28 protein-coding genes and 2 pseudogenes (1 of these 30 running past the window's edge) are annotated in these 57,671 nt (G+C 73.2%); 8 read left to right on the top strand and 22 right to left on the bottom strand.

Annotated elements, in window-relative coordinates:
* Window positions 1-2,713: the 5' portion of an AfsR/SARP family transcriptional regulator gene (locus IO20_RS0131010; protein ID WP_030554139.1), read on the bottom strand. The gene continues 554 nt to the left of window position 1, outside the view; only the first 2,713 of its 3,267 coding nucleotides appear in the window; the start codon lies at window positions 2,711-2,713; the stop codon falls past the left edge of the window.
* A 105-nt stretch (window positions 2,714-2,818) separates the two neighbouring features.
* Between IO20_RS0131010 and IO20_RS0131005 the strand changes: the two genes are divergently transcribed.
* Window positions 2,819-3,607, top strand: a complete 789-nt coding sequence (locus IO20_RS0131005) for an SDR family oxidoreductase (RefSeq protein ID WP_342668807.1) — start codon at window positions 2,819-2,821, stop codon at window positions 3,605-3,607.
* Window positions 3,608-3,668: 61 nt separating this feature from the next.
* Here the strand turns inward: IO20_RS0131005 and IO20_RS0131000 are convergent, their stop codons facing one another.
* The 10 genes from IO20_RS0131000 to IO20_RS0130955 form a co-directional block, all read right to left on the bottom strand.
* A complete protein-coding gene (locus tag IO20_RS0131000; protein WP_030554136.1) occupies window positions 3,669-4,643 on the bottom strand; it encodes a Gfo/Idh/MocA family protein in 975 nt (324 codons plus the stop codon).
* Entirely contained in the window at window positions 4,640-6,046 is a 1,407-nt protein-coding gene (locus IO20_RS0130995) for an NDP-hexose 2,3-dehydratase family protein (RefSeq protein WP_030554135.1), read from the bottom strand. Before IO20_RS0130995 ends, IO20_RS0131000 begins: the two co-directional genes overlap by 4 nt.
* Window positions 6,043-7,347 (bottom strand): lipopolysaccharide biosynthesis protein RfbH, encoded by a 1,305-nt coding sequence (gene rfbH, locus IO20_RS0130990; protein WP_030554133.1) that lies wholly within the window; start codon window positions 7,345-7,347, stop codon window positions 6,043-6,045. Before rfbH ends, IO20_RS0130995 begins: the two co-directional genes overlap by 4 nt.
* Window positions 7,344-8,339, bottom strand: coding sequence for a dTDP-glucose 4,6-dehydratase (gene rfbB, locus IO20_RS0130985; RefSeq protein WP_030554132.1), 996 nt, complete (start codon window positions 8,337-8,339; stop codon window positions 7,344-7,346). Before rfbB ends, rfbH begins: the two co-directional genes overlap by 4 nt.
* Window positions 8,336-9,403, bottom strand: coding sequence for a glucose-1-phosphate thymidylyltransferase (locus tag IO20_RS0130980; protein ID WP_030554131.1), 1,068 nt, complete (start codon window positions 9,401-9,403; stop codon window positions 8,336-8,338). The genes rfbB and IO20_RS0130980 overlap by 4 nt, the downstream gene beginning before the upstream one ends.
* 13 nt (window positions 9,404-9,416) lie before the next feature.
* A complete protein-coding gene (locus tag IO20_RS0130975) occupies window positions 9,417-10,016 on the bottom strand; it encodes a dTDP-4-dehydrorhamnose 3,5-epimerase family protein (protein ID WP_030554130.1) in 600 nt (199 codons plus the stop codon).
* Window positions 10,017-10,118: 102 nt separating this feature from the next.
* Window positions 10,119-11,270, bottom strand: coding sequence for a DegT/DnrJ/EryC1/StrS family aminotransferase (locus IO20_RS0130970; protein WP_030554129.1), 1,152 nt, complete (start codon window positions 11,268-11,270; stop codon window positions 10,119-10,121).
* Window positions 11,271-12,632, bottom strand: a complete 1,362-nt coding sequence (locus IO20_RS0130965) for a nucleotide disphospho-sugar-binding domain-containing protein (RefSeq protein WP_030554127.1) — start codon at window positions 12,630-12,632, stop codon at window positions 11,271-11,273.
* A gap of 271 nt (window positions 12,633-12,903) precedes the next feature.
* On the bottom strand, window positions 12,904-14,394 hold the full coding sequence (locus tag IO20_RS0130960) for a flavin monoamine oxidase family protein (protein ID WP_051874669.1): 1,491 nt from the start codon (window positions 14,392-14,394) through the stop codon (window positions 12,904-12,906).
* A gap of 362 nt (window positions 14,395-14,756) precedes the next feature.
* Window positions 14,757-18,092: an AfsR/SARP family transcriptional regulator gene (locus tag IO20_RS0130955; protein WP_051874668.1), complete on the bottom strand. Its 3,336-nt coding sequence runs from the start codon at window positions 18,090-18,092 to the stop codon at window positions 14,757-14,759.
* A gap of 278 nt (window positions 18,093-18,370) precedes the next feature.
* On the opposite strand from IO20_RS0130955, the gene IO20_RS0130950 reads away from it, so the two are divergent.
* Both IO20_RS0130950 and IO20_RS41715 read left to right on the top strand, forming a co-directional pair.
* Window positions 18,371-19,903: an MFS transporter gene (locus IO20_RS0130950; protein ID WP_211270448.1), complete on the top strand. Its 1,533-nt coding sequence runs from the start codon at window positions 18,371-18,373 to the stop codon at window positions 19,901-19,903.
* 105 nt (window positions 19,904-20,008) lie between these two features.
* Window positions 20,009-21,316, top strand: a pseudogene (locus IO20_RS41715) (MFS transporter); the annotation flags it as partial.
* A gap of 292 nt (window positions 21,317-21,608) precedes the next feature.
* Here IO20_RS41715 and gdhA read toward each other — a convergent pair.
* Both gdhA and IO20_RS0130935 read right to left on the bottom strand, forming a co-directional pair.
* Window positions 21,609-22,949: an NADP-specific glutamate dehydrogenase gene (gdhA, locus tag IO20_RS0130940; protein ID WP_030554121.1), complete on the bottom strand. Its 1,341-nt coding sequence runs from the start codon at window positions 22,947-22,949 to the stop codon at window positions 21,609-21,611.
* Between the two features lie 66 nt (window positions 22,950-23,015).
* The gene (locus tag IO20_RS0130935; protein ID WP_030554120.1) at window positions 23,016-23,861 is read right to left on the bottom strand and encodes an AfsR/SARP family transcriptional regulator; all 846 of its coding nucleotides are present in this window, start codon (window positions 23,859-23,861) and stop codon (window positions 23,016-23,018) included.
* A 403-nt stretch (window positions 23,862-24,264) separates the two neighbouring features.
* On the opposite strand from IO20_RS0130935, the gene IO20_RS0130930 reads away from it, so the two are divergent.
* Both IO20_RS0130930 and IO20_RS0130925 read left to right on the top strand, forming a co-directional pair.
* On the top strand, window positions 24,265-25,401 hold the full coding sequence (locus IO20_RS0130930; RefSeq protein ID WP_051874667.1) for a cytochrome P450 family protein: 1,137 nt from the start codon (window positions 24,265-24,267) through the stop codon (window positions 25,399-25,401).
* A 20-nt stretch (window positions 25,402-25,421) separates the two neighbouring features.
* Entirely contained in the window at window positions 25,422-25,628 is a 207-nt protein-coding gene (locus tag IO20_RS0130925) for a ferredoxin (protein ID WP_030554116.1), read from the top strand.
* A gap of 146 nt (window positions 25,629-25,774) precedes the next feature.
* Here the strand turns inward: IO20_RS0130925 and IO20_RS0130920 are convergent, their stop codons facing one another.
* From IO20_RS0130920 to IO20_RS0130910, 3 genes are all read right to left on the bottom strand, one after another.
* Window positions 25,775-26,668: an NAD(P)-dependent oxidoreductase gene (locus tag IO20_RS0130920; protein WP_030554114.1), complete on the bottom strand. Its 894-nt coding sequence runs from the start codon at window positions 26,666-26,668 to the stop codon at window positions 25,775-25,777.
* A 159-nt stretch (window positions 26,669-26,827) separates the two neighbouring features.
* Entirely contained in the window at window positions 26,828-28,273 is a 1,446-nt protein-coding gene (locus IO20_RS0130915; RefSeq protein WP_030554112.1) for a flavin monoamine oxidase family protein, read from the bottom strand.
* A 159-nt stretch (window positions 28,274-28,432) separates the two neighbouring features.
* Window positions 28,433-29,611: an acyl-CoA dehydrogenase family protein gene (locus tag IO20_RS0130910; RefSeq protein WP_030554110.1), complete on the bottom strand. Its 1,179-nt coding sequence runs from the start codon at window positions 29,609-29,611 to the stop codon at window positions 28,433-28,435.
* 311 nt (window positions 29,612-29,922) lie between these two features.
* Here IO20_RS0130910 and IO20_RS0130905 point away from each other — a divergent pair, with 311 nt between their 5' ends.
* Window positions 29,923-31,155, top strand: a complete 1,233-nt coding sequence (locus IO20_RS0130905; RefSeq protein WP_169749544.1) for an IS701 family transposase — start codon at window positions 29,923-29,925, stop codon at window positions 31,153-31,155.
* 86 nt (window positions 31,156-31,241) lie between these two features.
* Window positions 31,242-32,075 carry an AfsR/SARP family transcriptional regulator gene (locus IO20_RS0130900; protein WP_030554108.1) on the top strand — a complete coding sequence of 278 codons (834 nt, stop codon included), beginning with the start codon at window positions 31,242-31,244 and terminating at the stop codon, window positions 32,073-32,075.
* A gap of 20 nt (window positions 32,076-32,095) precedes the next feature.
* Here the strand turns inward: IO20_RS0130900 and IO20_RS0130895 are convergent, their stop codons facing one another.
* On the bottom strand, window positions 32,096-32,776 hold the full coding sequence (locus IO20_RS0130895; protein WP_245685118.1) for a ScbR family autoregulator-binding transcription factor: 681 nt from the start codon (window positions 32,774-32,776) through the stop codon (window positions 32,096-32,098).
* 109 nt (window positions 32,777-32,885) lie between these two features.
* On the opposite strand from IO20_RS0130895, the gene IO20_RS0130890 reads away from it, so the two are divergent.
* Window positions 32,886-33,794: a ScbA/BarX family gamma-butyrolactone biosynthesis protein gene (locus IO20_RS0130890; RefSeq protein ID WP_051874665.1), complete on the top strand. Its 909-nt coding sequence runs from the start codon at window positions 32,886-32,888 to the stop codon at window positions 33,792-33,794.
* 43 nt (window positions 33,795-33,837) lie between these two features.
* Here IO20_RS0130890 and IO20_RS0130885 read toward each other — a convergent pair whose 3' ends face one another.
* From IO20_RS0130885 to IO20_RS0130870, 5 genes and pseudogenes are all read right to left on the bottom strand, one after another.
* Window positions 33,838-34,608, bottom strand: coding sequence for an SDR family NAD(P)-dependent oxidoreductase (locus tag IO20_RS0130885; protein ID WP_030554103.1), 771 nt, complete (start codon window positions 34,606-34,608; stop codon window positions 33,838-33,840).
* 160 nt (window positions 34,609-34,768) lie between these two features.
* Window positions 34,769-41,110, bottom strand: a complete 6,342-nt coding sequence (locus IO20_RS0130880; RefSeq protein WP_425423760.1) for a thioester reductase domain-containing protein — start codon at window positions 41,108-41,110, stop codon at window positions 34,769-34,771.
* Between the two features lie 200 nt (window positions 41,111-41,310).
* On the bottom strand, window positions 41,311-43,965 hold the full coding sequence (locus tag IO20_RS42440; RefSeq protein WP_051894199.1) for a type I polyketide synthase: 2,655 nt from the start codon (window positions 43,963-43,965) through the stop codon (window positions 41,311-41,313).
* 10 nt (window positions 43,966-43,975) lie between these two features.
* A pseudogene (locus IO20_RS42435) lies at window positions 43,976-46,335 on the bottom strand (type I polyketide synthase); the annotation flags it as partial.
* Between the two features lie 129 nt (window positions 46,336-46,464).
* Window positions 46,465-57,671 (bottom strand): type I polyketide synthase (locus IO20_RS0130870; protein ID WP_031127747.1); only part of this gene is annotated, 11,207 nt, incomplete at its 5' end.

Below are 57,671 nucleotides of genomic sequence, written 5' to 3'. Positions count from 1 at the left end.
CCGAGAGCCGGGCGGCACGTTCGTGGAGCTCTCCGGCGCGGGTGAAGTCGCCTTGGAGGAGCGCGATGCGTCCCAGACCCGAGAGCCGGTGGGAGGCCTCGGTCCACAGGCCCAGCTCTTCGGCGATGTGGAGGCCTTCCTGGTGGAGGCGCAGCGCTTCGTCGTAGTCGCCGGTGGTCTCGGCGAGGGCGGCGAGGGGGTGGACGGTCTGCAGCCGGCCCCAGCGGTCGCCGAGTTCGGTGAAGGTACGGGCGCTTCGTTCGCCGGTGGTACGCAGGGCGGTGAGGTCCCCGCGTACGAGGGCCTGGGTGGCGGCGACGGCCTGGGCGGCGGCGGTGCCCCAGGGGTCGTCGAGGGCGGCGAAGCCCCGGAGGGAGTGGCGGGTCAGGTTCTCGCTGGTGTCGAGGTCGCCGGTGGGCAGGAGGGCGAACGCCAGGAGCCACTGGGTGTGGGCGAGTCCGTGGGGGTCGTCGAGGCCGGCGTGGAGCTCGAGTGCGGTGCCGATGCGGGTGGTGCGGTCCTCTCCGTCGCCTTGGAGGAGGGTGACGGCGGTCCACCAGGCGGTGGCGGTGGCGTGGAGTTCCGGGGGCGTGTCGGGGTGGACGGGGGTGAGGGCGGCGTGGAGGGAGCGGCGGGCTTCGCGGAGACGGCCGCGGAGGATCCAGTACCAGGCGAGGGCGTTGACGAGGCGGAGGGTGGTCGGGTCGCCGGGGTGCTCGATCGCCTTGCGGAGGTTGGCGGTTTCGAGGTCGAGGCGTTCGAGCCAGGTGCGCTGGTCCCGGCCGCGGAGGAGAGGGGCGGCGGTTTCGGCGAGGGCGGTGTAGTGGAGGCGGTGGCGGCGTTGGAGGGTGTCGTGTTCGCCGGCCGTGTGGATGCGTTCGTGGCAATAGGCGGCGACGGATTCGAGGAGCCGGTACCGGGGGCCGTGAGGGGTATCGGTCACGACGACGAGGGAGCGGTCGACGAGGCGGGCGAGGAGGTCGAGGACGTCTTCGCGTTTGACGCCTTCACCGGCGCAGACGGCTTCGGCCGCGTCGAGGGTGCAGCCGTCGGCGTGGACGCTGAGGCGGCGCAGGACGATCTGCTCGGAGGCGGTGAGGAGTTCCCAGCTCCAGTCGATCATGGCGCGGAGGGTCTGCTGACGGGCGGGGGCTTCACGGCGGGTGGCGGAGAGCAGCCGGAAGCGGTCGTCGAGGCGGGCGAGGAGGCCGTGGGGGCCGAGGACCTTGAGGCGGGTCGCGGCGAGTTCGAGGGCGAGGGGGATGCCGTCGAGGCGGCGGCAGATGGCGGCGACGGCTTCGGCGTTCTCGGCGGTGAGGGCGAAGTCCTGGACGGCGGCGGTGGCCCGGGCGACGAAGAGACGGACGGCGCCGGATCGTTCCAGGGCGGCCGGTTCGGGGGCGGTCGCCGGGTCGGGGAGGTCCAGGGGTGAGACCGTCCAGACCTGCTCACCGGGGAGACCCAGGGGTTCCTGGCTGGTGGCGAGGATGCGGATGCCCGGCACGTTGCGCAGGAGATGGGCGGCGAGGTGCGCGGCCGGCGCCGTCATGTGTTCGCAGTTGTCCAGGAGGAGCAGCAGCGTGCGGGTGCGGAGGGTGTCGGTGAGGCAGTCGAGTGGGGTCGGGCCGGCGTAGGCGTCGTCGCGGATGCCGAGGGTGGTGGTGACGGCTTCGGCCAGGGTGGCGACGGGGTCCGCGGCCGCGGTGGTGTCGAGTGCGGCGAGTTCCACGAGCCAGACGCCGTCGGGGTGGGCGGGGGCGTGGTCGGTGGCGGCGGCCAGGGCGAGGCGGGTCTTGCCGACGCCGCCGGGGCCGGTGAGGGTGACCAGGCGGCGGGTGGTGAGGAGGGTGCCGATGTCGGTGAGCGCGTCGGTTCTGCCGATGAGTTCGGTGTAGGGCGCGGGAAGGTTGGTGCGGTTGGGGGGTGGAGGGGGGGTCGGTGCGGGGTCGGGCGCCGGGGGCGGCGCGGGGTCGGCGTCCTGGCGGAGTATCGCCTGGTGGAGGGCGGTGAGGGTGGGGCCGGGATCGAGGCCGAGGTCCTGGGCGAGGCGGGTGCGCAGGTCCTGGTAGGAGTCGAGGGCCTCCCGCTGGCGGCCGGTGCGGTAGAGGGCACGGATGTGGGCGGCGCGGAGGCGTTCGCGCAAGGGGTGGCGTGCGACCTGTTCGGCGAGTTCCGCGGCGACGGTGTCGTGGTCGCCGAGGTCGAGACGTGTTTCGGCGAGGTCTTCGAGGGCGGCGAGCCGTTCTTCTTCGAGAGCGGCGGCCGTCGCGCGGACGAAGGCGGCGTCGGGGAAGTCGGTGTAGGCGGGGCCGCGCCAGAGGCCGAGGGCGTCGGTGAGGAGTGCGGCGCGGGCGCGGGGTGTGCCGGTGGCTCTGGCCCGGGCGGTGAGGGTCCGGAAGCGGTGGGCGTCGACGGTGTCGGGGTCGATGTCGAGGAGGTATCCACCGGGGCGTAACCGGAGGTGGTGGCGGCCGTGGGGTGCCGCGGTGTCCAGGATGTGTCGCAGGCGGGAGATCTTGTTCTGGAGGGCGTTGGCCGGGTTGCGGGGGAGGTCGGGGCCCCACAGGTCGTCGATGAGCCGGGCGGCGGTGACGGGGCGGCCGGTGTGGACGAGGAGGTCGGCGAGGAGGGTCCGTACCTTCGTCTCGGTGAGGGGGACGGGGTGTCCCTCGGCCGTCCGTACGGTCAGTGAGCCGAGTACCCCGAAACGCATGATGATCAGGATAGCCGTGACGGTCGGGCGACAGCGGGGCGACAGCGGATGACAGCCGGGCGACAGTGCGGGGGCGCAGGCTCGGGGGTGTCATCCGGTGTGTCTGTGAAGGAGCGGATCGTTTCCATGGGTAAGTACGAAGGCAAGAAGGCCGTGGTCACCGGTGGGACGCACGGGATCGGTCTGGCGGTCGTCCGGGCGTTGCTGGACGGTGGCGCGGAGGTGCTGCTGACCGGGCGGAACGAGAAGAACATCGAGGCGGTGCGGACCGAGCTCGCGGGCCGGCCGGCGCACGTGGTGCGCTCCGACGCGGGGAGCATGGCCGACATCACGGCGCTGGGCGGGATCGTCGGGGAGAAGCTGGACCGGATCGATTTCCTGTTCGTGAACGTGGGGTACGCGGAACTGGGTGCCCTGGAAGAGGTGACGGAGGCCGCGTTCGACAAGTCCTTCGACATCAACACGAAGGGTGCGTTCTTCACGACGCAGCAGCTGGCACCGCTGGTCAACGACGGTGGTTCGATCGTGTTCACGACGGCTGTGCTGGTGGGCCACGGCTATCCGGGGACGAGTGTGGCGACCGGGATGAAGGCGGCGGTGGGCGGGTTCGCGAAGGTGTTCGCGGCAGAGTTGCTGCCGCGGAAGATCCGGGTGAACTCGGTCAGTCCCGGCTTCACGCTGACGCCGACCATGGGCTACGCGAACATGACGGAGGAGGAGAAGGCCGCGAACGAGAAGGAAGGCGCCCAGCTGACGCCGCTGGGGCGGCACGCAGAGCCGGAGGAGATCGCCGCGGCGGTGCTGTACCTGGGCTTCGACGCCACGTTCTCGACGGGGTCGGTGCTGCACGCGGACGGTGGCATGGGGCAGGGCATTCCGCCGCTGTTCGAGTAGTCCTTGGAACGGGAGGGGAAGGGGCCGCGCGCGTGGGGTGCGCGGCCCCTTCTTCGCGTGTTCACGGGGTGGTGGTCGCCGTGCGGATTGCGTCGAGGAGCGTGGCCTGTTCGAGGACGACGGGGTCGGGTGGGATGTCGTCGCGGACGGCGGCGACGAAGGCGGCGACGCTGTTGGCGACCTGGTCGTCGGGGGGTACGGGGACGGTGCGGGTGCCGTCAGGGGTGTCGAGGCGGATGGCGGGGGTGTGGTCGGGGGGCGGGGTGAAGGCGCGGTCGACGTGGATGCGGCCGTGGCTGCCGACGATCTCATACGCGTTGAGGTAGACGTGGTCCAGGCCGAAGTCGAGATGGACGGGGACGCCGTCGGGGGTGTGCAGCAGGGCCGCGCCCGCGGTGTCCACGGCGTGCTCATCGGGCCGGGTGAGGACGGCACCGGTGGTGCGCAGGCCGGTGCCGAGGTGGTGCAGGGCGGCACGGAGGGGGTAGACGCCGGTGTCCCACAGGGCGCCGCCGCCGAGTTCGGGGCGCAGGCGGATGTCGGTGGCGGGGCGCCGGGGGACGCAGAACGCGGCGCGGAAGGCGCGGAGCTCGCCGATGGCGCCCTCGGCGACCAGGGTGCGGACGGTGGTGTGCCGGCGGTGGTGGACGAACATGACGTTCTCCATGAGGACCCGTCGGCGGGATCTGGCGAGGGCCAGCAGCCGGGCCGTGGTCGGAGCGTGGGTCGTCAGGGGTTTCTCTGCCAGGACGTGTTTGCCGGCGGTGAGCGCGGCTTCGACCCAGCGGGCGTGAAGGGCGGCCGGCAGCGGTACGTACACGGCGTCGATGGTGTCGTCGTCGAGGAGTGCCTCGTAGCCGTGGACGGGGCGGCAGCCGTGGCGGGCAGCGGTGGCCGCCGCCTTCGCCGGTTCGCGGCTGGCGACGGCGACGAGTGCGGCGGCGGGTGAGGCGGCGAAGGCGGGGAGCATCCGGCGCAGGGCGATGTCGGCGCAGCCGAGGACGCCGACGCGGAGGGGGGCGGGGTGCGGGGTCACAGGGTGACGGAGCCGCTGTTGAGGACCGCGAGGAGGGTGCGGGCCTGGACGTTGACGTAGTGGCCGTGCCGGAGCAGGTGGGTGAACTGTCCCGGGGTGGTCCAGCGGTAGCCGGGTGGGGGGTCGCCGGGGATGCCGGCTGCGTCGGCGTCGACGAGGAGGTAGCGGCTCTCGGCGTTGAGGAAGCGGCCGCCCTCTTCGGCGTGGACGCTTTCGTAGCGGATGGCGTTCGGCGGGGCGGCGCGTATCGCGTCGAGGAAGAGCGGGCGGTCGTCGCCGGTGAGGTGGGTGAAGTTGTCGGGGGTGTACTGCACGGTGGGGCCGAGTTCGACGGTGTCGAGGAAGCCGGCTTCGACGCGGGCGTGGGCGAGCAGGTGGGGGACGCCGGAGAAGTGACGGAAGGCGAAGGCGGTGATGCCGAGTCCGACCGGTTCGAAGAGGGGCTGGGTCCAGCCGGGGACCTCGCGGTTGCCGGCTTGTACGGAGACGGCGGTGACCTTGAAGTAGCGGCCCTGGTCGTGGCTGATGGTTTCCGCGTCGCGGGTCCAGTCGGTGACGTGGGCGAGGGGGATGCGGTGGGCGTGGAGGTCGTGGCGGGAGCGTTCGCGGGTGATCCAGGAGCGGAGTTCGGTGTCGGAGTGGAGGGCGTGGGACTCGTCGTGGGCGACGGGGACGCAGGCGAGGACGGTACGGGCGTCCATGTTGACGGTGTTGCTCTGCTGGAGCAGCCGGCCGATCTGGCCGAGGGTGAGCCAGCAGAAGTCGTCGTCGAGGGGGACGTCGTCGTCGGTTTCGACGACGACGTTGCGGTTGGCCTTGCGGTAGAACCAGGAGCCGTGTTCGGACTGGAGCGTGTCGGCGAGGACCCGGGCGCGGCGGGGGTCGGTGAAGTGGTCGAGGTACTTCACGTCGGAGCCCTGGTGGACCTTGGTGTAGTTGCTGCGGGTGGCCTGGACGGTCGGCGAGAGCTGGAGCAGGTTGGGGTTGCCCGGTTCCATCTTCGCCTGCATGAGGAAGTGCAGGATCCCGTCGAATTCCTTGGCGAGGATGCCGAGGATGCCGACCTCGGGCTGGTTGATGACGGGTTGTTGCCAGTGGTGGGCGGTCGGGCCCCGGCCGACGGTGACGTCGAGTCCCTCGACGGTGAAGAAGCGGCCGCTGCGGTGGACGAGGTTGCCGGTGGTGCTCTCGAAGGACCAGCCGTCGAGGTCGGCGAAGGGGATGCGGTCGACGCGGAAGTGGTGCGCCCTGCGGCGTTCGTCGAGCCAGGTCGCGACCTCGTCGGTGCGGAGGTGGTGGCCGGCGGTGGCGGCGGCCGCCGACCGCCCGAGGCGGTCGGCGAGCCGGTCGTCGCGGCGGGGCCGCAGGACGGGGGGTGCGTCGGGAGCGGTGGGCGCCGTCACGTGTGGGCCTCCACGAACTCGCGGACGGAGGCGATGACGTAGTCGAGCATGTCGTCGGTGAGGCCGGGATAGACGCCGACCCAGAAGGTGTGCTCGGTGACGGTGTCGCTGTTGGTGAGGGTGCCGGAGACGCGGTGCGGCCGGTCGAGGTAGGCGGGGTGGCGGGTGAGGTTGCCGGCGAAGAGGCGGCGGGTGCCGATCTTGCGGGCTTCGAGGAAGTCGACGAGGGCGGCGCGGGTGAAGGGGGCGTCGGGATCGACGGTGATGACGAAGCCGAACCAGCTTGGGTCGCTGCCGCGAGTGGGTTCGGGCAGCAGCAGGTGGGGGACGCCGTCGAGGCCGTTCCTGAGGCGGTTCCAGTTCCGCTTGCGGGCTTCGACGAAGGAGTCGAGTTTGCCGAGCTGGCTGAGGCCGAGGGCGGCCTGGAGGTCGGTCGCCTTCAGGTTGTAGCCGACGTGGGAGAAGATGTACTTGTGGTCGTAGCCCTCGGGCAGCGTGCCCATCTGGTAGTCGAACCGCTTGAGGCAGGTGTTGCTCTTGCCGGGTTCGCACCAGCAGTCCCGGCCCCAGTCGCGGAGGGACTCGACGATCCGGGCGTACTGGAGGTTCGAGGTCAGGACGATGCCGCCCTCGCCCATGGTGAGGTGGTGGGCGGGGTAGAAGCTGACGGTGCTGAAGTGGCCGAAGGTGCCGGTGAGGCGGCCGTTGTAGGTGGAGCCGACGGCGTCGCAGTTGTCCTCGACGAAGAAGAGTCCGTGGTCCTCGGCGAGCTGGGCGATCTCGGCGACTTCGAAGGGGTTGCCGAGGGCGTGGGCGATCATGATCGCCTTGGTCCGGGGTCCGATGGCCTGGGCGACGCGGTCGGCGGTGGTGTTGTACGTGCCGAGTTCGATGTCGACGAAGACCGGGACGAGGCCGTTCTGCACGATGGGGTTGACCGTGGTGGGGAAACCGGCGGCGACGGTGATGACCTCGTCTCCGGGCCGTAGCCGCCGCTCCTCCAGGAGATGGGAGGTGAGGGCGGAGAGGGCGAGGAGGTTGGCGGAGGAGCCGGAGTTCGTCAGGTGGGCCTTGCGCAGGCCGAGGCGGCGGGCGAAGGCCGATTCGAACTTGCGGGCGCTCGGTCCTGCGGCGATGCGGAGGTCGAGGGCGGCTTCGACGAGGGCGGCGCGGTCGTCGGCGTCGAGGACGGCACCGGAGGGCCATATCTCGGTGACGCCGGGGACGAAGCCCGCGCCGTTCTCGCTGTCCTGGTGGTATTTGCGGGTCTCGTCCAGGACCAGCGCCTTGTGGTCGCTCATGTGCGGTTTCCCTCTCCTTGGTCGTTGCGGTGCTTGGACGCCTTCCACCAGTGCGCGTTGTCCCGGTACCAGGCGACCGTGTCGGCCATGCCCTGCTCGAAGGAGATGAGGGGGGCGTACCCGAGCTCCTCGCGGATCTTGGTCTCGTCGAGGGAGTAGCGCAGGTCGTGGCCCTTGCGGTCGGCGACGTGGCGGATCGCGGAGCGGTCGGCGCCGCAGAGGCGGAGGAGCCGTTCGGTGACGGCGAGGTTGGTCTGTTCGTTGCCGCCGCCGACGTTGTAGATCTCGCCGGCGCGGCCGCGGGTGAGGACGAGCTGGATGGCGCGGCAGTGGTCGTCTACGTGGAGCCATTCGCGGACGTTGAGGCCGTCGCCGTAGAGGGGGACGGTGCCGCCTTCGAGGAGGTTGGTGAGGAACAGGGGGATGAGTTTCTCGGGGTGCTGGTAGGGCCCGTAGTTGTTGGAGCAGCGGGTGATGGAGAGGTCGAGGCCGTGGGTGCGCCAGTAGGCGCGGGCGATGAGGTCCGAGGCCGCTTTGGTGGCGGCGTACGGCGAGTTGGGGAGGAGGGGGTGGTCCTCGGTCCAGGAGCCTTCGGCGATGGTCCCGTACACCTCGTCGGTGGAGACGTGGACGATGCGGGTGACGCCGGTCTCCAGGCAGGCGTCGAGGAGGGTCTGGGTGCCGCCGATGTTGGTGCGGACGAATTCGTCGGCGGAGGCGAGGGAGCGGTCGACGTGTGATTCGGCGGCGAAGTGGACGACGGCATCGTGGCCGGGCAGGAGCCCGCGGAGCAGGTCGCGGTCGCAGACGTCGCCTTCGACGAGTTCGAGGCGGGGGTGGCCGAGGGGGATGTTGGCGCGGTTGCCGGCGTAGGTGAGCTTGTCGAGAACGGTGACGTGGGCGTCCTCGTAGCCGGGGTAGCCGCCGGCGAGCAGGGTGCGGACGTAGTGGGAGCCGATGAATCCGGCTCCTCCGGTGACCAGGATCCTCATGAGGCGACCTCGACCCGGGTGTGGTCTCCGATGACCAGGCGGTGCCGGGATTCGCCGTGGTCGGTGGGGTGGACGGTCGCGGAGCGGCCGATGAGGGAGGCGCGAAGGCCTGGCACGTGGGCGATGGTGGCACCGTCCATGACGATGGAGTCGGCGAGGCGGGTGGAGCGGACGACGCAGCCCCGGCCGATGGAGGTGTCGGGGCCTATGTGGCTGTCCTCGACGAGGGTGTCGGCGCCGATGATGGCCGGGCCTTCGATGCGGGACCGTACGATGCGGGCGCCGGGTTCGACGACGACGTTGGGGGCGATGTCGCTGAGGTCGTCGACGTCGCCGAGGACGCTGGGGTGGAGGGCGCCGAGGAGGCGCCTGTTGCAGTCGAGGACGTCCTCCGCTCGGCCGGTGTCCTTCCAGTAGCCGCTGTATTCGCTGGCGTGGACGGTGGTGCCGCGGCTGACGAGCCATTGGATGGCGTCGGTGATCTCGAGTTCGCCGCGGGCGCTGGGCCGGATGGCGGCGACGGCCTCGTGGACGGCGGCGGTGAAGAAGTAGACGCCGATGAGGGCGAGGTCGCTGCGCGGGTGGCGGGGCTTCTCGACGAGGCGCAGGACGGTGCCGTCCTGGGCGAGTTCGGCGACGCCGAAGGCCTGTGGGTCGGGGACCTTGTGGACGACGATCTGGGCGGCCGGGCGGGTCCTGCGGAATTCGTCGGCGATGGTGGTGACTCCTTCGGGGAGCATGTTGTCCCCGAGGTACATGACGAAGTCGTCGTCGCCGAGGAAGTCGCGGGCGAGGGCGACGCAGTGGGCGAGTCCCCTGGGTTTGTCCTGGCGCAGGTAGGTGACGCGCAAGCCGAAGCGGGAGCCGTCTCCCAGGGCTTCGCGGATGGCCGGTTCGGAGTCGCCGACGATGACGCCGGCTTCGGTGACGCCGATGTCGCGGATGTTCTCGAGGACGTGTGCGAGGACGGGTTTGTTGGCTACGGGGATGAGCTGTTTCGGCATGGAGTAGCTGAACGGGCGCAGACGTGTTCCCGTTCCACCTGCCAGTACGAGGGCCTTCACGTCGGTGTTCTCCTCACGGCTGTGGTGGGGGCGCGCCGCCGGTCGCGTCCTGCCAGGAGGCGAGAAGCCCGGCGCGGCGTGCGGTCTCGACGCCGGAGGCGTGCGCGTCCTTGGGCGACATCAGGGGCGGCTCGGAGAATCCCCAGGGGAGTGCGAGGTCCGGGTCGAGGGGATTTATGTCGATCTGGGTGCCGGGCACGTGTTCGCTGGAGAGCACGTAACAGATGCAGGTGTCGTCGGTGAGGGTGAGGAAGCCGTGGCCGACTCCCTCGGGGACGTACACGGCTCTGCCGGAGGCGGCGTCGAGCAGGGTGGTCTGGTGGCGGCCGAAGGCGGGAGATCCCACCCGCAGGTCGACGACGATGTCGCGGGCCGCGCCGCGGACGCAGGTCACGTATTTGGCCTGGCCGGGTGGGATGGTGACGCCGTGGATGCCCCGCAGGGTGTTGCGGCGCGAGGTGGAGTAGTTGATCTGGCGGGGTACGAAGGGCCTGCCCAGGACCTTGTCCAGGACGGAGGCGCGCAGGGCCTCGTGGAAGGAGCCCCGCTCGTCGGTGAGGTGGTCCGGGGTGATGACGTACGCCCCGGGTACGGCTGTTTCCGCAGTGCGCACGGTGGGCCTTTCGGTGTCCGCGGGCTCTGTCCGCCGGCTGTGTCCGCCGGCTCGGTGCGTCGGTGCTGTGCGTCGGTGCCGTGTGCCGTTCCGGTGTTCTCCTCAGGCGCGGCGGGCGGCGGCGCGGCGGTGTTCGACGGCCTTGCGCAGTTCGTCCACGACGGTGCGGACGTCGGTGTCGTCGAGTCCCTGGTGCAGCGGGAGGAGGAGGGTGGTGTCGGAGGCCCGGTCGGTGCCGGGCAGGTCGGCGTCGCCGCGGTAGGCGGGCACCTTGTGGAGCGGGGGGTAGCGGAGGGTCGTGTAGACGCCGCGTTCGAGGAGGTCGGCGGCGACCTGGTCGCGTATCCCCGCGTCGAGCTGGATCCAGTAGAAGTAGTACGAGCTGGTGTGGCCTTCGGGCAGCGGGGGCGGCAGGGTGATGCCGTCGGTGCCGGCGAGCAGCCGGTCGTACGTCTCGGCGACGGCACGACGGCGGGCGACGAAGTCGGGCAGGCGCCGGAGTTGGACGCTGCCGATGGCGGCGGTGATGTCGTTGCCGATGACGCGGCGGCCGAAGCTGCGGACGTTCAGGTCCCACCAGCGGGGGGAGACCTTGGCCGCGGCGAATCCACTGGCCTGTTCGAGGCCGTGGTAGGCGAGGGTGCGGGCGGTACGGGCGAGCTCCGGGTCGCGTACGTAGAGCATGCCGCCGTCGCCGGTGACGAGGACCTTCATGGAGTCGAAGCTCCACATGGCGAGGTCGCCGAAGGTGCCGGCCCTGGTGCCGTCGACGTCGGAGGCGACGGCGCAGGCGGCGTCCTCGACGAGGGTGATGCCCCGGTCGTGGCAGAGGGCGGCGATCCGCTCGATGTCGCCGGGGTAACCGCCGTAGTGGAGGACGAGGACGGCCTTCGTCTGGGGGGTGAGGGCCCGTTCGATGTCGTCCGCGGTGGGATTGAGGGTGCGCGGGTCGACGTCGCAGAAGACGGGGCGGGCGCCGGTGGCGGCGACGGCGTTGCCGGCGGCCACGAAACTCATGGAGGGCAGGACGACGTCGTCGCCGGGGCCGAGAGCGAGGAGCTCGGTCGCGAGGAAGAGGCCCGCGGTGGCGGAGTTGATGAAGAGGACGTTCTCGGCGGGGACGCCGAGGTGGTCGGCGAACTCGGCCTCGAAGCGGCGGGTGCGGGGACCGTGTCCGAGCCAGTTGCCGGCGAAGACCTCGGAGACGGCGGCCAGCTCCTCCTCGCCGAGGCTGGGCTGGAATACGTTGATCATCTACTGCTCCGATCCGCGGGTGCCGTGCCGGACGGTGAGGCGTTCCAGGACCGGGACGATGTCGTGCGGGCTCGGCGTGGCGAGCAGGTCCCGGTGGATGCTCGCGGCACCCTCGCGGAAGGAGTCCTCCCGCAGGACGCGGCGTATCCGCTCGTGCATGGCGCCGGTGGACTGGGTGTGCCGGTCGAGAGCGAGACCGGCGCCGCGGTCCGCGACGTAGGCGGAGGTGGGCGGGGCGTCCATGTGCCGTTCGCGGAAGGTGCTGTGGGTGCCCGCGTCGTCGACGACGATGAACTCGCTCTCCTCGTCGTTGATGAGCTGGGGCACGCCGTAGGCGGCGGCCGCCGCGAAGGTGCCGATGCCGCCGTGGTGGATGATCGCGGAGGTCGTCGGCAGGAGCTGGCTGAGCGGCAGGTAGTCGACGGTGCGGACGTTGGCGGGGAGCCGGGGCAGCCCTTCGAGCTGTTCGTCGTCGAGGGTGGCGACGACGTCGGCGTCGAGGTCGGCGACCGCGTCGAGGAGGGCCGCGACGCGATCGGCGCCGTCCTTGAAGAACTTGCGTACCGAGACGCCCAGGGAGAGGGCGATGCGGGGCCGTTCGGGCGGGGTGCGCAGCCAGTCGGGGAGCGGTCCTGCGCCCGTGTAGGGGATCCAGCGCATGGGGACGGTGCGGGTGGTACGGGTGGGCAGCCGCATGGGCTGCGGGATGGGGTCGATGGTCCACTGGCCGTGGAGGAGTTCGTCGTCGACGCCGACGCCGTACCGTTCGGCCACCGGGCGGACGGCTTCGACCAGCGGGTTCTCGCCGAGGGCCGTGCCGGGTTCGGCGCGTCGGGCGGCGAGGGTCTCGGTGGCCCAGGCGAAGTAGTCCAGGCCCCACATGAGGCGGGCGTGGGCGGCTCCGGAGGCGCGGGCGGCGACGGCGGCGGAAGGCCAGCAGGGGTCCCAGATCATGAGGTGGGGCCGCCAGGCGCGGGCGAAGGCGACGAGGTCGTCGACGGCCGGCATGGGGTCGGCGGGGGACGCGTCGGCCGGGTGGAAGTCCCGTAGACACGGGATCATGAAGCGGCGGAAGGCGCCCCACGCGTACTGTCCGGCCGGGTCGAGGCCGAGTTGTCCGGTGAGGAGGTCGAGGCGCTCCTCGGCTTCCGGGGAGAGGGGCCGGTTCGCCGCTCTGGGGGCGGGGACGACGGCGGGGTCGCCCAGCGGCACGGCGGTGAGTCCCACGGCGGTGATGGTCGGCGCCATAGCGGGATGGGACGCGACGCGGACGTCGTGTCCGGCGCTCTGGAGTGCCCAGGCGAGCGGAATGATCGGGTAGAGATGGGCGGTCGCGGGCCAGACGGTGAATAAGACTCGCAAGAGAGTTACTCCGGTCGGGTCAGTCGTTGTCCTAGTGGCGCCGCTTCTGTACGCCGTGCTGCGTGAGCACGGAGGAATCCCCGAGCGGCGCGCCTTGGAAGTTTCTTGACCGTAACGGGAAAGTTCTCACCGTTTACTCATCGCCTGGTAACCGTCCGGTTGCTCGCACGTCTCCCACCTGGGCGTTCGGACATGAGGAAGGGCCGGAGCGGAAGGGTTCCGCTCCGGCCCGATGACCGTCCTTTGCTTTCTCTGCTGCCCGGAGCCGTCGCTACCCGGCGACGAGTGACGCCGAGCGGGTGGTGGTCGCGAGTTCCAGGGCCAGGGTGGCGGCGTGTTCGCCCGATTCGACGGCGCCCTCCACGAACCCGGACCAGCCGGCGGCGATGTCGCTGCCGGCGAAGACGAGCCGGCCGTGCGGCTGCTGGAGGGTACGCAGTTGCCGGGTCAGCTGCAGGGGGCGCATGAACGACCAGCCGCCGCGGGCGTACGGGTCCCCGCCCCAGTCCTGGGACTTGATGCCCTCGACGACGGCCTGCGGGACGAACCGGCGGAGGGCGGCCTGCACCTGGGCGGTGCTGGTGTGGTCGAGGGCCGGGTCGACGCTGAACCCGATCATCAGTCGGCTGCCGTCGGCGAGGGTGGTGTGGGGCACCACGCCGATGAGCGGAGCGCCGGTCTCGGCGCCCTGGGCGATGAAGCGGCCGACGTCGCCGCGGACCTTCATCCAGATCTTCTTGGCGTGCGGTACCGCGATGCCGGCGGTGGACGCGGCGGTGAACTCCCTGGGCAGTCCGGACCGGAAGGCGATGGTGTTCCACGTGTTGGCCGGTACGGCGACGACGACGGCCGAGGCGGAGTACCGCTGCCCGGCGCGGGTGTCGACGAGGACGCGGGTACCGGTGTCGGTGACGGCCGCGACCGGTGCGCCCAGGCGGACGGTGACGGGCTGGTCGGCGAGCATGGCGGTGATGAGGCCGCCCATGCCGGTGACGGGACGGTAGGTGTTGAGTCCGTTGTACGTGGCGAGGTCGCCGGAAAGGGCCAGCTGGCGGACCAGGGCCGTGTAGGCGCCTCGGGTGTTGGTGCCGCCGGCGGTGGCGGTGTGGCCGTTCAGCCAGGCGTCGTCCTGGGGGGAGAGCCGCAGCTGGTCGAGCCGGTCGCGCAGGGTCAGCCGGTCGGGTTCGGCGAGCAGGTCGATCCGGTGGAGGGGGTCGTGCGGGCGGGGGAAATACGCCTCGGAGCCGGCGAAGAAGTCCGTGAGGAGCTCCCCGAGCCGGGTGCCCGCCTCGGTGGGCGAGAACGGGGCGTACCCGTTGCCGGAGGGGAGGATCAGCTGGTCCGGCGGGGTGTCGTCGGCGACGAAGGATATGCCGTGGCTCTGTATCTCGTGCCAGACGCGGGTGTGGACGGGGTGGACCCAGGCGCCGCCCATTTCCACCCGCTCGCCGGCGAACGTGTCGGTCCACGTCCGGCCGCCGATCCGGTCGCGGGCTTCGAGGAGGAGGGTGCGCAGGCCCTGGGCGCGGACGGCGCGGGCGGCGGCGACACCGGCGAAGCCGGCACCGACGACGATCACGTCGTACGGCTCGGGCGGGCGGGAGGCGTCGGTGTCGTCCATGGCGTGGGCGGAGCGTGCCGCGGTGCCGACGGCGGTGGCGGCGAGCGTCGCCAGGCCGGCCGCCTTGAGGACGGTGCGGCGGCGGGCCGGTGTCCGTGACGGGAAGGTCCCCGCCACGGGGGTGTGGTTCTCGGATGCCAAGAGTGTCTCCCTGAGTGATCTGGAGTGGACGGGCCCAGGGCTGGGGCGGGACACACGAGGAGTCGACGGCGGGGGCGCACGGCCGGAGGAGAGGGTCGCTTTCTCACGGCGGTGGCCGGATCCAGCCGGGCCCGCGGAGGAGGCACCACCTCACCACACGGCTCACCGGACGGTCCAAGCCCCCGCTCACCGGCCGCTCATCGGTGGCTCATGGGACGCGTGAGGGAGGCTTGGGGCAGGGTTGGGGCGGGCTTGGGCCGGGGCTGTGGGTCGGACTGGGGGCCGAGCTGCGGGCCGGGGTTCTGGAGTGTGCCGAGGGCGGGGGCGCGTGCCTCACCCGTACGTCGGCTCGCCGCCCGCTCTCACGTCTCCTCGAGAAGGGCCGGATCGCAGGCGTCGGTCTTCTGGCCGATGGCGAACTCGGTGGCGTAGCGGTCTTCGCCGAGGGCCGCGCGGACGGTGCGGGTGATGCGGTCGACGTCTCCCCTCTCGGCGCGCGGCAGGGGGCGGCCCACCGAGGCGCGAGCGGCGGTGGCGGCGCCGAGGAGGCGGGCGGCGCCGGTGTGGTGGGCGGTGAGGGCGCGGGTGCCGGCGAGGCCTTCGAGGGCGAGGGCGAGGGCGCGGGGGTCGCCGGTCTCGCGGGCGGCGGCGTAGCCGGCGAGGTGGCGTTCGCGGGCGGTGGCGGCGTCGCCGCGCTGTTCGGCGATGAAGCCGAGCTCGGCCATGACGAGGGCGGTGCCGAGGTCGCCGTAGACGGCGCGCAGCCAGTCGAGCCACTTGGTGAGGTGTGCCTCGGCGTCGTCGAGCCGGCCTTCGCGGCGGGCGACGAGGGCCAGGCCCGTCTCGGCGAACTGTTCGCCTCGTTTGTGGGCCTGCTCGGCGGCGAGGCGCAGGCCGTGCTCGTGGAAGCGGAGGGCGTCGGCGTGGTCGCCGGTGAGAAGGGCGATGCGGCCGAGGCCGGACCACTTGTAGGAGGCGTCGGTCCACAGGCCGAGCTCTTCGGCCATGCGGAGGCCTTCGCGGTGCATACGGGTTGCCTCGGCGTAGTCCTCGTGGATCTCGGCAAGTGAGGCGAGGGTGTCTCCGGCTCGCAACTGGCCCCAGCGGTCCCCGAGTTCGCGGAAGAGGGTGAGGCTGACGCCCGCGTCGCGGGAGGCGGCGGGGAAGTCGCCGCGGATGAGGGCGTGGCCGGCGGCGACGGAGAGGGTCGCGGCTTCGCCCCAGGAGTCGCCGAGCTCCTCGAAGGCGGCGAGGGCGGCGGTGACCCTGTCCTGGTTGGAGGCGAGGTCGCCGGAGCCGTACAGGGTGAAGGAGAGCAGCCAGAGGGCGTGGGCCCGGTCGCAGGGGTCGGTGATGTGCTCGACGAGGGGGAAGGCGCGGGCGGCCGCCGCGGGGCCTTCGGCGTCGCCCGAGTGGAGGGCGAGGGCGGCGCGGCGGACGGTGGCGTCGGCGCGGTGCGCGCGGCAGACGTCGGTCTCCTCGGCCGGGACGGCGAGGGCGGTGTCGAAGGAGCGGAGGGCCTCGCCGAGCCGGCCGCGCAGGAACCAGTGCCAGGACTGGGCGATGACGAGCCGCAGGGCGTCGTCGGCGGCGCCGGTGCGGTGGCAGGTCTCCAGGGCGGCGCGCAGGTTGCCCGCCTCGGTGTCGAGGCGTTCGAGCCAGGTGCGCTGCTCACGGCCGCGCAGGAGGGGGGCGGCGGTCTCGGCGAGCGCCAGGTAGTGGCGGGCGTGGCGGTGGCGTACGGCGGCGGTCTCGCCGGCGTCGTCGAGGCGTTCGAGGCCGTACGCGGCGACGGATTCGAGGAGCCGGTAGCGCACGCCGCCCGGGGTGTCGGCGGCGACGACGAGGGAGCGGTCGACGAGGCGGGCGAGGAGGTCGAGGACGTCTTCGCGTGTCACGCCTTCGCCCGCGCAGACGGCTTCGGCCGCGTCGAGGGTGCAGCCGTCGGCGTGGACGCTGAGGCGGCGCAGGACGATCTGCTCGGCGGCGGTGAGGAGTTCCCAGCTCCAGTCGATGACCGCGCGGAGGGTGCGCTGACGGGCGGGGGCGTCGCGGCGGCCGGCGGAGAGGAGCCGGAAGCGGTCGTCGAGGCGGGCGGCGAGGGCGCGGGCCCCGAGCGTGCGGACGCGGGTGGCGGCGAGTTCGAGGGCGAGGGGGATGCCGTCGAGGCGGCGGCAGAGGGCGGCGACGGCTTCGGCGTTCTCGGCGGTGAGGGCGAAGCCGGGGTCGGCGGCCTGGGCGCGGGAGACGAAGAGCTGGACGGCTTCGGCCTGGCCGAGGGCGTCGGGGCCGGTCTCGCCCGCGGCGGGGAGGCCGAGGGGGCCGACGGGGCGGAGGTGCTCGCCGGCGATGCCGAGGGGTTCCTGGCTGGTGGCGAGGATGCGCAGGTGGGGGGCGCGGCTGAGGAGGGTGCCGGTGAGCTCGGCGACGGCGTCGACGACGTGTTCGCAGTTGTCGAGGAGGAGCAGGGCTCGTTTGGCGTGGAGGGCGGTGGCGAGTCGGTCGGCGGGGCTGTCGGGGCGGTGGCCGTCGGCGGTGGGGTCGGCGGGAACCGTGTCGTCGCGCATGCCGAGCGCGGCGGCGATCACGTGGGCCGTGCCGGAGACGCCGCTGGAGGTCCCGGAGTGGGCGGCGTGGCCGCCGAGTTCGACGAGCCAGGCGCCGTCGGGGAAGGCGTCCGGGTAGGTGTCGGCGGTCTGGGCGGCGGCTTCGAGGGCGAGGCGGGTCTTGCCGACGCCGCCGGGGCCGGTGAGGGTGACGAGCCGGGTGCGCGGGGCGGTGGTGTCGTCGCCGAGGAGGGTGCGGAGGGCGGCAAGGTCGTCGACGCGGCCGACGAGGTCGGTGAGGGGGGCGGGCAGGTTGCCGCGCTGGCGGGTGGCAGGGGCGGATACGGGCGCGGGCGGGGCCGTGGCGGCGGGCTGCGGCGTGGCCGGGGCGGCCGGTGGGGCGTCGAGGGCCGGGTCCTTCTGGAGGATCGCCTGCTGGAGCGCGGTGAGTTCGGAGCCGGGGTCCAGGCCGAGTTCGTCGCGGAGCCGTTCGCGCAGCCGGGTGTATCCGTCCAGCGCGTCGTTCTGGCGGCCCGCGCGGTAGAGGGCGCGCAGATGGATGGCGTGGAGCCGTTCGCGCAGCGGGTGGGCGGCGGTGAGGCCGGCGAGTTCGTCGGCGAGCAGGTGGTGTTCGCCGAGTTCGAGGCGGGCGGCGGCCTGCTCCTCCAGGGCGGAGACGCGGTGTTCCTCCAGGTGCTGGGCAGCCCGGCGGGCGAAGGGTTCGTCCTCGAACTCGGTGTAGGCGGGCCCGCGCCACAGGGCGAGCGCGTCGGTGAGGAGGTCGACCTTGCGGCGAGGGTCGGTGGTGGCGCGCGCCTGGGCCGTCAGGTCCTCGAAGCGGCCGGCGTCCGTCATGTCGCGGGTGATGCCGAGGAGGTAGCCGGGGGCGCGGGAGACGACGAGAGCGCGTCCGCCGGGTTCGGCCTCCTCCAAGGTGCGGCGCAGCTGCCACACCTTGGTCTGGAGGGCTGCGGCGGGTTTGCCGGGGAGGTCCTCGCCCCACATGTCGTCGAGGAGCCGGTCCGTGGAGACGGGACGGCCGGCGTGTATGAGGAGGTCTGCGAGGAGGGCGCGGACCTTGGGTTCCCCCACGGTGACCGGTCTGCCGTCCGTGGTCCACACCTCAAGGAGACCGAGTACCCGAAAGCGCATGGCCGCACAGTAGCCCAGCCGTCGTGAGGTGCGGGCCCGGTGGTCACGGGCGGGGCCGTGAGGCGCCGTGAGCGGCCGTGAGCGGCCGAAGTGACATTCGGGAGTGCGCCGTGAGGATGCCGAGAGAAGCAGGGGTCAGGGTGGTTCTCATAAAGCCGTCGTAAGGGGAAGTGGAACGGCGGCAGGTACGCAGTGACTCCAGAACGTTCGGGTCCCCGATCGGGGTTCCGGAACGTCGGGAGATCCGCAGATCCAGGAATCGAGGAATCGAGGACCCCATGTCTCGCGAATCCCGTAACACTCGTCCCAGCAACGCCGGGTCGCGGGACCTGGCGGAGGGCGCAGACCGCCCGAACAACGCCCCCGACCCGCGGAGATGGCTGGCACTCACCCTGCTGGTCGCCTCGTTCTTCATGGTGATCGTCGACTCGCAGATCGTCATGCTCGCGCTGCCCGCCATCGAGACGGAGCTGGGCTTCGCGGCCGGCGGCGTCCAGTGGGTGATGAGCGCCTACCTGCTGAGCTTCGGCGGTCTGCTGATGTTCGGCGGTCGTACCGCTGACCTGCTCGGCGGCCGCAAGATGTTCCTGTTCGGCACCGCGCTGTTCGGTGTCGCGTCGGTGCTGTGCGGTCTCGCCTGGACCGACGAGGTGCTGATCACGGCCCGTGTCATCCAGGGTGTGGCTGCCGCCGTCATGACGCCGACCGCCATGGCCGTGCTGATGCACACCTTCGCCGAGGGTGCCGAGCGTAACAAGGCGCTGGGCATCTGGACCGGTATCGGCGCCTTCGGTGCCACCGCGGCGCTGCTCATCGGTGGTCCGATCACCGATGGTCTGGGCTGGGAGTGGATCTTCTACATCAACGTCCCGGTGGTCGCCGCGGTGCTGATCTTCGGCCCGCGTCTGCTGAAGGAGACCCCGGTCCGTTCCGGTCCCCGTCGCTTCGACCCCGCCGGCGCCGTGACCGTCACGGCCGCCATCGCACTCCTCGTCTACGCGGTCTCCGAGGCCCCGCTGGTCGGCTGGGGCAGCGGTCAGACGATCGGCATGCTGATCGCCGCCGCCGTGCTGCTCGTCATCTTCACCCTCATCGAGGCCAAGTCGAAGGCCCCGCTGGTCCCGCTGCGGATCTTCCGCTCCCCCACCGTGGTCGGCGGCAACATCCTGATGATCATCGTCGCGATGGCGGTGTACGGCGGTGCGCTCATCACCTCGCTCTACGCCCAGCAGGTCCTCGGCTACAGCGCCGTCAAGTTCGGACTGAGCACGGCGATCTACGCCCTCATGTCGATCATCGGCGCCAACGTCAGCGCCCGGCTGGTCGCCAAGGTCGGTTACAAGCCGATCGCCATCGTCGGTATGGCGCTGCTCTCCGGCGGTCTGCTGCTCCTGACGCAGATCGACCCGAACGGCGGCTACTGGAGCGACCTGTTCTTCGGCCTGGTCATCTTCGGCTCCGGTATCGGCTCCACCAACGTGGCCGCGTCGATCGCCTCGCTGACCGGTGCCAAGCCGGAGGAGTCCGGTCTGGTCTCGGGCATCAACAACGCGGTCTTCCAGATCGGTGCCGCGCTCGGTATCGCGATCGCCTCCTCGGTGGCGTTCGCCTACACCACCGGTACGGACGCCAAGGGTCTGAACGACGGCTTCCAGGCCGGGTTCCTGGCCACCGCGGTCTTCGCCCTGGTCGGTCTGGTGACCGCGCTGCTCCTGCTGCTGAACCGCAACTCGGGTCAGCCGCAGGTCGCCGCGGCCGGTGACGCGGAGGGCGCGGACGCGCCGAAGGCGCACGTGCCCGTCGGCCACTGACGCCTCGCACGACCCCGTATCACCGCGCAGGGGCAGCCCGAGATCCATCCGGGCTGTCCCTGCGCCGTTCCCCGGCCCGTCCGCTCCCCCCGTCAGGAGGACCGCATGCCGTCGGTCGCACGTCCTTCCGTCCTCCGTACGCCCCCGCGTACGGCGACTCGTACACCGGCCGGCGGCAGAACCGCCGGCCGGAGCCGCCGGTGGGCGCTGCTCGTGCTGCTCGCCGCGGTGTTCATGACGACGCTCGACTTCTTCATCGTCAACGCCGTGGCCCCGGCGACCCGGCGGGACCTGGGCGCCGGGCAGGCGGCCATGCAGTCCGTCCTGATCGGGTACGGCCTGGCGTACGCGATCGGGCTGATCACCGCGGGGAGACTGGGCGATCTGTACGGGCCCCGGCGGGTGTTCACGGTGGGGCTCGCGCTGTTCACGGCCGCGTCCACGGCCTGCGGTCTGGCGGCCGGGGTGGAGGTGCTGGTGGCGGCGCGGATCGCGCAGGGCATCGCCGCCGCCCTGATGGCCCCGCAGGTCCTGGCCCTGATGGGCCGGTTGTTCGAGGGCGCGGACCGGGCCCGTGCCTTCGCCTGGTACGGGGCGACCGTGGGGGTCGCCGGTACGGGCGGGCAGGCCGTCGGCGGGCTGCTGCTCGCGGTCGACCCGGGCGGGCTCGGATGGCGCGCCTCCTTCCTCATCAACATCCCGCTCGGCGTGCTCGCGCTCGCCCTCGTCCGGCTGCTGCCGGCCGACGGCCACGGGCGGCGCGGCGGCCGGCGCCTCGATCCGGTGGGCACGCTGCTCTCCGCGGCCGGTCTCGTGGCGCTCGTCCTGCCGCTCGTGGTGGGCCGCGAGACGGGGTGGCCGGCGTGGACGTGGCTCAGCCTCGCGCTGTCCGTGCCGCTGCTCGCCGGGTTCGCCGCGCACCAGCGCCGGCGGATCGCCGCGGGGCGCAGCCCGCTGCTCGATCCCGCGGTCTTCCGGGACCGCGGCTTCACCCGGGGCGTGGTCTCCGTGGCGCTGCTGTTCGGCGGTTCGGCGGGGCTGACGTTCGTGTTGTCCCTCTATCTCCAGGAGGGCCGGGGGATGTCGCCGGTGACGGCGGGCCTGGTGGGTGTCGCGCTCAACGCCTCCTTCTTCGCCGCCTCGATGCAGACGGGCCGGCTGACGGGCCGGCTCGGCGGCCGGCTCGCGGTCCTGGGCGGCACGGTCCTCGCGGCGGGGCTCCTGCTGATCGGCTGGTCGGCCTCCTCGGTCGGTTCCGGCGGGCTGCCGTGGGGCCTGGTCGCGGGTCTCTCCGTGACCGGCGCCGGCATGGGTCTGCTCATGGCCCCGCTGACGGCCGCGGCGCTGTCCGGGGTGCGGGCGCGGCTCACCGGGATGGCCGCGGGGGTGCTCGGGACGGCGCAGGAGACCGCGGGCGTCCTCGGCATCGCCCTGACGGGGCTCGTCTTCTTCCACCGGCTCGTGCCCGGCGGCGGCGCGACCCCGGAGACGGGCGCGCCGGACTGGCTGCCCGCCTTCCGTACGGCGACGGTGCTCCTCGCCGTCGCCGCGCTCGCGATAGCGGTGATCGCCCTGTCGGCCGCCCGCCACCGGGCCCGTGGCCCCGGGCCCCGGGCCGAGCCGGGGGTCGGGGCGGAGGCCGCCGCCGGTGACGCCGTCGCGCCGCCGGCCGCGGGCGTCGCTCCCGCCCCCGTGGCCGTACCGGTCAGACGAGGCCCTGGGCGAGCATCGCGTCGGCGACCCGTTCGAACCCGGCGATATTGGCGCCCACGACGTAGTCTCCGGGGGCCCCGTAGCGGTCCGCTGTCGCGCGGGCGGTCTCGTGGATATCGCGCATGATGCCCGCGAGCCGGGTCTCCACCTGCTCGAAGGTCCAGGTCTCCCTGCCCGCGTTCTGCTGCATCTCCAGGGCGCTGGTCGCCACGCCGCCCGCGTTGGCGGCCTTGCCGGGGCCGAAGAGGACGCCGGCCTCGCGCAGGACCCGGACCGCCTCGGGGGTGGTGGGCATGTTGGCGCCCTCGGAGACCGCCTTCACCCCGTTGCGCACGAGGGTGAGCGCGGCGTCGGCGTCCAGTTCGTTCTGGGTCGCCGAGGGCAGGGCGACATCGGCGGGGACGTCCCAGACCCGGCCGCCCGGCACGTACCACGCTGAGGCGCCGCGTCGCTCGGCGTAGTCGCTGACGCGGCCGCGCTCGACCTCCTTGATCTCCTTGAGGAGGGCGAGGTCGATGCCCTTCTCGTCGACGACGTAGCCGCCGGAGTCGGAGGCGGTGACGACGTGCGCGCCGAGCTGCTGGGCCTTCTGGATCGAGTAGAGGGCGACGTTGCCCGAGCCGGAGACGGTGACCTGACGGCCCTCCAGGTCCTCGCCGCGGGTCCGCAGCATCTCCAGGGCGAAGAGGACGTTGCCGTATCCGGTCGCCTCGGCGCGGACCAGGGAGCCGCCCCAGCCGATGCCCTTGCCGGTCAGGACGCCCGGCTCCCAGCGGTTGGTGATGCGCCGGTACTGGCCGAAGAGGTAGCCGATCTCGCGGCCGCCGACGCCGATGTCGCCGGCCGGGACGTCGGTGTGCTCGCCGAGGTGCCGGTGCAGCTCCGTCATGAACGACTGGCAGAAGCGCATCACCTCGGCGGCGGAGCGGCCGCGCGGGTCGAAGTCGCTGCCGCCCTTGCCGCCGCCGATGTTCAGGCCGGTGAGCGCGTTCTTGAAGATCTGCTCGAAGCCCAGGAACTTCACGGTGCCGAGCCCGACGGTGGGGTGGAACCGCAGTCCGCCCTTGTACGGGCCGAGCGCGCTGTTGAACTCCACCCGGAAGCCGCGGTTGACGTGGACGCGGCCGGCGTCGTCCTGCCACGGCACCCGGAACATGATCTGGCGTTCGGGCTCCACGATCCGCTCCAGGAGCCCCGCCTCCAGGAACTCCGGGCGGGCGGTGAGCACCGGCTCCAGGGACTCCAGGACCTCGCCGAGCGCCTGGTGGAACTCGGGTTCGCCCGGGTTGCGCCGCAGCACCTCGGCGTGGAGGGGGCGCAGCAGGGCGGGCATGTCCTGGTGAGCGGGCGGGGTGGGGAGGGAGGGCATGAGGGTTCTTTCCTGTTCGGGTGGGACGGTTCAGCCTGCGATGGCGACGGCCGCGCGGGCCGCCGGGAGGCCGGTCCGCTCCCTGACGGCCCGGGGGCGCGGTGCCAGGGTCAGTTCGTTGCCGGTCGCGTTGAGGATCTCGGTCTGGAGCCGGCGCACGTCCGGCGAGGGGGCGAGACCGAGCTCGCTCTTGAGGAGGCGGTAGAGGTCGCCGTACGCCTCCAGTGCCTCGCCCCGGCGGCCGGAGCGGTGCAGGGCGGAGATGAGCTGGCCGTGGAACCACTCGTGGAGCGGGTAGTCGCTGACCAGGGTGCGCAGTTCGGGCAGGAGTTCACGGTGGCGCCCGAAGTGGTTCTCGACCTCGACGTGCAGTTCCAGGGCCCGTATGCGCAGCTCCTCCACGCGGGCGGTCCAGCCGGCGAGGGCGGAGCCGACGGAGATGTCGCCGAGGACGGGGCCGCGCCACAGGCTGAGGGCGCGGGTGAGGAAGTCGGCGGCCCGGTCGGGGGTGCCTTCGGCGAACTCCCACTGGGCCCGTCTGACGAAGCCTTCGAAGCACTTGACGTCGACCTCGTCGTCGTTCACCTGCAGGAGGTAGCCGGGTGCCCGGGTGACGAGCAGGTCCCGGTCGGGCGAGGTGACGGCCTCGTCGGTGAAGAGACGGCGGGCCTGCGAGACATGGGTGTGGACGATCTTGAGGGCGCTCGGCGGCGCGTCGTCGGCCCACAGTTCCTGGACGAGCGCGTCGATGGAGACGGCCTCGCGGGGCTGGAGTGCCAGGAGCGCCAGCATCTGCCGGATCCTCGGTGCGCTGGGAGCGAGCTCTCGGCCGTCGTCGGTGGTGATCTCGAACGGACCGATGAGGTTGAACTGCACTGCGCACGCTCCTGTTCAGGTCGTCGGCGTCCGCTTCGCAGATGCCGCGGCGTGGACTGCACGGACACGGTAGTCAGGTTCGTCCGGGGCTCCGCGGCCTCCGGTGGAGAGAGTGTCAACTGGGTGTGGGGACGGGCGGGCGGTGGCGGGACCCCGGCCGGGCGACGGCGACCCGGCTGGACAGTTGGCCAATTACCGCCGCATGACCGGGGCGTTGAACACCTCCTCGTAGCCTCCTGGTCAGAGCTCGGAGTACGTGGACCTTGTTCGACGTTCGGCCCGGATCACCTTCCTGAGGGAGAGGTCAGCGATGACATCCTCGGCGCTTGCGCCAGATCTTTTCGGTCACGACTATTTCCAGGATCCGTATCCTGCGTTCTCGTGGCTCCGCAAGAACGCCCCGGTGCACCAGCTCACCTTCCCGGTCGGCGATCTGCCCATGTGGATGGTGTCCCGCTACGAGGACGTGAAGGAGCTGCTCGGCGACTACCAGCGCTTCAGCAGCGACGCCACCGTGTGGGCCGGCGAGGACTTCAAGAAGTCGGGCCTGGTGTTCGGTTCCGGCACCGTCATCGAGCGCATCCTGTCGGTCCTGGACCCGCCGGACCACACCCGGGTGCGCAAGCTGGCGATGAGCGCCTTCACTCCCCGCCGTACGGCACTGTGGGAGGAGCCGACCCGGGAGATCGTGGCCTCCGCACTCGACCGCCTCGAGGCCATGGAGAACCCGGACATCATGGAGTTCGCCTCCACGGTGCCGGCGGAGGTGATCGGCCGGGTCATGGGCATCCCGCTGGACAAGTTCCGGCAGATCCTGCACGCCATCGAGAAGGCGCTGGTCGTCGATCCCGAGCGCATGACCGAGTCGACGCTCGCGTACCAGGAGATCGTCGACTACGGGCGCGAGATCATCGACGAGAAGCGCCGCAACCCGGGCGAGGACCTCACCTCGGTCTTCATCCAGGCCCGTGACGGCGACGACCGGCTCGACGAGAACGAGCTCATCGCCATGGTCGCGCTCATGATCATGGTGGGTCTGGACACGACCCGGAACCTCATCGGGTCGGCGATCCTCGCCCTCCTGGACCACCCGGACCAGCGGAAGCTGCTCGCCGAGCGGCCGGAGCTCGCCGAGTCCGCGGTGGAGGAGTTCCTCCGCTACGACGGCGCCCTGACGGTGGCTCTGATCCGCTTCGCCACCCAGGACGTCGAGTTCCTGGGCGCGACCATACCCAAGGGCGCCACGGTCATCGCCGCGCTCCAGTCCGCCAACCGTGATCCCGACGTCTTCGAGAACCCGGACCAGCTGGACATCACCCGCTCCGGGCCGCGGCACCTGGGCCTCGGGCACGGGCTGCACAACTGCCTGGGCGCGGCCCTCGCACGGCTGGAGTCCCGGATCGCCATCCCGGCCTTCTTCGAGCGGTTCCCGAACGCCCGGCTCTCCGTGCCGCGCGAGGAGATCCGGTACGCGGAGAGCTGGCTGCTGCGCAGCGTCCTCGCGCTCCCCGTCGACCTGCACGGTTCCGGACCGCGCTGAACCAGGGGAGACGAACCCGCATGAAGATGACGCTCACGATCGACCGGAAGGCCTGCGCCGGCGCGGGTACGTGCCTGGCCATGAACCCGGACCTGTTCCGCGTCGAGAACGGCAGGGGCATCGTGCTCCAGAGCGTGCTCGAGAGCGAGGAAGAGATCAAGGCCGCCATGGACGTGGCGGAGTGCTGCCCCACGGAGGCGGTCCTGCTGACGCCCGAGGGGGCCTGACGACGGCCCGGAGAGGTCCGAGAGGGCCCCTCCCGGCACGCTCGCAGCTCCGGCGGTCACCGTGACGGGTGGCCGCCGGAGCTCTTCGGCATCCGGGTTCGCGCCGCGTCCGGCCGCGACACCGTCCGGCTCGGGAGCCGGTTGCCTCAGGTGGTGCGCTTCCTGAACTGCTCGATCATGGCGGCGTAGCTGTCGCCGCCCCGGCCGGCGGCGATCGCCCGGTCGGTGAGCTCCTTGACGAACGTGGGCAGCTCGGCGCTCGCGCCGGTCGCCTCGCTCTCGTGGATCAGGTGCACCATCGTCGCCCAGTGGGTGTCGATGGTGGCGTCGTGGGCGGGGTAGCTGCCCTCGTCGATCTGGCCCGCGTAGGCCGAGACGAAGTTGGTGACCGCGCCGATCCAGTCGTTGGCGAGCGGGGCGAAGGCGCCGGCCTTGACGTTCGCGGTCTCAAGGAGCGCGACGCCGTGCAGGAAGCTGTTGAGGACGCCCCACATGATGCCGAGCAGGGCCACGTCGTAGAGCGAGGCCAGGCCGTGGTCGTCGCCGAGGTGGGTGGCTCGCCCGAGGCTCGCCAGGGTGGCCTCGTGCGCGTCGAAGACCTCCTGGGGGCCGGCGTACAGCAGCGAGGCGTGCTCGGTGCCGATGACGGGCGGGATGGCCATGATGGCGCCGTCGAGGTACTTGACCCCGTGCTCGGCCGCCCAGCGCGCGGTGTCGCGGGCGCCCTCGGAGTGACCCGAGGTGAGGTTGACGACGGTCTTTCCCCGCAGGGCGTCGGCCAGCGGGTCCAGGACGGCGTGGGCGACGTCGTAGTCGGTGACGCACACGACGATCAGCGGGGCTGCCGCGACCGCGTCGGCGGCCGTGGCGGCAAGCACGGCGCCGTTCTCGACGAGTGTCCGGGCCTTCTCCGGCGAGCGGTTCCACACGGTGGTGCGGATGCCGGACTTCAGGAAGGCGCCGACGAGCGCCTGACCCATCAGGCCCAGGCCGATGACGGAAATGGGGGTGTCGTTGTCGGCATGTGCAGTGGTGTTCATGAAGAGGCACAACTTTCTCGTTGACGCGCACAGCGTGAAATGCACGGCACAGGAGTGCCGTGCATTCATGCGTACGAGGCTAGGCGCGTGCCTCTCAGCCGCCGGTAACCCCGGAGTAATTCCCTGGTATACGGCGGCCGTTCCGACGGTTCGGCCTGGTCAGATGCCCACGGAGGCGTCGCGGGCGGCGCGCCGTCCGGACTCGATCGCTCCGTCGATGTAGCCGCTCCAGCCGTTGGCGATGTCGCCGCTGGCGAAGGCCAGCCGGCCGGCCGGCTGGGTGACCGCCGGATAGAGGGAGGTGAGCTGACCCGGCTTGCGGAAGGCCCAGCCGCCGCGCGCGAACGGGTCGCTGCCCCAGCGGTGCGCCTTGATGGAGACGATGTCGAGGTCGGCGCCGAGCTGCTGGACGGCCGCGCGGACCTGCGTCGCGTTGTTCGGGTCGAGGTTCGGGTCGGTGCTGAAGGCGATGTACAGCTGGCCCTCGGCGGTGTACTTGTCCGGCACCACCATGGTGATCGGGGAGCCGCCCTCCTTGCCCTGGGCGTAGAACCGGCCCTTGGCGCTGCGCGCGTTGATCCAGAGCTTGGTGCCGGTCTTCACGCCGATGCCCTGGGTGGTGGCCGTCGTCTGCGCGGCGGGGAGCGCCGGCGAGAACTTGATCGTCTGCCACACGTTGGCGGGGACGGCGACGACGACACCGAGGGCCTGGTAGCTGCGGCCCGCCTGGGTGGTGACGTAGTAGCGGCCGCCGCTCTGGGTGACCGAGGTGACCGGGGTGCTGAGGCGCAGGACGGGCTGCGCCTCGTTCAGCATGGCGTTGAGGAGGGCCGCCGTGCCGCCGGCTATGCGGTAGCGCATGGTGTTGTTCCAGCCGGCGTTGTTGTGGCCGGAGAGCGCCCACCACTGGGCGAGCATGGTGAGCGCGCCGGAGCTGCTGGAGCCGCCCGAGTACACGGCGGTCTGGCCGTTGACGAGGAGCTCCTCCTCCGGCGTGAGGCCCATCTGGTTCAGCCGGTCGCGCAGCGAGAGCTTGTCCTTGGGGCCGATGAGGTCCGAGCGGTACAGGGGCTCGAAGGGCCGCTCGAAGTACTGCGGGGAGCCCTCGAAGATCCGCTCGTAGACGAGGCCGAGGTTGCCGAAGCCCTGGGCCGGGGCGAACTCCTGCGGGCCGCTGGGGGTCGGCAGGAAGGTGCGCTCCGGGGCCTGGTCCTCGACGAGGCCGATGCCGTACCGGGTGAGCTCGGCGCCGACGTGCGGCTGGGAGGCGGGGTCGACCCAGGTGCCGCCCATCTCCACGGTGTGACCGGCGAAGGTGTCGGTCCAGGTGCGGCCGCCGACGCGGTTGCGGGCCTCCAGGACCAGGACGCGGTAGCCCTGGGCGCGGAGGTCGCGCGCGGCGCTGATTCCGGCGTAGCCGGCGCCGACGACGATGACGTCGTAGGAGATCTGCTCCTCCGCCGCCGCGGAGGGAGCGAGCAGCCCGGAGGCCGTCACCGACAGGGCGGTGGCGGCGCCGAGGGCGGCGCCGGCGCGCAGGATGCTGCGGCGGGAGTGCTGCCGGACCTGGTCTGCGGCGTCGGTTCTCGAGTTCTCGGGGTTCACCGTTCTCTTTTCCGTCTCTGCCGGTGGGAAAGGGCTTCATGGGTGTGCGGGTGCCGTCGCGCGGTGACGCACGGGCGACGTGGCGCGGGACGCCGGCGGGGGGCGGCGGCCCGCGGAGGGCGGCGGTCGGTGGGGAAGGCCGACCGGCGCCGGGGGGATCTAGAGGTAGTCGGTGCCCGGGTCGAGGCCGACGAGGACCCGGCCGTGGGCCTCCAGGCTGCCGACGGGGGTCATCAGGCCGTGCAGGTAGAGGCCCTCGATGTCCCGCTGGATGCGCTGGAAGGGGGCCGTGCGGGCGATGATCGACGCGCCGCTGATGTCGTGGAGCTCCTGGACGGCTTCCTTCGCGAGCTGGACGGCGTAGCCGAACTGGCCTCGCATGGTGGCCTTCTGCTCGACGGAGAGCTGCTCGCCGGCGTCCGCTCCGCTCTGCATGAGGCGGAGCCAGCCTTCGGCGAGGCCCTCGGCGGCGGTGATCTTGTTGGCGGCGACCGCGACCTTCACCTGCGTGTAGGGGTGCTCGCGCTGCTCGGCCCAGTGGGTGTAGGCGATGCCCTTGCCCGGCAGGCGCTGGAGGAAGACCTCGAGGGCGGCGCGGGCGAGGCCGAAGTAGACCGGGACGGAGAGGGCCATGACGTAGGCGGTGAGGCCGTAGTTGCGGCCCGTGGCGCCCGCGTTGGAGCGGTCGCCGACGAGGCCCTCGAGGACCTCGATGCCGTCCACGACGCGGTGGGCGGGGACGAAGAGGTCCTTGACCGTGGTCGTCGAGCTTCCGGTGCCGGCGGCTGCGGTGACGTCCCAGTCGTCGGCGATGGAGACGTCGGAGGCGGGGACGATGGCGAAGACCTCTTCGTCCTCCTGGCCGGGCCGCTGGAGCATCGCCGCGTAGATGTTCCAGTCCGCGCCCTTGATGCCGGTGTTGAAGCGCCACGAGCCGTTGAGGACGTACCCGCCCTCGGTCTCGACGGCGGTGCCGGTGGGGGTGAAGCCGCCGGAGATCCGGACGGAGCCGTCGACGAAGATCTCTTCCTGGGCCTTGTCCGGGTACTGGGTGGCGATCCAGGCGCTGGAGACCCACGCGCAGGAGACCCAGCCGGTCGAGCCGCAGCCGCGACCGATCTCGGCGACGATCGCCGCCTGCTCGGCCGCCGGGAGGTCGAGGCCGCCGAAGCGCTTCGGAACCGCGATGCGGAAGACGCCCGCCTTCTCCAGCAGTTCGATGTTCTCGTCGGGGATCCAGCCTCGGTTCTCGGCTTCGAGGCCGTTCTCGCGGAGCCGGGGAACAACCTCCCTCACCGCTTGCAGCACAGCTTCGGCTTCGTTCACGGGCGTCGCCATCGTGACTCCTCATATCTCGGCTGGAAACAACCGGATTGAGCATGCACGGGCCGGGTTCACGCGGAGTAACGCGTCGGTAATCCCGCTCCCCCGGTCCATGGGTGCCAGGGGAGTCGTGAAGAACATTTCAGATCATATCGTCACAGAAAGTGCAGGGGGAGAAACGAGGGGTCCATGAGGTCGCCATAACAAACCGGGTGTGTGGTTTCATTTGCTGTATGGCTCGCCGCGCGACTCCTCGCACGGCATGGCTTCCCTCGGCGTGCCATGACCGGAAACGGACGCCACGGTTTCGCAGGGAGTTGATGGAGATGCACGCGACCTCGGACAGCCCGACGTTCCCCGAGACGCTCGCCGGGGTACCCCTCGACCTGTTCGCCTCGCTGCCGCGCAGCGACCAGCGACTGAAGGCCGAGGAGTACGTCGCCGGGCTGCTCGCCGCGCACGGGCGCAAGACCCTGCGCAACGTGGCGGACCAGTTCGGCGGCGAGGCGGCCCGCAAGCAGAGCGTGCACCACTTCATCAGCGAGTCCTCCTGGGAGTGGGAGCCCGTCCGCCGCGGCCTCGCCCGGCACGCCGACGAGCTGCTCGACCCGCAGGCCTGGGTGGTGCGGCCCACCGTCGTGCCCAAGGCGGGCGGCCACTCGGTCGGCGTGGCGGAGTACTTCGTGCCCGAGCTCGGACGGACCGTCACCGGGCAGCAGTCCTACGGCGCGTGGCTGGCCTCGCCCGCCGCGGGCGTGCCGGTGAACTGGCAGCTCGTCCTGCCGGCCGACTGGGTCGAGGACGACTCCCGGCGGCGCCGGGCCCACATCCCCGAGACCAGCCGGGCCCTGAGCCCGGAGGAGAACGCGGGCGACGTCGCCCTGCGCGCCGCCCGCTCCCTGCCCGGGACGCCCCACCCGGTCGTGCTCGACGCCCCCGGCCTCGATCCGCTGCGGATGGGGCGGCACTTCGAGGCGGCCGGCATCCCGCTGGTGCAGCGCGTCGACGACCGGATACGGCTCCGGGTGGACCCGCTGGCCCTGCCGGGCCACGGCGTCCTCCCGCACACGCCGGGCCGGCTCGTCGCCTCGCTGCGCCGGCTCTGGCGGCCGTACGCCCCGCTCACCGGGGGCGGCCGAAGCCTGACGATGACCGTGCCGGTCACCCTGCACGAGGCGCGGGACGGCGGCGGCGGCCGGGAGGCGGGCGGGGCGCGGCTCCTGGTGGCCCAGTGGCCCGAGGCCGACCCGTCCGCCGTCCGGCTGTGGCTGGCGGACCCGGGGATGCGCCCCGGTGACGCGCTGCGGTTCGCCGCGCTCGCCGAGGTGGTGGACCGCGACGACGCCCTGGCCAGTGCGCGGGTCGGGCTGCGGGACTTCGCCGGCCGGTCCTTCCAGGGCTGGCACCGGCACATCACGCTCGCCTCGGTCGCCCATCTCGCCTGCATACGGACGGCCGGAGCGGCCGCCGGGAGGGTGGGCGACGCCGCGCTCCGGGGCAGGACCAGGGTCCGGGTCGGCGCCGGGGCCGGACGGGGGCTGTTGCTCAGGGCCGGCTGAGTGTCGACGCCGCTTTTTCATGACCTTAAAACAGACCGTACACCCCGTTTTCACGCCTGCGACGTCACCTTGAAGGAGAGTGCGTCATGCGGTTCACCCTCATGGGACCGTTCCAGATCATCGCCGACGACGGTGAGGTCCTTCCGGCGGCGACGCCCAAGGTCTCCCAGATCCTGGCCCTGCTGCTCACCCACGCCAACGACCTCGTCACGCCGGACACGTTCATCCAGGAGCTGTGGCAGCACAGCCCGCCGCGCTCCGCGCTCAACACCGTGCAGACCTACGTCCACCACGCGCGCCGGCTGCTGACGGGGGACGCCCGCCCGGACTCCGAACAGTCCCTGCTGACCACGCGGTTCGGCGGCTACACCATGCACGTCGACGACTCGGCCATCGACATCAAGGTCTTCGAACGGCTCGTCGCGCGGGGCAGGGACGACCTCTCGGCGGGCCGGTACGAGGCGGCGGCCGACGCCGTCGCCCTGGCGCTCGGCCTGTGGCGCGGCCCGGTCCTCTCCAACGTACCGACGGGCGACGTGCTCGCCGGCCGGGTGGTCCACCTGGAGGAGCTGCGGATCAGGGCCCTGGAGCTGCGGATCGAGGCGATGCGGCGGCTCGGGCGGCTGCGCGAACTCGTTCCCGAGCTGCGCACGCTGGTCCACGACTACCCGCTCAACGAGTGGTTCCACGGCCAGCTGATCGCCGCCCTGCACCAGGCGGGGCGGCGCGCCGAGGCGCTCGACGCCTACCGGACGGTCCGGCGGATCCTCCGCGACGAGCTGGGGCTCGAACCGTCGCCGGACATCCAGTGGCTGCACCAGCGGGTGCTGAGCCCGTCGCGGGTCCCGGCGACACCGCCCGCGCAGCGCGGGGGCGGCGCGGTCGTGGTGCCGCTGTGGGAGTCGGCCCGTACCGGGTGAGGGGTGGGGTGGCCGGGGCCTCAGCGGGTCAGGCCGACGGTGGACTCGGCCGTCTCGGCCCGCCAGGCGGGCATGTCGTCGTAGAGGTGGGCGGCCCTGGCGGACGACACCTCGAGGCGGGGCAGGACGGTGGGGGTCGCGACGGCGGGCAGGAGGAGCTGGAGGAGCACGGCGACCTCACCGGGCAGGTCGCGGCCGCCGGCGAGGCCTTCGCTCACCACGCGGACACCGGTCCAGGTGCACACGAGCATGCGGGCGATCTCGGCCTCGTCGACGTGCGGGAGGACCTCACCCCGTCCCTTGGCGTCCCGCAGGATTCCGGTGAGCAGCTCGATCCAGTCGGGCCAGGCGGTGCCGAACTGACGGCGGGACTGGAGGTCGACCGCGAGCCGCAGGGCCGCGCTGAGCATGGGTTCGCGGGGCAGCCGGTAGGCGAGCAGCAGCAGGGTGTCGATCATCTCCTGCAGCTTGAGGGCCTGCGGGCGTACGCCGTCGGTGGTCACGGCGGCGTCGAGGACGCCGCGCGCGAGATCCCCCTTGGAGGGGAAGTGGAAGTACAGGGCTCCCTTGGTCACTTCGGCCCGCTCCAGGACCTCGGCGATGGTCGTCGACTCGTAGCCTCGCTCGTCGAAGATCACAGCGGCGGTCTCCAGGATGACCCTTCGGGTACGGATCGCACGTTCCTGCTGCGCCACAGCCACCCACCCCTCGTACTCGTGTTCTGAACTATCTTGAAAAGGACCGGTTACCCGGTATCTTATCTTGCGTCGGAACCCGGCACCTCAATCTAGGCCTGACCCAGGGGGGATCATGCCCAAAGCCCTGCTCTCCGATCGCCGACGGCACACCCATGCCATCCATCGGATCGCCGCACCCGTCCCGACCGTGCCCCAGGAGTACGTGCACCTGCGCGAATCGGACGCCATCCTGCTCACGAACTGGTCCGCGCTGGGATCGGATCGCTACGCGGTGACCGCGCAATGGCCCGACGGGGGTGTCTACGGGGGTTCGGTACCGCTGCTGATCACCCAGACGATCCGTCAGAGCGCCCTGCTCATCGGGCACGCCGAGTTAGGCGTGCCGCTCAAGCACCAGACCCTGATGGAGTGGATGGACTTCAACGTCTCCGAGGATTTTTACGATCCCAAAAACAAACCGGACAACCTGTTCATTCTTTTGACCTGCACGCCCAACAACCCGCGCTCGTCCCGCGTCGAACTGTCGATCCTGTCGGAGGGACGACTGGTCGCCGAGTCGCTGCTCGACTACAGCTGGATCGCGCCGGGGGCCTACCGCCGGCTGCGCGGCGCGTACGCCGACGCCGCGTGGGGCACCGGCGTCCCGCCGGCCCCGCTCCCCGCCCACACGGTCGGGCGGGCCCATGAGCATGAGGTCGTCCTGGCGCCGAGCGGCCTCCCGAACCGCTGGGAACTGCGCTCGGACGTGTCCAACCAGGCGCTGTACGACCACCGGGTCGACCACGTGCCCGGTCTGGTCCTGATCGAGGCGGCCTACCAGGCCACGCACGCCGTCACCGGGCCGGGCCGACCCCCCGTCCGGGTGATGAGCACCTTCGACCGCTACGTCGAGTTCGACGCTCCGTGCTGGATCGACGCCGCCGTCGTGCCGGCCCCGGACGAGGGCGTCGTCCGCGTCGAGGTCACCGGGGTACAGAACGGCGAGCGGACCTTCTCCGTCTACATGGACTGCGCCGGATAGGTCCGCTCGCGTACGAGCGGTGGTATGCCCGTCCTGTCGGTGGTCAGCGGTTGACGTAGCCGCCGTCCACCGGCAGGACGGTGCCGGTCACGTACGAGGCCCGGTCGCTGAGCAGCCAGGCCGCGGCCTCGGCCACCTCCTCGGGCGCGGCGGTCCGCGACTGGGGGATCGTCGCCTCGATCTCCTGCTCCAGGCCGGGGTTGCGCGAGAACCAGTCGGCCGTGATCTCACTGCGCGTCAGGCCGGGCGCCACCGCGTTCACACGGATCCTCTGGTGGGCGTACTCGTCGGCCGCGGCGCGGGTGAAACCGACCACCGCGTGCTTGGACACCACGTACGGAGCGGCGGTGGGGATGGCCACGAGACCGCCCACGCTGCTGTTGTTGACGATGGCGCCGCCCTCGCCCGCGAGCATCGCGCCTATCTCGGCGCGCAGGCAGTTCCACAGGCCTCGTACGTTGGTGTCGAGGATGGCGTCGTAGACCTCGTCCCCCATCTCGTGGAGAGGCGTCCGGTCCCCGCCGACGCCCGCGTTGTTGAAGGCCCCGTCGAGCCGGCCGAAACGTTCCGTCGCGTGCGCGACCGCACGCCGCGCGTCCTCGGCGCGCGTCACGTCGCACACCACCGCCGAGGCCTCGAACCCCTTGTCGGTCAGCTCCGCCACCAGGGCGCCGAGCCGCTCCTCCCGGCGCGCGGCGAGCACCACCGACGCGCCTTCCCTCGCGAAGACGTACGCGGCCGCGGCACCGATGCCACTGCTCGCCCCCGTAATCAGAATCACCTTGTCACGCAGCAACTCACCCGTATCCAGCATGGCGCCGATGCTGCCACCGGACGGACCGGTTCCGGCCACCTTCGGCCGAGGCGGGTAAAGGATGTGTCAAGTCGGAGGCCGGGACGGTGTTCCGGGCCGGGGCGCTCTGTCGCGCCCCGGCCCGGAACCCCAGGTCAGACCCCCGGCCCGGACCTCCGGATCAGACTCCGGCCGGCTCGCGCGTCCGCGCGGGCGGGAAGTGGCCCACCTCCACGAAGAACTCGACGTACCTGGCGAAGAGTTCGGCGGTCAGCGGCGGGCAGTCGACGCCGGTCCCCGTGAGGGCCGCGAGGGTCTCGGAGGTGTCGATCGGCGGGTAGAAGCCGTCGGTGTCCGAGGTCATCATCTCGAAGGCGTGCAGCAGCGGCCGGAGCGCGTTCTCGCCGTCCCCGCCGACCCGCTCGCTCCACGTGTCCCAGTCCTGCTCGGCCAGCTCGTAGCCGTGCGCCCGCAGGTACTCCACGCACTGGGCGAGGCTGAGGGAGCTCTGGTTGAACAGGTGGAAGGTGCGGCCGACGGTGTCGGTCTGCCGGGAGAGCGTGGTGATGGCGGCGCTGACGTAGTCGACCGGCAGCAGGTGGAACCGGCCGCTCGTGCCGGCGGGCACCGCCGCCGACTGGAGGATGCCCTTGAGGCTGAGCCAGACGAAGTCGCGGGTCTGGCAGGCGCCGCTGCGCGTGTCGCCGGATATGACGTCCACCCGGTAGACGGAGACCGGCAGGCCCCGGTCGCGGGCGATGCCGATGAGCTGCTCGGCGACCCACTTGCTCTGGAGGTAGCCGCTGGGCAGCGCCTCCGCCGGGCCGGTCGGGTCGGTCACCTTGAGCGGGACGCCCTCCTCCCGTACGCCGTCGAAGACGCCGACGGTGGACACGTAGTGGACGGGCACCGTGCGGTGACGGGCCGCCAGGCGCAGCACCTCCTCCGTCCCGCGGACGTTGGCGTCGCGCAGCGTGGTGTACGGCTGCAGCCAGTGGACCCGGGCGCCGTTGTGGTAGACGGCGTCGACCGTCCGCGCCAGCGCGTCGAACTCGTCCTCGGTGAGACCGAGCCGCTCCTCTGCGAGGTCGCCGAGGACCAGGGAGAGGCGGCTCTCGTCGACCTCGTCCCACAGCCGGTACCACTCCATGTTGGTCCGCAGCCTGGCCAGGGCCTCGTCCTGGTCGGCGCCGCGCACGAGGCAGTGGATCCGCGCCGTCGTCGTCCGCATCAGGTCGCGCAGCAGGAACGCGCCGAGGAATCCGGTGGCCCCGGTCAGCAGGACCTCGCGCGGGTCGTCGGCCGACCGTACGACCTCGTCCGCCGGGCGTACGTCCTCGGCGAGCCGCACCTCGGCCGCGAAGTCCACGGCGGGGACCGCCGGGTCGCCGTCCGCCCCGGCCCCGCCGGCGAGCCGTCCGGAGACGAAGGCGGCCAGGGCGGCGGGGGTGGGGTGGTCGAAGACGAGCGTCGCGGGCAGCTTGGAGCCGGCGAGCGCGCTCAGCCGGTTACGCAGCTCCACGGACGTCAGCGAGTCGAAGCCGAGCTTCGTCAGCGGCTGGTCGGCCTTGACGGCACTGGTGTCGGGGTGGCCGAGGACCGCCGCGATCCGGCCGAGGACCGCCTCCAGAACGGCCTGCTCGCGCTCGGGCCCGTCGAGCCCGGCGATCAGGTCCGCCAGCGAGCCGGTCGCGGTCGCGCCCTCCTCCGCCGCGGCCCGGCGGGCGGGCGCGGGCGCGAGGCCGGTGAGGACCACCGGTATACGGCCGGGCTGCTCGCGCAGGACGGCGATGTCCAGCGGCGTGGCGACGACGTCCGGCAGGCCGAGCGCGAGCGCCCGGTCGAGCAGCGCGGGCCCCTGCGCCTGCGGGACGGGCAGGAAGCCGCTGCGGGCGATGCGGCCGAGGTCGGTCTCGCTGAGGTGGCCGCTCATGCCGCCGGACTGCTCCCAGAGGCCCCAGGCCACGGAGGTGGCCGGCAGGCCGTGGGCCCGCCGGTGCTGGGCGAGGGCGTCGAGGAACTGGTTGGCGGCGGCGTAGTTGGACTGGCCGGGGCCGCCGACGACGGCCGCGATGGAGGAGAAGAGGACGAAGGCGGTGACCTCCGCGCGGTCCTGGGTGAGCCGGTGCAGGTTCCAGGCGGCGTCGGCCTTGGGCCGCAGCACGGCCTGCAGCCGCTCGGGGGTGAGCGTCGCGATCAGGCCGTCGTCCAGGACGCCGGCGGCGTGGACGACACCGGTGAGCGGATGGTCGGCGGGGATCGTGCCGAGGAGCGCGGCGAGCGCGGTGTGGTCGGCCGTGTCGCAGGCGGCGAGGGTGACCCGGGCTCCGAGCGCGGTGAGTTCGGCCGACAGCTCCCGGGCGCCGGGGGCGGCGGGGCCGCTGCGGCTGGTGAGCAACAGGTGCCGCACACCGTGGACGGTCACCAGGTGGCGGGCGAAGAGGGCGCCGAGGCTGCCCGTGCCGCCGGTGATGAGGACCGTGCCGTCCGGGTTCCAGGCCGGGGTGGCTCCGGGCGCGGGGGCGGCGGCCCGCGCGAGGCGGGGTACGAACGCCCGCCCGGCGCGCAGGGCGGCCTGCGGTTCGCCGGAGGAGACGAGGGCGGCGAGGAGGGCGGCTCCCGTGGGGGCGGGGGTGGTCTCCGATGCCGTCGTCGGGTCGGCGGGGGCGGTCGTCGTCGCGTCGGTGGAGGCGTCCGTGTCGATGAGGGTGATGCGGCCCGCGTGCTCGGACTGGGCGGAGCGGAGCAGGCCCCAGACGGCCGCGCCCGGCAGGTCGGTGACGTCCTCCCCGTCGGCCGTGGCCACCGCGCCCGAGGTGACGACGGCGAGCCGGGTCCCCTCCAGACGCTCGTCGGCCAGCCACTCCCGTACCAGGGCGAGGACCTTCTCCGTCGTGGCGTGGACCGAGCCGGGCAGCGAACCCGCCGGCTCGGGCTCGACGCGGAGCACGACGACGGGGACGGACCGGCCGTCGGCGACGGCGGCGGCCACGTCGGCCGGGGTCGCGAAGTCGCCGTCGGCGCCGAGCGTGGCCGGGCGGGTCTCTGCCCCACCGGGCACGGCGAGGGGCGTCCAGCCGAGGTGGAACAGCGCGTCGCCGTGACGGTCGACGGCGGTCGCGAGTGCGCCGCCGCCGACACCGCGCACCGCGGTCCCTGCGACGAGGGCGACGGGCTGTCCTGCCGGGTCGGTGAGTTCGACGCGCGCGTCGCCGGGGCCCTGCGGGGCGATGCGGACGCGGAGCGCGGTGGCGCCGGTCGCGTGGAGCCGTACGCCGCGCCAGTGGCCGGCGAGCGGGGCGCCGTCCTCCGCCGCGTCGGCCAGCAGGGGCCGTACCGCCGCGTCGAGGAGCGCCGGGTGCAGGGTGAACGTCTCCGCACCTGAAGTGGAAGCGGAACCGGACCCGGCCCCCGCACCGGCCTGCTCGGGCAGGACGGCCTCGGCGAAGAGCTCGTCGCCCCGGCGCCAGGCGGCGGTGAGGCCCTGGAACGCCGGCCCGTACGCGAGGCCGGTCTCCGCGAGCCGCGCGTACAGCTCGTCGAGGGCGATCTCCTCGGCGTCGGCGGGCGGCCACGCGACCGGCTCGAACGCGGGCCCTTCGGCGGCGACGCTCAGCGTGCCGTGGGCGTGCGTGGTCCACGGCGCGTCGGGGTCGTCGGGGCGGCCGTGCACGGTGACCGGGCGGCGACCGGTGGCGTCGAGGGCGCCCACACCGACCTGGAGCTGGTGGGTGCCGCCCCCTGCGAGGACGAACGGGGCGTCGAGGACGAGTTCGTCGAGGAGCGTCGTCCCGAACTCGTCCCCGGCCCGGATCGCGAGCTCCACGAGCGCGGCGGGCGCCAGCACCACGGAGCCGGAGACGGTGTGGTCCGCGAGCCACGGGTGGGTGCGCGGGGAGAACGTACTGGTGAACACGGCCCCGTCGGCACCCGCGAGGGTGACGGCGGCGCCGAGCAGCGGGTGCCCGGTCGCCCGCAGGCCGAGCCCGGCGGCGTCGGCGGAGGCGGCCGTCTGCTCGACCCAGTACCGCTGGTGCTGGAAGGCGTACGTGGGGAGGGGCACGCGGCGGGCTCCGGTGCCGGAGAAGAACGCGGCCCAGTCGACGGGGGCGCCGTGCTGGTGGAGCCGGCCGAGCACGGTGACGGCCGTGAGGGCCTCGGGCCGGTCGCGGCGCATGAGGGGGACGGCGGTGGGGACGAGGTCCGCCGCCAGGGCGGAGAGGACGCCGTCGGGGCCGAGTTCCAGGGTGGCGGTGACGCCCTGGGCGGCGAGGGTGTTCACGGCGTCGGCGAAGCGGACGGTGCCGCGGACCTGGTCGGCCCAGTACTGGGCCGACCGGAGGTCCTGACCGGTGGCGACCTTGCCGGTGAGCGTCGACACCACCGCGATACGCGGAGCCGCGTACGACAGCTGGGACGCGACGGCCTTGAACTCCTCCAGCATCGGATCCATCAACGGCGAGTGGAACGCGTGGCTCACCGTCAGACGCTTCGTCTTACGGCCCAGCTCCTCCAGACGCGAAGCCACCGCGAGCACGGCCGTCTCCTCACCGGAGACGACGACGGACTGCGGCCCGTTGACCGCGGCGACCGACACCGCACCGTCCAGGAGCGGCAGAACCTCGTCCTCCGTCGCCTGGACAGCCACCATCGCGCCGCCCTTCGGCAACGCCTGCATCAGCCCGGCCCTGGCGACGACCAGACGGGCCGCGTCCTCACGGACCGAACCGCCAAGACCCGCGTCCAGGAGACCGCACACCTCGTCAAACGCCGCCGCGAACGCCGGAAACGACGCGTACAACTCCTGCGCCATACCGGCACGCTGCGCACCCTGACCCGTGAACAGGAAGCCGAGCCGACCGCCCGCGCGTTCGCCGCGCACCAGGCTCGGAGCCGTACCGCCCTCGGCGAGCGCCTTCACGCCCGCGAGAAGTTCCGCCCTGTCGCTGCCGGTCACCACGGCGCGGTGGTCGAGGGACGCACGGCCCGTCGCGAGGGAGAAGCCGACGTCGAGGAGGGGCAGGGCGGCGGCCTCGTCGGAGACGTGGTCGTACAGGCGGCGGGCCTGGTCCCGCAGGGCCGTCTCCGTCCTGCCGGAGAGCAGCCAGGGCACGACGGGCAGGGCGACCGGCGTCGCCGGGGTCTCCCCCGCCGCCGCGTCGGTCGTCTTGTCGGCAGGCGGCTGCTCGATGATCACGTGGGCGTTGGTGCCGCTGACGCCGAAGGCGGAGACGGCCGCGCGGCGGGCGCGCTCGGTGGCCGGCCAGTCGCGGGCCTCGGTGAGCAGCTCCACGGCGCCGGAGTCCCAGTCCGCCATCGGCGTGGGCGTCTCCACGTGGAGGGTGCGGGGCAGCACGCCGTGGTCCATGGCCTGGATCATCTTGATGACGCCGCCGACACCGGCGGCGGCGACGGTGTGCCCGATGTTCGACTTGAGGGAGCCCAGGTAGAGCGGGCGGTCCTCGGGGCGGCCCTGGCCGTACGTGGCGAGCAGGGCCCGCGCCTCGATCGGGTCGCCGAGCCGCGTCCCCGTACCGTGCGCCTCGACGACATCGACGTCGGCGGTGGTCAGGCCCGCGTCGGCGAGGGCCTGGCGGATGACCCGCTCCTGAGAGGGGCCGTTGGGGGCGGTGAGGCCGTTCGACGCGCCGTCCTGGTTGACGGCCGAGCCGCGGATCACGGCCAGGACGCGGTGGCCGTTGCGGCGGGCGTCGGAGAGCTTCTCGACGAGGAGCATGCCGACGCCCTCGGACCAGGAGGTGCCGTCCGCGTCGGCGGAGAAGGACTTGATGCGGCCGTCGGGGGCCAGGCCGCTCTGCCGGGAGAAGTCGACGAACCCGCCGGGGGTCGCGGTCACCGTGACGCCGCCGGCCAGGGCGAGGTCGGACTCGCCGGAGCGCAGCGACTGGACCGCCAGGTGGAGGGCGACGAGCGAGGAGGAGCAGGCGGTGTCGACGGAGACCGCCGGGCCCTCCAGGCCGAGGCTGTAGGAGATGCGGCCGGAGGCGACGCTGCTGAGCTTGCTGGTCAGCAGGTAGCCCTCGAACTCCTCGGGGCCTTCGAGGCCCAGGTAGCTCTGCTCGATGATGCCCGCGAAGACGCCGGTGCGGCTGCCGCGCAGGGTCTCGGGATCGATGCCGGCCTGTTCGAGCGCCTCCCAGGAGGTCTCCAGGAGGAGGCGCTGCTGCGGGTCCATGGAGAGGGCCTCGCGGGGCGAGATGCCGAAGAAGCCCGCGTCGAAGAGGGCGGCGTCGTGCAGGAAGCCCGCCTGGCGGGTGTACGAGGTGCCGGGGCGGCCCGGGTCGGGGTCGTAGAGGCGCTCCAGGTCCCAGCCGCGGTCGGTGGGGAAGTCGGTGATGGCGTCGGTGCCGTCGGCGACCAGCTGCCACAGGTCCTCGGGCGAGGCGACGCCGCCGGGGAACCGGCAGGCCATGCCGACGACGGCGATCGGCTCCGAATCGGCCGCCTCGAGCTCGGCGATCTTTCGGTTCGCCTTCTGCAGGTCGACGGTGACCCGCTTCAGGTACTCGACCAGCTTCTCTTCGTTCGACGGGTTGGACATCGGGTTCGTGCTCTCCTCGGGCGAAGGCGGAGTGGCGACGGCTGACTGGCGTGGCGACTGCCGGGGCTGCTGCGGGGCCTGCTGAGTGCGGGGGGCCGGGCCGTCCGGTGGGAAGGGGGTCCTCCGGACGGCCCGGCTTTCCCGGGCTGAGGCAGGCCTCCTCAGCGGCCGAGTTGGTTGTCGATGAGGCTGAAGAGTTCGTCGACCGAGGCCGACTCGATGGCGTCGGACGCGTCGGCCTCGGGCTCCGCGGCCTCCGCCGTCCCGTCCGTCCCCTCGATCTGGGAGAGCAGCGCCCTCAGGCGGGCGGAGACGGCGGACCGGTCGGCGTCGTCCTTGGAGACCGCGGCCAGCTTCCGTTCCACCTGGTCCAGTTCGTCGAGGAGCGCCTGGCCGGGGTCCGGGGCCTGCGGGACGAGGCAGTCCCGCAGGTAGGCGACGAGAGCGGCCGGGGTGGGGTGGTCGAAGACGAGGGTGGCGGGCAGCTTGACGCCGGTGGCGGTGCCGATCCGGTTCCGCAGGTCGACCGCGGTGAGCGAGTCGAAGCCCAGGTCCTGGAAGGCCCGTTCGGGGGCGATGCTCTCGGCGTCGCTGCGGCCCAGGACGGCGGCCACGTCGGTCAGCACGAGGGTGAGGAGCAGCTGGTCCCGCTCGACCTCGCTGAGGTCGGCGAGGCGGGCGGTGAGTCCGGCCGCCCGGTCGACGGCCGGGCCGTTCGCCAGGCCGCCGGACTGGGCGACGCGACGCCCGGGCAGGGCGGCGAGCTCGGTCAGGAGGGCGGGGATCCGGGGCTGGGCCCGGACGGCGGAGACGCCGACCGGGGTGGCGACGAGCGCGGCCCGGCCGTCGGCGGTGGCCCGGTCGAAGAGGGAGAGGCCCTCGACGCGGGCGATCGGGCGGAAGCCGTCGCGGGCGAAGCGGTTGAGGTCGCCCTCGGAGAGGTCGGCGTTGATGCCGCCGAGCTGCCACAGGCCCCAGGCGATGGAGGTCGCGGCGAGGCCGTGGGCGCGGCGGTGGGCGGCGAGCCCGTCGAGGAAGGCGTTGGCGGCGGCGTAGTTGGCCTGGCCGGGGCCGCCGAGGACGCCGACGGTGGAGGAGAAGAGCACGAACGCGTCGAGCTTCAGGTCCCGGGTCAGGTCGTGCAGGTGCCAGGCGGCGTCCGCCTTGGCCCGCAGGACGCCGTCGAGCCGCTCGTCGGTGAGCGAGGGGATCAGCCCGTTGTCGAGGACGCCCGCGGTGTGGACGACGGCGGTCAGCGGGTGTTCGGCCGGGATGGCGGCGAGGACCTGGGCCAGGGTGCCGCGGTCGCCGGCGTCACCGGCGACGACGGTGACGTGGGCACCGATGCCCCGGAGGTCGTCCAGGATCAGCTGTACATGCTCCGCCCGGTCTCCGGTGCGGGAGAGGAGCACGAGCCGGGAGGCGCCGTGCTCGGCGACGAGGTAGCGGGCGAACTCGGCGCCGAGGGTGCCGGTGCCGCCGGTGACGAGGACGGTGCCGCCGGCCTTCCAGTCGGGGGCCCGGCCGGCCGGGGTGTCGGTGACGGGGACGCGGCGCAGGCGCGGCAGGAGGACCGTGCCGTCGCGGAGGGCCGCCTGCGGTTCGCCGGAGGAGACGAGGGCGGCGAGGGCGGCGAGCCGCTCGGGGGAGGCGTCGGTGTCCGTACCGGTGTCGATGACGGCGATACGGTCCGGGGCCTCCGACTGGGCGGAGCGGAGCAGGCCCCAGACGGCCGCGCCCGGCAGGTCGGTGACGTCCTCCCCGTCGACGGTGGCCACCGCGCCCGAGGTGACGACGGCGAGCCGGGTCCCCTCCAGACGCTCGTCGGCCAGCCACTCCCGTACCAGGGCGAGGATCTTCCGGGTGGCGGTGCCGGTGGCGGCGGCCTGGTCGACGCCGGGTTCGGCGGGGGTCCACGGCACCAGCACGGTGTCGATGCGGGTGCCGGAGGCGAGGGCCGCGGCCACGGCGGCCGGGTCCGGATAGCGGGGGTGGCCGGGGTCGCCGCCGGTGCCGTCCGGGTCCAGGACGGCCCAGGCGGACGGTTCGGCGGGCTCGGGCAGCGAGCCGGCGGGTGTCCAGTCGACGTGGAAGAGCGATTCGCGTCCGGTGCTGTCGCCGCCGACGGCTGCCCTGAACTGCTCGGTGGGCATGTCGCGGAAGACCACGGACTCGACCGAGACCACGAGGTCGCCGGCCGCGTCGGCCAGCTGGAGGGAGATGGAGTCCGCGTCGATCTCGGTGACCCGGGCCTTGACGGCGGTGGCGCCGGTGGCGTGGAGCCGTACGCCGTACCAGTCGGCGGGGACCGGGATCGTACCGCCGGCGGGGTTGGCCGGCCGGACGGGCAGGGCGGCCTGGAGCAGGACGGGGTGGAGGCCGTACCGGCCGGCGTCGGCCTGCAGGCTGTCGGGGAGCTGGATCTCGGTGGTCCGGCCCGGGGCGTTCTCGTCCCAGGTGAGGGAGGAGGCGACCTCGGGCTCCTCGGTGAGGTACCAGCCCTCGGCGTGCATGGTCCACGGCGCGTCGAAGTCGTCGGGACGGGAGTACAGGCAGAGGCAGTGGCGTCCGGTGTCGTCCGGGGTGCCTGCCCTGACCTGGATCTGGATGTTGCCCTCCTCGGGGAGGACCAGCGGCACCTGGAGGTTGAGCTCGTCGAGGGCCGGGTGGCCGATCAGGTCGCCCGCGTGGATGGCGAGTTCGACGAGGGCGGAGGCGGGGAGTACGGGTGAGCCGAGGACGACGTGGTCGGCGAGCCACGGGTGGCTCTTGAGGGAGAGCCGGCTGGTGAAGAGGATCTGGTTGAAGCCGGCCACGGTGATGGGGCTGGCGCTGGAAGGCGTATGTGGGGAGGGGCACCTGACGGGCGCCCGTGCCCTCGTACAGCGCCCGCCAGTCGACGGGGATCCCGCGCGTGAAGAGGGTGCCGACCGCCGCGAGGAGGGTGGTGACCTCGTCGCGGCCCCGGCGCAGGGCGGGGACGGCGCCTTCGGCGAGGGCGGAGAGGATCCCGTCGGGACCGATCTCCAGCAAAGAGGTGACGCCCTCGGCGGTCAGCGTGTCCACGGCGTCGGAGAAACGGACGGTGCCACGGACCTGGTCGGCCCAGTACTGGGCCGACCGCAGATCGTCGCCGGTGGCGAGCTTCCCGGTCACGGTGGAGACCACGGCGATACGAGGAGCCGCGTACGTCAGTTCGGACGCGACGGCCTTGAACTCGGCCAGCATCGGATCCATCAACGGCGAGTGGAACGCGTGGCTCACCCATCAGCCCGGCCCTGGCGACCACCAGACGGACCGCGTCCTCCAACGAGAACACCCCCGCCACATGCGCCGCCGCGATCTCACCGATCGAATGCCCGGCCACGAAGTCCGGCTTCACACCCCACGACTCCACCAGACGGAACAACGCGACCTCGACCGCGAACAACGCCGGCTGCGTCCACCCCGTCTCGTCCAAGCCCTCACCCGAGGCGATCACCTCACGGACCGAACCGCCAAGACCCGCGTCCAGGAGGCTGGCCGCCTCGTCGAAGGCGGCGGCGAAGACGGGGAAGGAGGCGTGGAGCTCCTGTGCCATGCCGGTGCGCTGGGCGCCCTGGCCGGTGAAGAGGAAGCCGAGCCGGCCGCCCGCGCGTTCTCCGCGCACCAGGCCGGGGGCCGTACCGCCCTCGGCGAGCGCCTTCACTCCCGCGAGAAGTTCGCCCCGGTCGCTGCCGGTCACCACGGCGCGGTGGTCGAGGGACGCACGGCCGGTCGCGAGGGAGAAGCCGACGTCGAGCGGGGACACGCCGAGGTCGGCCGTCAGCCGGGCGTAGAGCCGCCGGGCCTGGTCGCGGAGCGCGTCCGCCGTCTTGCCGGACACGGTCCACGGCACGACCGGGAGCGTCGTCGCTGCCGCACTCGCACCCGAGGTGACCTTCCCCGTCGCCTCGGCCGTCGTCGCCGGGGTCCGCTCGGCGGACTCCGCCGTGGCCTCCTCGGCCGGCGCCTCCTCGATGATCACGTGCGCGTTGGTGCCGCCGAAGCCGAACGAGGAGACGGCGGCGCGGCGCGGGGCGCCGGTCTCCGGCCACGGCCTGGCCTCGTGGAGGAGGGAGACGGCGCCCGCGTCCCAGTCGACATGGGTGGTCGGTTCGTCGATGTGCAGGGTGCGGGGCAGCACGCCGTGATGTTCGACTTGAGGGAGCCGAGGTAGAGCGGGCGGTCCTCGGGGCGGTCCTGGCCGTACGTGGCGAGCAGCGCCTGTGCCTCGATCGGGTCGCCGAGCCGCGTCCCCGTACCGTGCGCCTCGACCGCGTCGATGTCGGCGGGGGTGAGACCGGCGCCCGCGAGGGCCTGGCGGATGACCCGCTCCTGCGCCGGACCGTTGGGGGCGGTGAGGCCGTTGGAGGCACCGTCCTGGTTGACGGCGGAGCCCCGCATGACCGCGAGGACCTTGTGGCCGTTGCGGCGGGCGTCGGACAGCTTCTCCACGAGGAGGAGGCCCACGCCCTCGGCCCAGCCGGTGCCGTCGGCGTCGGCGGAGAAGGACTTGCTGCGGCCGTCGGCGGCGAGTTGGCCGCCAGGTGGAGGGCGACGAGCGAGGAGGAGCAGGCGGTGTCGACGGTGACGGCCGGGCCTTCCAGGCCGTACGTGTAGGAGAGGCGGCCGGAGGCGATGGAGCCGGCGCTGCCGCTGAAGAGGTAGCCCTCGAAGCCCTCCGGCGGGAGGTGGGGGCGTGAGCCGTAGTCGTTGTACATGACGCCGGCGAACACCCCGGTCCTGGTGCCCTTGAGCGAGACCGGGTCGATGCCGGCCCGCTCGAAGGTCTCCCAGGCGGTCTCCAGGAGGAGGCGCTGCTGCGGGTCGGCGGCGAGGGCCTCGCGGGGGGACATGCCGAACAGCTCGGGGTCGAAGAGGTCGGCGTCGTAGAGGAAGCCGCCTTCACGGGAGTACGAGGTGCCGACCTGCTCCGGGTCCGGGTTGTAGAGGGTCTCCAGGTCCCAGCCGCGGTCGGTGGGGAAGTCGGAGACGGCGTCGACCCCGTCGGCCACCAGCTGCCACAGGTCCTCGGGGGACGAGACGCCTCCCGGGTAGCGGCAGGCCATGGAGACGATGGCGATCGGCTCCTGCTCCTTGTCCTCGACCTCGCGCAGACGCTTGCGGGCGTCTCGGGCGTCGGCGATGGCCCTCTTGAGGTATTCGCGGAGTTGTACCTCGTCAGCCACGTGAATTCAGCTCCCCGGGGGTGGTGTGTCCGATGGCCAGTGGGTGGGTGGTGGCCGGTGCTTCCGGTGCTTCCGGTGCTTCCGGTGGTCCGGCGGGACGCCGGGTCATTCGAGTTCGTCCAGGAGCGCGAAGAGTTCCTCGTCGCTCGCCGTCTCGAGGTCCTGGTCGTCGGCGGTGTCCTCGGGCCGTCCGGGGTCACCGGCGCCCTCGGCCGCCCTGAGCAGCTCCTTGAGCCGTGCGGTGATCAGGTCGCGCGCCTCCTGGTCCGGTGCGGCGGCGGCGATGGCCGCCTCCAGGCCGGCGAGGGGGGCGAGGACCGGTTCGGCCGGCGAGGCCTCCTCGACGGCCAGTTCGCCGAGCAGGTGGGCGGCGAGCGCCTGCGGCGACGGGTGGTCGAAGACGAGGGTGGTCGGCAGCCGCAGTCCGGTCGCCCGGTTGAGCTGGTTGCGCAGTTCCACGGCGGTGAGGGAGTCGAAGCCGAGCTCCTGGAAGGCCCGGTCGGCCTCGATGCGGCCGGGGTCGCCGTGTCCGAGGACACCGGCCACCTGGGCGCGGACGAGGTCGGTGAGGGCGCGTTCCCGCTCGGCGGGGGCGAGGGCGGCGAGCCGCTGGGCGAGCGAGGCCTCGTCGGTGGTCCCGCCGCTCGCGACGGCGGTGGTGCGGCGCTTGGCCGGGCCGGCGAGGGCGCGCAGGACGGGCGGCAGTTCGTCGCCCCTGCTGCTGAGGACCGCCGTGTCGAGGCGGGTGACGGCGAGGACGGCTTCTCCGGTGGCGGGGGCCGCGTCGAAGAGGGCCATCGCCTCCTGGGAGGCGAGGGGCCGCAGGCCCACGCGGGCCAGACGGCGCAGGTCGGTCTCGTCGAGGCTGCCGGAGATCGTGCTCGCCTGGGCCCACAGGCCCCAGGCGAGGGAGATGCCGGGCAGGCCGTGGGCGCGGCGGTGGGCGGCGAGGGCGTCGAGGAAGGTGTTGCCGGCCGCGTAGTTGGCCTGTCCCGCGGTGCCGATGAGGCCGGCGACGGAGGAGTAGAGGACGAAGGCGGTGAGGTCGAGGTCGCGGGTGAGTTCGTGCAGGTTCCAGGCGGCGTCGACCTTGGGGCGCAGGACCTTGTCGAGCTGGTCGGCGGTGAGCCGGGCGGCGACGCCGTCGTCGAGGACGCCCGCGGTGTGCACGACGGCGGTCAGCGGGTGTTCGGCCGGGACGGCGGCGAGGACGCGGGCCAGGGAGTCGCGGTCGGTGACGTCGCAGGCGACGGTCTCCGCGTGGGCTCCGAGTGCCTCCAGTTCGGTGTGGAGTTCGGCGGCGCCGGGGGCGTCGGGGCCGCGGCGGCTGAGGAGCAGCAGGCGGCGGGCGCCGTGTTCGGTGACGAGGTGCCGGGCGAGGACGGCGCCGAGGGCTCCGGTCGCGCCGGTGACGAGGACGGTGCCCTGGTCCCAGCGGGGGGCCTGGGTGTCGGCGGCGGGGGTGGTGCGGGTGAGGCGGGGGACGGTGAGGGCTCCGCCGCGTACGGCGACCTGCGGTTCGCCGCTGGCGACGGCGGCGTCGAGTCCGCTGTCGGTGGGGGCGGCGGGGTCGAGGTCGACGAGGACGATGCGGCCGGGGTTCTCGGTCTGGGCGGACCTGAGGAGGCCCCAGACTCCGGCGTGGGCCAGGTCGGTGACGTCCTCGGCGCCGACGGCGACGGCTCCGCGGGTGGTGACGACGAGCCGGGTGTCGGAGAGCCGGTCGTCGGCGAGCCAGCCCTGCACGGTGTCGAGGACTCCGGCGACGGAGGCCCGGGCCCGCTCGGGCAGCGTTCCTCCGGTGTCGGCCGCGTCGGCGGCGGCGGGCAGGAGGAGTACGGCGGGTGCCGGGGCGCCCGCGTCGAGCGCCGCGGCGAGGGCGGGCACGTCCTCGTACGTGTCGCCGTGCCCGAGCACCGCCCAGCCGGTACGGGCCGGGGTGGCCGTGCCGGTGGGGTGCAGGGCCGTCCAGCCGAGGCCGAAGAGGCCGTCGCGGGCGGCCGTTCCGGCTTCGCGGAGCGCCTCTTCGGACAGCGGGCGCAGGAGCAGCGAGTCGGCGGCGGCGACGGGGACGCCCGCGCCGTCGGCGACGGTGAGCGCGACCCGCAGGGAGTCGACGCCGGACCGGTCGAGGGAGAGCCGGACGCGCAGGACGGTCGCGCCGGTGGCGTACAGGCTCACTCCGGACCAGGAGAACGGCAGCCAGGAGGGGCCTTCGGGCTCGGCGACGCCGGGGAGCAGCGGGTGCAGGGCGGCGTCGAGAAGGGCCGGGTGGAGGCCGAAGCGGGGGGCGTCGGCGCGGTGGGCCTCGTCGAGGACGACCTCGGCGAAGAGTTCGCCCTCGGTCTTCCAGAGGCGGCGCAGCCCCTGGAAGGCGTTCTCGTAGCCGTATCCGGCGGTGGCGAGCCGGTCGTACACGCCGTCGAGGCCGACCTCGGCGGCGCCGGCCGGGGGCCAGGCGAGCAGCCCCTCGGGGGTGGCGGCGCCGGTGCCGAGGCGTCCTTCGGCGTGCAGGGTCCACGGCAGGTCCGTGTCGTCGCCGCGGCCCTGGTCGGGCCGGGCGTAGACGGCGAGGGTGCGGCCGCCGGTCGCGTCGGGTTCGCCGACGACGACCTGGAGCTGGACGGCGCCCCGCTCGGGCAGGATCAGCGGCGCGGCGAGCGTCAGTTCGTCGACGCGGTCGCAGTCGACCTGTTCGGCCGCACGGAAGGCGAGGTCGAGGAGACCGGTGGCGGGCAGGAGGACGGTGCCGCGGACGGCGTGGCCCTCCAGCCAGGGGTGGGTGCGGCGGGAGAGGCGGCCGGTGAAGAGGTACGCGTCGCGGTCGGCGACCCGGACGGCCGCGCCGAGCAGCGGGTGGCCGCCGTCGGCGAGGCCGAAGCCCTCGGCGTCGCCGGGGGTGGCCGATCCCTCCAGCCAGTAGCGGGCGTTCTCGAAGGCGTACGTGGGCAGGTCGACCCGGCGGGCGCCGGGGAAGTACGACTGCCAGTCGGGGCGGGTGCCGCGCAGCACGATGCCGGTGAGGGCGGTGGCGACGGTCTCGGCCTCGGGCCGGCCGGACCGGAGCAGCGGGGCGAGGAAGCCGGCCTCGCGGGTCAGGCACTCCTGGGCCATGGCGGTGAGGACGCCGTCGGGGCCCATCTCCAGGTAGTCGGTGACGCCGAGTTCCTCGAGGTGGCGGACGCCGTCGTGGAAGCGGACGGCCTCGCGGATGTGGCCGACCCAGTAGTCGGGCGAGGTGAGCTGTTCGATGGTGGCGAGGACGCCGGTGACGTTGGAGACGACGGGGATGCGGGGCGCGTGGTAGGTGAGGCCCTCGGCGACGTGCCGGAACTCGTCGAGCACCTCGTCCATGTGCGGGGAGTGGAAGGCGTGGCTGACGGGCAGCCGCTTGGTCTTGCGGCCGCGGATGCGCCAGACGGTCCTGATCTCCTCGACGAGCTCCTCGTCGCCGGAGATGACGGTGGCCCGGGGGCCGTTGACGCCCGCGATGGCGACGGAGTCGTAGTCGTAGTCGGCGAGCAGGGACCGTACCTCCTCCTCTCCCGCCTGGATCGCGGCCATCGCGCCGCCCTCGCGGGCCGCCTGCATGAGGCGGCCGCGTTCGGCGACGAGCGTGCACGCGTCGGCGAGGTCGAGGACTCCGGCGAGGTGGGCGGCGGTGACCTCGCCGATGGAGTGGCCGAGGAGGTAGTCGGGGGTGATCCCGTGGTGCTCGGCGAGCCGGAAGAGGGCGACCTCGATGGCGAAGAGCGCGGACTGGGTGAAGGCGGTCTGGTCGATCAGCGCCGAGTCGGCCGAGCCCTCGGGGGCGAAGAGGACGTCCTTGACGGGCCGGAACAGTTCGGTGTCGAGGTGCCTGCACACCTCGTCGAGGGCCTGCCGGAAGACCGGGGACGACTCGTACAGTTCGCGTCCCATGCCGAGCCGCTGGCTGCCCTGTCCGGTGAACAGGAAGGCCGTCTTGCCGCGGCGTCCGGCGGCCGCGCGGGCCACGGCGGGCGTCGACTCGCCTCGGGAGAGGGCCGCGAGGCCGTCCATGAGGGTGGCGCGGTCGGCGCCGAGGACGGCGGCGCGGTGCTCCAGGGTGGCGCGGGTGGTCGCCAGGGAGAAGCCGATGTCGGCCGGGGCGAGTTCCGGGTGTTCGGTGAGGTGGTGGTGCAGACGGCCGGCCTGGCGGCGCAGGGCCGTCTCGTCCTTGGCGGTGAGGATCCACGGCAGGAGGGCGGTGGCGTCGGCGGCGACGATGGCCGGGGCGGCCGGTGCCGGGACGGGGGCCGGGGTGTCGGGGGCCTGCTCCAGGATGACGTGGGCGTTGGTGCCGCTGATGCCGAAGGAGGACACCGCCGCGCGGGCGGGACGGCCGGTGGCCGGCCACTCCCTGGCCTCGGTGAGCAGCTCGACCGCGCCGGCCTCCCAGTCGATGTTCGACTTGAGGGAGCCGAGGTAGAGCGGGCGGTCCTCGGGGCGGTCCTGGCCGTACGTGGCGAGCAGCGCCTGTGCCTCGATCGGGTCGCCGAGGCTGGTGCCGGTGCCGTGCGCCTCGACGGCGTCGACGTCGGCGGGGGTGAGGCCGGCGCCCGCGAGGGCCTGGCGGATGACGCGCTCCTGCGCCGGGCCGTTGGGGGCGGTGAGGCCGTTGGAGGCGCCGTCCTGGTTGACGGCCGAGCCCCGCATGACCGCGAGGATCTGGTGGCCGTTGCGGCGGGCGTCGGACAGCTTCTCGACGAGGAGGAGGCCCACGCCCTCGGCCCAGCCGGTGCCGGAGGCGTCCGCGGAGAAGGAGCGGCAGCGGCCGTCCTCGGAGAGGCCGCGCTGCCGGGAGAACTCCTTGGCCGCCAGGTGGAGGGCGACGAGCGAGGAGGAGCAGGCGGTGTCGACGGTGACGGCCGGGCCTTCCAGGCCGTACGTGTAGGAGAGGCGGCCGGAGACGACGCTGGAGAGGTTGCCGGCGAGGAGGAAGCCCTCGAACTCCTCGGGGCTCTTGGCGAGCCGCGAGGCGTAGTCGTCGTACATGGCGCCGGTGAAGACGCCGGTGCTGGTGCCGCGCAGGAGGGCCGGGTCGATGCCGGCACTCTCGAAGGTCTCCCAGGCGGTCTCCAGGAGGAGGCGCTGCTGCGGGTCGGTGGCGGTGGCCTCGCGCGGGGACATTCCGAAGAACGCCGGGTCGAACCGGTCGGCGTCGTGGAGGAAGCCGCCGTGGCGGACGTAGGAGGTGCCGGTCTTCTCCGGGTCCGGGTCGTAGAGGGAGTCCAGGTCCCAGCCCCGGTTGTCGGGGAACTCGCTGATGGCGTCGGTGCCTTCGACGACGAGGCGCCACAGGTCCTCGGGGGACGAGACGCCGCCGGGGAAGCGGCAGGCCATGCCGACGATGGCGATGGGCTCGTCGGCGGCCGCGGCGGTGCGGCGGACCGGGGCGACGGTGGCGGGCTTGGCGCCCGCGGCCTGCCGGTGCAGGTAGGCGGCGAGCGCGGCGGGCGAGGGGTGGTCGAAGACGGCGGTGGCGGGCAGCCGCAGTCCGGTGGCGGTGTTGAGCCGGTTGCGCAGCTCCACTCCGGCCAGGGAGTCGAAGCCGATCTCCTTGAAGGCGCGTTCGGGGTCGATGCCCTCGGGGCTGCTGTGGCCGAGGACGCCGGCGACGATGCCGCGGACGAGGTCGGTGGCGGCGGCGCGGCCGTCCTCCTCGGAGAGGGTGGCGAAGCGGCGGGCCCACTCGGTGCCGCCTCCGGCGCCGCCGGCAGTGGCGCCCTGGGCGGCGCGCGCGGCGGGCCGGGGGCGGATCAGGCCGCGCAGCAGGGCGGGCGGGTTGCCGTCGGCGGCGCCGCGCAGCCGGGCCAGGTCGAGGAGGGCGGGGACGACGAGGGCGTCGCCGCCGTGGAGCGCGGTGTCGAAGAGGGCGAGGCCGGTGGCCGGGTCGAGCGGGTCGACGCCGGCGCGGGCCCAGCGGGCCAGGTCGGCGTCGCCGAGCTGGGCGCCCATGCCGTGGCTGGAGTCCCACAGGCCCCAGGCCAGTGAGGTGGCGGCCAGGCCGTGGGCGTGGCGGTGGGCGGCGAGCGCGTCGAGGTAGGTGTTGGCGGCCGCGTAGTTGGCCTGGCCTGCGGTGCCGGTGATGCCGGAGACGGAGGAGAACAGGACGAAGGCGGCGAGGTCCAGGTCCCGGGTCTGGTCGTGCAGGTTCCAGGCGGCGTCGACCTTGGGCCGCAGGACGCTCGCGAGCTGGTCGGGGGTGAGGGACTCGACGGTGGCGTCGTCGACGATGCCGGCGGTGTGCACGACCGCGGTGAGCGGGTGCGCGGGGTCGACGGCGTCCAGGAGGGCGGCGACGGCGTGCGGGTCGGCGGCGTCGGCGGCGACCGTCGTCACCCGGGCGCCGAGCTCGGCGAGTTCGTCGGCGAGCCGGTCGGCGCCGGGCGTGGCGGGTCCGCGGCGGCTGGCGAGCAGCAGGTGGCGTACGCCGTGCCCGGTGACGAGGTGGCGGGCGAGGAGGCCGCCGAGGCCGCCGGTGCCGCCGGTGACCAGGACGGTGCCCTGCGGGTCGATGCGGGGCGCGTCGGCGGGGGCGGCGGCCCGGTCGCGGGTGAGGCGGGGGGCGTACAGGCGGGTGCCGCGCAGGGCGAGCTGCGGTTCTCCGGTGGCGAGGGCGGCGGGCAGCCGCTCCTCGGCCTCGGGGGTGCCGTCGAGGTCCAGGACGACGAACCGGTCGGGGTGTTCGCTCTGGACGGCGCGCAGCAGGCCCCAGACGGGGGCGGCGGCCAGGCCGTCGACGGGCTCGCCGGGGGTGGTGGCGACGGCCGTGGTGGTGGCGAAGGCGAGGCGGATGCCGTCGAAGCGTTCGTCGGCGAGCCAGCGCTGGGTGAGCGCGAGGGCGCGGGCGGCGGTGTCGTGGGCGGCGGCCGGGGTGTGGACGCCGTCCGCGGCGGGGGCGCCTTCCGCGGCGGGGGCGCCTTCCGCGGTCCGGGCGCCTTCCGCGGTGACGCGGACGAGGAGGACGTCGGCGTCGAGTCCTTCCGGGTCCGGGAGGGCCCCGTCGGTGAGCGCGGCGGATTCGACGACGCGGGGCGCGGGTCCGCCGGCCGGGGTGAGCGCGGTCCAGGCGACGGTGAACAGGCCGTCCGTGGTGGCGACGGGCGCGAGCCGGTCCTTGGCGACGGGCCGGAGCATCAGCGAGTCGACGGCGGCGACGGGGGCTCCGGCGGCGTCGGCGAGGTGCAGGCTCACCGTGTCGGTGCCGGTCCGCTCGATGCGGACGCGGACGGTGGTGGCGCCGACGGCGTGGGTGGTGACCCCGCTCCAGGCGAACGGCAGCCGGATGGTGTCCGGTTCGGCCGGGTCGGCGGCGTCCAGGACGACCGGGTGGAGGACGGCGTCGAGCAGCGCGGGGTGGATGCCGTAGCGGGCGGCGGCCTCGTGCTGGTCGTCGGGGAGGGCGACGTCGGCGTAGCTGGTGGTGCCGTCGTCGCCGCGCCACAGGGCGCGCAGGCCCTGGAAGACGGGCCCGTACTCGTAACCGAGGTCGGTGAGCCGCTCGTACGCGTCGTCCAGCGGCACCGGGCGGGCGTCGCTCGGGGGCCACTCGCGCAGCTCGTCGAAGAACGGCGCGTCGGGGACGGCGGGGGTCGCGGCGAGGGCGCCGGAGACGTGCCGGGTCCAGGCGCCCTGCTCGTCGTCCTCGGTCTCGGGCCGGGAGTACACGGTGAAGGTGCGGGTGCCGGCGGCGTCGGCGCCGTCGGGGGCGGAGACGGCGACCTGGAGGCGGACGGCGCGCTGCTCGGGGAGGGCGAGCGGGGCCTCCAGGGTGAGTTCGACGAGGTGCTCGGCGCCGGCCGCCCGGCCCGCCGCGGCGGCGAGTTCGATGAAGGCGGTGGCCGGTACGAGGACGGTGCCCTGGATGCGGTGGTCGGCGAGCCACGGGTGGCCGCTCAGCGACAGCCGGCTGGTGAGGACGAGGCCCTCGCGCTCGGCGAGGTCGACGGAGGTGGCCAGGAGGGGGTGTCCCGCCGGGTCGAGGCCGAGGCTGCGGGCGTCGGTGCGGGCCTCGGGCCTGAGCCAGTAGTGGCTGCGGCGGAAGGCGTACGTGGGCAGGTCGACGCGGGCGCCGCCGGGGTGGAGCGACGCGAGGTCGAGCGGGACGCCGAGGGTGTGGGCGCGGGCGAGCCCGGCGGTGAGCGTGGCGTCCTGGGGGCGGCCGGACCGCTGGAGGGCGACGGCCTGGGAGGTGTCGGCCAGGAACGATCCCGCGGCCATGGCGGTGAGGACGGCGTCGGGGCCGACCTCGACGAAGGCGGTGACGCCCTCGTCCTCCAGGGTGCGGGTGGCGTCGAGGAACCGTACGGCCTGGCGGATCTGCCGCACCCAGTAGTCGGCGGTGACGAGGTCGTCGCCGGTGGCGGGCAGGCCGGTGACGGTGGAGACGACCTGGAGGCGCGGCGCGTGGTAGGCGAGGCCCTCGGCGACGGTACGGAACTCGTCGAGGATCGTGTCCATGTGCGGCGAGTGGAAGGCGTGGCTGACCGTCAGGCGGCGGGTCTTGCGGCCGCGGTCGCGCCAGAGCGCGGCGAGCTCGTCGGCGGCGTCGGCGTCGCCGGAGACGACGACGGCGTCCGGGCCGTTGACGGCGGCGACGGCGAGCCGCCCCTCGTACGGGGCGAGGGTCTCGGCGACCTCGTCCTCCGCGGCCTGGAGGGCGACCATCGCGCCGCCGGGGACGGCGGCCTGCATGAGGCGGCCGCGGGCGGCGACGAGGGCGGCGGCGTCCTCCAGGGAGAGGACCCCGGCGACGTGGGCGGCGGCGAGTTCACCGATGGAGTGCCCGGCGACCGCGTCGGGGGTCAGCCCGTGCGTCTCCAGGAGCCGGTGGAGGGCGACCTCCAGGGCGAACAGGGCGGGCTGCGTGGCGCGGGTCTCGTGGAGGAGGGCGACGTCCTCGGACACGCCGTCGGTCTCCGCGTCGAACATGACGTCGCGCAGCGGCCGGCCGAGGTCGAGGTGCGGGTCGAGCGCGGCGCACACCTCGTCGAGGGCGGCGGCGAAGGCGGGCCGCGTCTCGTACAGCTCGCGGCCCATGCCCGGGTACTGGGCGCCCTGCCCGGTGAACAGGAAAGCGGTGCGGCCCGCGCGGGCCGCGGAGCCGGTCACCAGGTGGGGGGCGTCGGCGTCCCGGCGCAGCGCGTCGAGCCCGGCGAGGAGCTCCGCCGCGCCCGTGCCGGTGACGACGGCCCGCTCGGACCAGGTGGCCCGGGTGGTGGCGAGGGAGAAGCCGATGTCGGCGGCGCCGAGCTCCGGCCGGCGCTCCAGGTGGGCGTGGAGCGCCTCGGCCTGGGCGGTGAGGGCGGCGCGGTCGGGGGCGGAGAGTGCCCAGAGGGCGGGCGTGGGGTTGCCCTCTGGGCGGTTCGAAGGAGCGGACCCGGCGGGTGCGTCCTGACCGGATGCGGCGGTTGCGTCCTGCGCGGGCGCGTCCGCAGTCGGCGCGTCGGCAGTCGGCGCATCCGCCGTCGGTGCCTCCGCCCGCTGCTCCTCCGCCTGCTCGACGATGACGTGGGCGTTGGTGCCGCTGATGCCGAACGAGGAGACGGCGGCGCGGCGGGCGCGCTCGGTGGCCGGCCAGTCGCGGGCCTCGGTGAGCAGCTCGACGTCGCCGGCCGTCCAGTCGACGCGGGGGGTGGGCTCGCCGACGTGGAGGCTGCGCGGCAGCATGCCGTGGCGGATCGCCTGGACCATCTTGATGACGCCGCCGACACCGGCCGCGGCCTGCGCGTGACCGATGTTCGACTTGAGCGATCCGAGATACACCGGCGCTTGGTCGCTTCGGTCGCTTCCGTAGGTGGCGAGGATCGCCTCGGCCTCGATCGGGTCGCCGAGGCGGGTGCCGGTGCCGTGCGCCTCGACGGCGTCGACGTCGGCGGGGGTCAGCCTGGCGTCGGCGAGGGCCTGGCGGATGACCCGCTCCTGGGAGGGGCCGTTGGGGGCGGTCAGGCCGTTGGAGGCGCCGTCCTGGTTGACGGCGGTGCCGCGGATGACGGCGAGGACCTGGTGGCCGTGGCGGCGGGCGTCGGACAGCTTCTCGACGAGGAGCAGGCCCACGCCCTCGGCCCAGGAGGTGCCGTCCGCGTCGGCGGAGAAGGACTTGCTGCGCCCGTCGGCGGCGAGGCCGCGCTGCCGGGAGAACTCCACGAACATGCCGGGGGCGGACATGATCGTCGCGCCGCCCGCGATGGCGAGGGTCGTCTCGCCCTGGCGCAGCGACCGTACGGCCATGTGGAGGGCGACGAGCGAGGACGAGCAGGCGGTGTCGATGGTGAGCGCGGGGCCGACGAGGCCCAGCTGATAGGCGATGCGGCCGGACATGACGCTGCTGGTGGAGCCGGTCAGCAGGTGGCCCTCGACGCTCTGCGGGGCCTCGTGCAGGCGCGTGCCGTAGTCGAGGGCGGTGGCGCCGACGAAGACGCCGGTGCGGCTGCCCTTGAGGGTGTGCGGGTCGATGCCGGCGCGCTCGACGACCTCCCAGGCGGTCTCCAGGAGGAGGCGCTGCTGCGGGTCCATGGCGAGGGCCTCGCGGGGCGAGATCCCGAAGAAGCCGGCGTCGAAGAGGGCGGCGTCGTGCAGGAAGCCTCCCTCGCGTACGGAGCTCTTGCCGGAGCGCTCGGCGTCCTGGTCGTACAGGTCGTCGTCCCAGCCGCGGTCGGTCGGGAATCCGGAGATGGCGTCGGTGCCGTCGGCGACGAGGCGCCACAGGTCCTCGGGGGAGGCGACGCCGCCCGGGTAGCGGCAGGCCATGCCGACGATGGCGATCGGCTCGTCGTCCTGGAGGGGCGCGGCGAGGTACTCCTCGACGGCGCCGGCCGCGCCGGTGAGTTCGGCTTCGACGTGGGCGGTGAGCGCGGCGGGGGTGGGGTGGTCGAAGAGGAGGCCGCTGGCGAGGCGCAGGCCGGTGGCGGTGGCGAGCCGGTCGCGGAGCTCGACGGACATCAGGGAGTCGAAGCCGAGGTCCTTGAAGGAGGCCCGGGCGTCGGCGCGGCGACCCTTGTCGTAGCCGAGGACGGCCGCGATGTGCGCGGACGTCAGGTCGGTGACGGCACGGGTCCGCTCGGCGGGGGACATCGCGGCGAGCCGGCTGCCGAGTTCGCCGCGGGGGGCGGCGGCGGGGGTGCTCGGGGCGGGGGCGACCGGGAGGGCGGGGGTGGTGCGGTCGGCGGTACGGGGTTCGAGCCAGTGGTGCTGGCGCTGGAAGGCGTATGTGGGGAGGGGCACCTGACGGGCGCCCGTGCCCTCGTACAGCGCCCGCCAGTCGACGGGGATCCCGCGCGTGAAGAGGG

Source organism: Streptomyces exfoliatus (genome assembly GCF_000725545.1).
Taxonomy (GTDB): Bacteria; Actinomycetota; Actinomycetes; order Streptomycetales; family Streptomycetaceae; genus Streptomyces; species Streptomyces exfoliatus.
Note: the sequence above shows the minus strand (reverse complement) of the source record. Positions and strands in the feature narration are given on the sequence as shown.

Bases quoted from the DNA above. Each gene is read 5' to 3' on its own strand.
- rfbH (WP_030554133.1), bottom strand. From the start codon at position 7,347: ATGAGCGACCACAAGGCGCTGGTCCTGGACGAGACCCGCAAATACCAC.
- rfbB (WP_030554132.1), bottom strand. From the start codon at position 8,339: ATGAGGATCCTGGTCACCGGAGGAGCCGGATTCATCGGCTCCCACTAC.
- IO20_RS0130970 (WP_030554129.1), bottom strand. From the start codon at position 11,270: ATGATCAACGTATTCCAGCCCAGCCTCGGCGAGGAGGAGCTGGCCGCC.
- IO20_RS0130955 (WP_051874668.1), bottom strand. From the start codon at position 18,092: ATGCGCTTTCGGGTACTCGGTCTCCTTGAGGTGTGGACCACGGACGGC.
- IO20_RS0130950 (WP_211270448.1), top strand. From the start codon at position 18,371: ATGTCTCGCGAATCCCGTAACACTCGTCCCAGCAACGCCGGGTCGCGG.
- gdhA (WP_030554121.1), bottom strand. From the start codon at position 22,949: ATGCCCGCCCTGCTGCGCCCCCTCCACGCCGAGGTGCTGCGGCGCAAC.
- IO20_RS0130925 (WP_030554116.1), top strand. From the start codon at position 25,422: ATGAAGATGACGCTCACGATCGACCGGAAGGCCTGCGCCGGCGCGGGT.
- IO20_RS0130920 (WP_030554114.1), bottom strand. From the start codon at position 26,668: ATGAACACCACTGCACATGCCGACAACGACACCCCCATTTCCGTCATC.
- IO20_RS0130910 (WP_030554110.1), bottom strand. From the start codon at position 29,611: ATGGCGACGCCCGTGAACGAAGCCGAAGCTGTGCTGCAAGCGGTGAGG.
- IO20_RS0130905 (WP_169749544.1), top strand. From the start codon at position 29,923: ATGCACGCGACCTCGGACAGCCCGACGTTCCCCGAGACGCTCGCCGGG.
- IO20_RS0130900 (WP_030554108.1), top strand. From the start codon at position 31,242: ATGCGGTTCACCCTCATGGGACCGTTCCAGATCATCGCCGACGACGGT.
- IO20_RS0130890 (WP_051874665.1), top strand. From the start codon at position 32,886: ATGCCCAAAGCCCTGCTCTCCGATCGCCGACGGCACACCCATGCCATC.
- IO20_RS0130885 (WP_030554103.1), bottom strand. From the start codon at position 34,608: ATGCTGGATACGGGTGAGTTGCTGCGTGACAAGGTGATTCTGATTACG.